The 53,703-nt window shown below is 58.2% G+C and carries 44 protein-coding genes and 1 riboswitch (1 of these 45 only partly in view); of the genes, 24 read left to right on the top strand and 20 right to left on the bottom strand.

Annotated elements, in window-relative coordinates:
* Positions 1 to 13, top strand: the final stretch of a protein-coding gene (aroD, locus tag ABLU87_RS05545) for a type I 3-dehydroquinate dehydratase (RefSeq protein WP_014837399.1). The gene continues 743 nt to the left of window position 1, outside the view; the window shows 13 of its 756 coding nt (coding positions 744-756); the start codon falls outside the window, past its left edge; its stop codon occupies positions 11 to 13.
* A gap of 38 nt (positions 14 to 51) precedes the next feature.
* Here aroD and ABLU87_RS05550 read toward each other — a convergent pair whose 3' ends face one another.
* Complete coding sequence (locus tag ABLU87_RS05550; protein ID WP_014227908.1) at positions 52 to 948, bottom strand: LysR family transcriptional regulator; 897 nt, start codon at positions 946 to 948, stop codon at positions 52 to 54.
* A 230-nt stretch (positions 949 to 1,178) separates the two neighbouring features.
* On the opposite strand from ABLU87_RS05550, the gene ABLU87_RS05555 reads away from it, so the two are divergent.
* Complete coding sequence (locus ABLU87_RS05555; RefSeq protein WP_025106482.1) at positions 1,179 to 2,489, top strand: MFS transporter; 1,311 nt, start codon at positions 1,179 to 1,181, stop codon at positions 2,487 to 2,489.
* Between the two features lie 47 nt (positions 2,490 to 2,536).
* On the opposite strand, the gene ABLU87_RS05560 is transcribed toward ABLU87_RS05555, so the two are convergent.
* Both ABLU87_RS05560 and sgrT read right to left on the bottom strand, forming a co-directional pair.
* Positions 2,537 to 3,721 (bottom strand): sugar efflux transporter, encoded by a 1,185-nt coding sequence (locus ABLU87_RS05560; RefSeq protein WP_049078733.1) that lies wholly within the window; start codon positions 3,719 to 3,721, stop codon positions 2,537 to 2,539.
* Between the two features lie 228 nt (positions 3,722 to 3,949).
* Positions 3,950 to 4,102 (bottom strand): glucose uptake inhibitor SgrT, encoded by a 153-nt coding sequence (sgrT, locus tag ABLU87_RS05565; protein ID WP_004098552.1) that lies wholly within the window; start codon positions 4,100 to 4,102, stop codon positions 3,950 to 3,952.
* Positions 4,103 to 4,189: 87 nt separating this feature from the next.
* Here sgrT and sgrR point away from each other — a divergent pair, with 87 nt between their 5' ends.
* The 4 genes from sgrR to thiQ all read left to right on the top strand — a co-directional run bounded on the left by sgrR (position 4,190) and on the right by thiQ (position 9,331).
* Positions 4,190 to 5,845, top strand: a complete 1,656-nt coding sequence (gene sgrR / locus ABLU87_RS05570; RefSeq protein ID WP_014227906.1) for an HTH-type transcriptional regulator SgrR — start codon at positions 4,190 to 4,192, stop codon at positions 5,843 to 5,845.
* Positions 5,846 to 5,882: 37 nt separating this feature from the next.
* A riboswitch (TPP riboswitch) is annotated at positions 5,883 to 6,045 on the top strand.
* A 31-nt stretch (positions 6,046 to 6,076) separates the two neighbouring features.
* Positions 6,077 to 7,060 (top strand): thiamine ABC transporter substrate binding subunit, encoded by a 984-nt coding sequence (thiB, locus tag ABLU87_RS05575; RefSeq protein ID WP_009654640.1) that lies wholly within the window; start codon positions 6,077 to 6,079, stop codon positions 7,058 to 7,060.
* A complete protein-coding gene (gene thiP / locus ABLU87_RS05580) occupies positions 7,036 to 8,646 on the top strand; it encodes a thiamine/thiamine pyrophosphate ABC transporter permease ThiP (RefSeq protein WP_122117121.1) in 1,611 nt (536 codons plus the stop codon). The genes thiB and thiP overlap by 25 nt, the downstream gene beginning before the upstream one ends.
* The gene (gene thiQ, locus ABLU87_RS05585) at positions 8,630 to 9,331 is read left to right on the top strand and encodes a thiamine ABC transporter ATP-binding protein ThiQ (RefSeq protein ID WP_047724503.1); all 702 of its coding nucleotides are present in this window, start codon (positions 8,630 to 8,632) and stop codon (positions 9,329 to 9,331) included. Before thiP ends, thiQ begins: the two co-directional genes overlap by 17 nt.
* Here thiQ and ABLU87_RS05590 read toward each other — a convergent pair.
* Both ABLU87_RS05590 and araC read right to left on the bottom strand, forming a co-directional pair.
* Complete coding sequence (locus ABLU87_RS05590) at positions 9,318 to 10,085, bottom strand: DedA family protein (RefSeq protein WP_014227902.1); 768 nt, start codon at positions 10,083 to 10,085, stop codon at positions 9,318 to 9,320. The two genes, thiQ and ABLU87_RS05590, sit on opposite strands and share 14 nt — an antisense overlap.
* A gap of 128 nt (positions 10,086 to 10,213) precedes the next feature.
* Complete coding sequence (gene araC / locus ABLU87_RS05595) at positions 10,214 to 11,059, bottom strand: arabinose operon transcriptional regulator AraC (RefSeq protein WP_004098545.1); 846 nt, start codon at positions 11,057 to 11,059, stop codon at positions 10,214 to 10,216.
* A gap of 337 nt (positions 11,060 to 11,396) precedes the next feature.
* Between araC and araB the strand changes: the two genes are divergently transcribed.
* The 6 genes from araB (at position 11,397) to rluA (ending at position 21,670) form a co-directional block, all read left to right on the top strand.
* A complete protein-coding gene (gene araB / locus ABLU87_RS05600; protein WP_122117122.1) occupies positions 11,397 to 13,106 on the top strand; it encodes a ribulokinase in 1,710 nt (569 codons plus the stop codon).
* A 10-nt stretch (positions 13,107 to 13,116) separates the two neighbouring features.
* Positions 13,117 to 14,619, top strand: a complete 1,503-nt coding sequence (araA, locus tag ABLU87_RS05605) for an L-arabinose isomerase (protein ID WP_004098541.1) — start codon at positions 13,117 to 13,119, stop codon at positions 14,617 to 14,619.
* 73 nt (positions 14,620 to 14,692) lie between these two features.
* Positions 14,693 to 15,388: an L-ribulose-5-phosphate 4-epimerase gene (gene araD / locus ABLU87_RS05610; protein WP_014227900.1), complete on the top strand. Its 696-nt coding sequence runs from the start codon at positions 14,693 to 14,695 to the stop codon at positions 15,386 to 15,388.
* A gap of 158 nt (positions 15,389 to 15,546) precedes the next feature.
* The gene (gene polB / locus ABLU87_RS05615) at positions 15,547 to 17,904 is read left to right on the top strand and encodes a DNA polymerase II (RefSeq protein ID WP_116280271.1); all 2,358 of its coding nucleotides are present in this window, start codon (positions 15,547 to 15,549) and stop codon (positions 17,902 to 17,904) included.
* A 187-nt stretch (positions 17,905 to 18,091) separates the two neighbouring features.
* Complete coding sequence (rapA, locus tag ABLU87_RS05620) at positions 18,092 to 20,998, top strand: RNA polymerase-associated protein RapA (RefSeq protein ID WP_025106476.1); 2,907 nt, start codon at positions 18,092 to 18,094, stop codon at positions 20,996 to 20,998.
* 12 nt (positions 20,999 to 21,010) lie between these two features.
* The gene (gene rluA / locus ABLU87_RS05625) at positions 21,011 to 21,670 is read left to right on the top strand and encodes a bifunctional tRNA pseudouridine(32) synthase/23S rRNA pseudouridine(746) synthase RluA (protein WP_014837390.1); all 660 of its coding nucleotides are present in this window, start codon (positions 21,011 to 21,013) and stop codon (positions 21,668 to 21,670) included.
* Between the two features lie 81 nt (positions 21,671 to 21,751).
* Here rluA and citX read toward each other — a convergent pair whose 3' ends face one another.
* Both citX and ABLU87_RS05635 read right to left on the bottom strand, forming a co-directional pair.
* Positions 21,752 to 22,291 carry a citrate lyase holo-[acyl-carrier protein] synthase gene (gene citX / locus ABLU87_RS05630; RefSeq protein ID WP_004098536.1) on the bottom strand — a complete coding sequence of 180 codons (540 nt, stop codon included), beginning with the start codon at positions 22,289 to 22,291 and terminating at the stop codon, positions 21,752 to 21,754.
* 168 nt (positions 22,292 to 22,459) lie between these two features.
* Positions 22,460 to 23,815, bottom strand: a complete 1,356-nt coding sequence (locus tag ABLU87_RS05635) for a 2-hydroxycarboxylate transporter family protein (protein ID WP_122117123.1) — start codon at positions 23,813 to 23,815, stop codon at positions 22,460 to 22,462.
* Between the two features lie 515 nt (positions 23,816 to 24,330).
* Here ABLU87_RS05635 and ABLU87_RS05640 point away from each other — a divergent pair.
* Together ABLU87_RS05640 and ABLU87_RS05645 are read left to right on the top strand one after the other, a co-directional pair.
* Positions 24,331 to 25,956, top strand: coding sequence for a sensor histidine kinase (locus ABLU87_RS05640; RefSeq protein WP_049080572.1), 1,626 nt, complete (start codon positions 24,331 to 24,333; stop codon positions 25,954 to 25,956).
* Complete coding sequence (locus ABLU87_RS05645; RefSeq protein WP_049084487.1) at positions 25,946 to 26,644, top strand: response regulator; 699 nt, start codon at positions 25,946 to 25,948, stop codon at positions 26,642 to 26,644. Before ABLU87_RS05640 ends, ABLU87_RS05645 begins: the two co-directional genes overlap by 11 nt.
* A 30-nt stretch (positions 26,645 to 26,674) precedes the next feature.
* On the opposite strand, the gene djlA is transcribed toward ABLU87_RS05645, so the two are convergent.
* Positions 26,675 to 27,502 carry a co-chaperone DjlA gene (gene djlA, locus ABLU87_RS05650; RefSeq protein ID WP_014837387.1) on the bottom strand — a complete coding sequence of 276 codons (828 nt, stop codon included), beginning with the start codon at positions 27,500 to 27,502 and terminating at the stop codon, positions 26,675 to 26,677.
* Between the two features lie 244 nt (positions 27,503 to 27,746).
* On the opposite strand from djlA, the gene lptD reads away from it, so the two are divergent.
* From lptD to apaH, 6 genes are all read left to right on the top strand, one after another.
* Entirely contained in the window at positions 27,747 to 30,089 is a 2,343-nt protein-coding gene (gene lptD, locus ABLU87_RS05655) for an LPS assembly protein LptD (RefSeq protein WP_014227893.1), read from the top strand.
* A gap of 53 nt (positions 30,090 to 30,142) precedes the next feature.
* Complete coding sequence (surA, locus tag ABLU87_RS05660) at positions 30,143 to 31,429, top strand: peptidylprolyl isomerase SurA (protein WP_004098530.1); 1,287 nt, start codon at positions 30,143 to 30,145, stop codon at positions 31,427 to 31,429.
* A gap of 112 nt (positions 31,430 to 31,541) precedes the next feature.
* A complete protein-coding gene (gene pdxA / locus ABLU87_RS05665) occupies positions 31,542 to 32,531 on the top strand; it encodes a 4-hydroxythreonine-4-phosphate dehydrogenase PdxA (RefSeq protein WP_025106472.1) in 990 nt (329 codons plus the stop codon).
* Entirely contained in the window at positions 32,528 to 33,349 is an 822-nt protein-coding gene (gene rsmA, locus ABLU87_RS05670) for a 16S rRNA (adenine(1518)-N(6)/adenine(1519)-N(6))-dimethyltransferase RsmA (protein WP_004098527.1), read from the top strand. The genes pdxA and rsmA overlap by 4 nt, the downstream gene beginning before the upstream one ends.
* Before the next feature lie 2 nt (positions 33,350 to 33,351).
* On the top strand, positions 33,352 to 33,729 hold the full coding sequence (gene apaG / locus ABLU87_RS05675; protein ID WP_004098526.1) for a Co2+/Mg2+ efflux protein ApaG: 378 nt from the start codon (positions 33,352 to 33,354) through the stop codon (positions 33,727 to 33,729).
* A gap of 3 nt (positions 33,730 to 33,732) precedes the next feature.
* Positions 33,733 to 34,581, top strand: coding sequence for a bis(5'-nucleosyl)-tetraphosphatase (symmetrical) ApaH (gene apaH / locus ABLU87_RS05680; RefSeq protein ID WP_014227890.1), 849 nt, complete (start codon positions 33,733 to 33,735; stop codon positions 34,579 to 34,581).
* Between the two features lie 40 nt (positions 34,582 to 34,621).
* Here apaH and folA read toward each other — a convergent pair whose 3' ends face one another.
* From folA to citC, 12 genes are all read right to left on the bottom strand, one after another.
* Positions 34,622 to 35,101, bottom strand: a complete 480-nt coding sequence (gene folA, locus ABLU87_RS05685) for a type 3 dihydrofolate reductase (RefSeq protein WP_004098524.1) — start codon at positions 35,099 to 35,101, stop codon at positions 34,622 to 34,624.
* 197 nt (positions 35,102 to 35,298) lie between these two features.
* Positions 35,299 to 37,164: a glutathione-regulated potassium-efflux system protein KefC gene (gene kefC, locus ABLU87_RS05690; protein ID WP_014227889.1), complete on the bottom strand. Its 1,866-nt coding sequence runs from the start codon at positions 37,162 to 37,164 to the stop codon at positions 35,299 to 35,301.
* The gene (kefF, locus tag ABLU87_RS05695) at positions 37,157 to 37,690 is read right to left on the bottom strand and encodes a glutathione-regulated potassium-efflux system oxidoreductase KefF (RefSeq protein ID WP_004098522.1); all 534 of its coding nucleotides are present in this window, start codon (positions 37,688 to 37,690) and stop codon (positions 37,157 to 37,159) included. The genes kefC and kefF overlap by 8 nt, the downstream gene beginning before the upstream one ends.
* Before the next feature lie 149 nt (positions 37,691 to 37,839).
* Complete coding sequence (locus ABLU87_RS05700) at positions 37,840 to 38,073, bottom strand: YgdI/YgdR family lipoprotein (protein WP_014227888.1); 234 nt, start codon at positions 38,071 to 38,073, stop codon at positions 37,840 to 37,842.
* A gap of 388 nt (positions 38,074 to 38,461) precedes the next feature.
* Complete coding sequence (carB, locus tag ABLU87_RS05705) at positions 38,462 to 41,686, bottom strand: carbamoyl-phosphate synthase large subunit (RefSeq protein ID WP_014837385.1); 3,225 nt, start codon at positions 41,684 to 41,686, stop codon at positions 38,462 to 38,464.
* 18 nt (positions 41,687 to 41,704) lie between these two features.
* Positions 41,705 to 42,853: a glutamine-hydrolyzing carbamoyl-phosphate synthase small subunit gene (carA, locus tag ABLU87_RS05710; protein WP_014837384.1), complete on the bottom strand. Its 1,149-nt coding sequence runs from the start codon at positions 42,851 to 42,853 to the stop codon at positions 41,705 to 41,707.
* Positions 42,854 to 43,310: 457 nt separating this feature from the next.
* Positions 43,311 to 44,132: a 4-hydroxy-tetrahydrodipicolinate reductase gene (gene dapB / locus ABLU87_RS05715; RefSeq protein ID WP_004098517.1), complete on the bottom strand. Its 822-nt coding sequence runs from the start codon at positions 44,130 to 44,132 to the stop codon at positions 43,311 to 43,313.
* A gap of 245 nt (positions 44,133 to 44,377) precedes the next feature.
* Entirely contained in the window at positions 44,378 to 45,286 is a 909-nt protein-coding gene (gene citG, locus ABLU87_RS05720) for a triphosphoribosyl-dephospho-CoA synthase CitG (RefSeq protein ID WP_122117752.1), read from the bottom strand.
* A gap of 19 nt (positions 45,287 to 45,305) precedes the next feature.
* A complete protein-coding gene (gene citF / locus ABLU87_RS05725) occupies positions 45,306 to 46,832 on the bottom strand; it encodes a citrate lyase subunit alpha (RefSeq protein ID WP_085520376.1) in 1,527 nt (508 codons plus the stop codon).
* A gap of 10 nt (positions 46,833 to 46,842) precedes the next feature.
* On the bottom strand, positions 46,843 to 47,712 hold the full coding sequence (gene citE / locus ABLU87_RS05730) for a citrate (pro-3S)-lyase subunit beta (RefSeq protein ID WP_025106468.1): 870 nt from the start codon (positions 47,710 to 47,712) through the stop codon (positions 46,843 to 46,845).
* Positions 47,709 to 48,002 (bottom strand): citrate lyase acyl carrier protein, encoded by a 294-nt coding sequence (citD, locus tag ABLU87_RS05735; RefSeq protein WP_014227881.1) that lies wholly within the window; start codon positions 48,000 to 48,002, stop codon positions 47,709 to 47,711. Before citD ends, citE begins: the two co-directional genes overlap by 4 nt.
* 29 nt (positions 48,003 to 48,031) lie before the next feature.
* Positions 48,032 to 49,060, bottom strand: a complete 1,029-nt coding sequence (gene citC, locus ABLU87_RS05740; protein ID WP_064358609.1) for a [citrate (pro-3S)-lyase] ligase — start codon at positions 49,058 to 49,060, stop codon at positions 48,032 to 48,034.
* A gap of 405 nt (positions 49,061 to 49,465) precedes the next feature.
* On the opposite strand from citC, the gene citS reads away from it, so the two are divergent.
* The 4 genes from citS to ABLU87_RS05760 form a co-directional block, all read left to right on the top strand.
* Positions 49,466 to 50,806, top strand: a complete 1,341-nt coding sequence (gene citS, locus ABLU87_RS05745; RefSeq protein ID WP_047724529.1) for a citrate/sodium symporter CitS — start codon at positions 49,466 to 49,468, stop codon at positions 50,804 to 50,806.
* 160 nt (positions 50,807 to 50,966) lie between these two features.
* Complete coding sequence (locus ABLU87_RS05750) at positions 50,967 to 51,215, top strand: oxaloacetate decarboxylase subunit gamma (RefSeq protein ID WP_196942119.1); 249 nt, start codon at positions 50,967 to 50,969, stop codon at positions 51,213 to 51,215.
* Positions 51,216 to 51,230: 15 nt separating this feature from the next.
* Positions 51,231 to 53,000 (top strand): sodium-extruding oxaloacetate decarboxylase subunit alpha, encoded by a 1,770-nt coding sequence (oadA, locus tag ABLU87_RS05755; protein ID WP_348868967.1) that lies wholly within the window; start codon positions 51,231 to 51,233, stop codon positions 52,998 to 53,000.
* Positions 53,001 to 53,015: 15 nt separating this feature from the next.
* Positions 53,016 to 53,703 (top strand): sodium ion-translocating decarboxylase subunit beta (locus tag ABLU87_RS05760; RefSeq protein WP_348870676.1); only part of this gene is annotated, 688 nt, incomplete at its 3' end.

Raw genomic sequence — 53,703 nt, forward strand, 5'->3', positions numbered from 1 at the left:
TATTCTTTCCTGATAAAACTTCGCCCGGGGGTCACCCTCCGGGCGATGTTGCTAGCGGATTTTTTGGCTGTCATTAATAATGACATCTTTAAATGACTGAATCGCCGGAGAAAGTACCCGCTCTTTCATCGTTGCCAGATAGATATAACGTGGAGGAATCGCATTTTTAATCGTCAGGATATGCACGTTGTAATACGAGAGCGCGGAAATTCGCGGCATAATCGCAATACCGTAATCAATACTGACCAGCCCCGCCATCGCCGTATCCTCATCAACGTAGCAGGCAATATCCGGCACCAGCTTTTGCTGCATAAACACGTTATCAATAAAGGGGCGTAACCCGCTATTTTCTGAAAAATAGATATAGGGATAGTGGATAGTCTCCACCAGGTCGACTTCATTTTCATAGAGCCTGGCCAGAGGGTGATCTTTTGCCGTCACCACGACCAGCTCCTGCTGAATAATAGGAATAAAGTCGATATCAGGCTCATCCGCAATATAGGAACAAATCGCCAGATCGCTTTTCCCGGCCTTCAGTTCCTGCAGAAGCGTTAACGACGTTCCCTGAGTAAAAGAAAATGTCACATTGTGACGAGATGGTGAAAGGGAATATTTATTAATTAACTGCGGAACAACATATTCGCCCATGGTGTAAATGAACGCAATGCGAATATTCTCCTTGTTCTCGTCGCTATTTTTTTGCAACGTCATGCGGCCATTCTCTAATGAGGCCAGGGCATCTTCGACGTAGGGCAGAAAGCGCTTACCATTCTGCGTAATTTTGACATTACGCCCTTTCCTGGCAAATAGCGCCACGCCAAGCTCTTTCTCCAGTTCAGATATGGCGTGGCTTAGCGAGGGTTGAGTGATAAAAAGACTGGAGGCGGCTTCAGTGTAGTGCTCGGTTTCTGCCAGCCGCTTAAAATAATAAAGTTGCTTTAGGTTCATTATTTTTGCTCGTATAATATAAGAATAAAACTCATGCCCCTAATATACCATACAGGCTATCGATGATGAGCCGAAAAGGAGAAATATCGGGGTCATATCAAATATTGTTATGCCATGTCACAGAAGCCGTAACAAAGCGTGACTTATCATCGATAGCGTCAACGTCAAATAGAATATTTTTGCCTGCATAAATTCATGCAAAAATATTTTAAACTTTAAAGGAAATCACTATGAGGACGATCGATGCTCAGGAACGGCCGATTTTGCCGTCGGCCACGCAAAAGCGAACTAAAACGCGAATTGTAATTTTAATGTTACTATCGATAGGGACGATGATAAATTATCTCGATCGGACTATTTTAGGTGTTGTTGCGCCCAAGTTAACGAGCGAAATAGATATTGACCCGGCCATGATGGGGATCGTTTTTTCCGCTTTCGCCTGGACCTACGCTCTGGCGCAAATTCCCGGCGGGATGTTTCTCGATCGCTTCGGCAATAAGCTGACCTACGCGCTTTCTATTTTTTTCTGGTCAACCTTTACCTTACTGCAAAGCTTTTCTGTCGGCCTAAAATCGCTGCTGCTGCTGCGTTTAGGCTTAGGCATCAGCGAAGCCCCCTGTTTCCCGGTTAATAGCCGTGTCGTCAGTAAATGGTTTCCGCAGCATGAACGCGCCCGGGCAACGGCGACTTACACCGTCGGTGAATATATTGGCCTGGCCGCATTCTCTCCGCTCCTTTTTTTAATTCTGGAGCATCATGGCTGGAGAACGCTATTTTTCCTGACCGGTGGGTTGGGTATTGCGTTTACTTTTGTATGGTGGAAGTTTTATCACGAGCCACATGAATCAAAAACGGCAAATAAAGAAGAGCTGGAGTATATCGGCGTAGAAAATACGACATCCGTCAATGAAAATATCCCTTTCAACTGGCATGATGCGAAACGTCTACTGTGCTGCCGGCAAATCATCGGCGCCAGCCTTGGTCAATTTGCCGGTAACACCACGCTGGTTTTCTTCCTGACATGGTTCCCGACTTATCTGGCTAACGAACGTCACCTCCCCTGGCTTCACGTGGGTTTCTTCGCCTCCTGGCCGTTCCTGGCCGCGGCTATCGGTATCTTTTTCGGCGGTTGGGTATCCGATAAAATAATAAAGAAAACCAACTCGGTAAATATTAGCAGAAAGCTGCCAATTATTTCCGGACTGCTACTGTCGAGCTGCATCATCATTGCTAACTGGGTCGATAGCAACACCGCAGTCATTATTATTATGTCGATTGCATTTTTTGGCCAGGGTATGGTTGGCCTCGGCTGGACGCTTATTTCTGACATTGCCCCGAAGAATATGGGCGGATTGACCGGCGGCATCTTCAACTTCTGTGCTAATATGGCATCAATTATTACCCCATTAATTATTGGGGTTATCATATCCATGACCGGTAATTTTTTCTACGCGCTGATTTATATCGGTTTAACCGCGCTGGTTGGCGTTATCGCGTATGTTTTTATTATCGGCGATATTAAAAGGATCGTGTTGAAATAACCTGTCCAGCCCCTGTCCTAGCATCCTGCCGGGACAGGGGGAGCGATTCAGATATCTTTCACCCTGCTGGTCATAAACAGCGTCACCAGCGAAATTGCGGCAATCGTCCAGTAGACGCTGGCGTGACCATAGCTTTGCGACAGCGCGCCCTGAATCACCCCCGCCAGAATCACCCCGGTGGAAATACTGTTGGTAAACAGCGTCGTCGCGGCGCCCGCCCGTCCGGGCATCAGATCCTGAAACCACAGCATGCCAATCCCGGCAACAATCCCGATAAATACGGCATTAAACAGCTGTAGCACCAGCAGCGCCACGCGGTCGTGGAACAGAATCAGACCGATATAAAACAGCACGCCCGCCGCAACCGCTGTCACCATCATCTTGCGTTTGCCCCAGCGCTTAACGTAGTAGCCCGCCAGTATCATCGCCGGGATCTCCAGCCCGGCAGCGGTGCCCATCAAAATCCCCGCGAGGCTGTCCGGCAGGCCAAGATCGCTGCTGATCCACAGAGGCATATCAATGATATACATGGTATTGCAGGTCCACATCAGCGTGGAGGCGATGAACAGCATCCGCACGTTTTTATCGTGCCATCCTCCGGCCTGCACCAGCACGTCAGCGCCTTCCGAAGGCTGCTCAATGCGGGCGACCGAGGGCAGTTTGACGGCGATCAGCGCCAGGCTTATAACAAAGATCCCGGCGGCAATCGAAAACATGGTGGTGAAGCCATAATTCAGCGCCAGCATAAAAGCCAGCGGTGGACCAATAACCCACGCCAGCGAAAGCTGCGCACGCATTATCGAACTGAACATCACCACTTCGCGCGCCGAGCTATCGGCATATTCCCGCGCCAGGGCAAAAAGCTGCGGCATCGCGGCATTCGCCACCGAGGCCAGCATAACCCCGCAGGTAATCAGCGTCAGATAGTGGCGATTAAAAGCGAACAGCAGCGCGTTTCCCACCGCCATCAGGCAGCAAAACATAATCAGCCGCCGGCGATCGCCCCGGCTGTCGGAGCGTTTAGCCAGCGCCAGGCTGACCAGAATGCCGGCAATGGCGTTAACCGTATAGAACAGTCCTACCCAGAACGGCTGCGCGCCCACTTCGCGGCTGAGGAATAAGCTGAGCGTCGGCGCCTGCAGCGCGCCGGCGATCCCCATCATGAAAGCGACAAGCATAAAAGCGGCGTAAACGCCGTTTAGACGACGCCCCATCGTCATTAACCACAGCATGAAATATCCTTAAGCACGCGAAGAAAACGAAAAAAGCCAGCAGAAGTATTCTGCTGGCGGGTGATTCTATACTCTATGGATTTCGAGTTGCGGGCAGGCGGCCAGAACGTAAGTCCCTGGAAACATAGATAACTATGTGGCCTGGGCGAGCGGGCGCAGCCAACGCACCTGCAGCTTGAAAGACGACGAGTATAACACCAATACTCAGTCACACATGATGTCTGCAAGTCAATGATCCGAGGTCTGCGACGTAACTCCCCACTGCATCAGTTCGCCGAGCATTTTCTGCTGTCTTCCTGCCATCAGGCGGGCCAGCCAGGACGCATCCTGCGTCGCAGAAAAGTAGCGTTGGTAGAACTGTTTCATGGTTGACCCCATCATATTCACCTCCTCGCTTCATCGACGTTGATTATTGACTTAATATAGGAAGTAATAAATTGCTGAGTTTTTATCAGGAGTTCCCCTTTTATGTCTTCCGGTCGTTTACAACAGCAGTTCATCCGCCTGTGGCAGTGCTGCGATGGCAAGTCGCAGGAGACCACGCTGAATGCGCTGGCAGAGATGCTAAGCTGCTCGCGCCGCCATATGCGTACCCTGCTCAACATGATGGAAGCGCGCGGCTGGCTGACCTGGGAGGCGGAGGCCGGGCGCGGCAAGCGCTCCCGCCTCTCTTTTCTCTATACCGGTCTCGCCCTGCAGCAGCAGAGGGCGGAAGATCTGCTGGATCAGGACAGAATCGATCAGCTGGTGCAGCTGGTTGGCGATAAAGCCGCCGTCCGGCAAATGCTGGTTTCCCATTTAGGCCGCAGCTTTCGTCAGGGCCGGCATATCCTGCGCGTGCTCTACTATCGGCCGATGAAAAATCTGCTGCCCGGCAGCGCGTTGCGCCGCTCGGAAACGCATATTGCCCGGCAGATTTTTAGCGCCCTGACGCGGGTAAATGAGGAAAATGGGGAACTGGAGGCCGATATTGCCCACCATTGGCAGCAGATCGCCCCCACCCACTGGCGCTTTTTTCTGCGTCCGGGGATTCATTTTCATCATGGACGAGAGCTGGAGATGGAAGATGTCATCACCTCTCTGCAGCGCAGCAACGCCCTGCCGCTGTTCTCTCATATCGAGCGCATCGACTCTCCCACCGCATGGACCCTCGATATTCATCTCCGCCAGCCCGACCGCTGGCTGCCGTGGTTGTTAAGCCAGGTCCCGGCCATGATCCTCCCTCATGAGTGGCGAACGATGGAGAATTTCTCCAGTATCCCCGTGGGGACCGGGCCCTACTCGGTTGTGCGTAATAACCAGAATCAGCTGAAAATTCACGCCTTCGATGACTATTTCGGCTACCGGGCGCTGATCGATGAAGTGAACGTCTGGGTCCTGCCGGAAATCAGCGAAGAACCCAACGGCGGGTTGACGTTACAGGGCACCACGCAAAGCGAAAAAGCGGTGGAAAGCCGCCTGGAAGAGGGGTGTTATTACCTGCTGTTCGACGCCCGCAGCCCGCTGGGCGGTAACAGCGCGGTACGCCAGTGGCTAAGCTATGTGTTCCAGCCCGCTAACCTGCTCTATCACGCGGGCGAGCACTATCAAGGCAACTGGTTCCCGGCGTATGGCCTGCTGCCCCGCTGGCATCATGCGCGCAGCCACGCCTGCGAGAAGCCTGCCGGCCTTGAGACGGTCAGGCTGACCTACTACCAGGATCACGTCGAGCATCGCGTGATGGGCGGGATCATGGCAACGCTGCTGGCCGAGCATCAGGTTAAGCTGGAGATCCAGGAGCTGGAGTATCAGGAGTGGCACCGCGGGGAGGTGGTCAGCGACGTTTGGCTCAACAGCGCCAACTTTACGCTGCCGATCGATTTCTCCCTGTTTGCCTGGCTGTATGAAGTTCCGCTGATTCGCAACTGTATCCCCATCGACTGGGAACAGGACGCCGCTCGCTGGCGCGCGGGCGAGCTGAACCCGGCCACCTGGAGTCAGCAGCTGTTGGCCAATCAAACCGTGGTGCCGCTGATCCACCACTGGCTGATGATCCAGGGGCAGCGCAGCATGCGCGGCGTACGCATGAACACGCTCGGCTGGTTTGACTTTAAGTCCGCGTGGTTCGCACCGCCGGAGCCGTAATGCTTTCCGTTGGCAAACAAAATCATTACACTAACTGCCGTTCTCAACGGGGTGCTAATAAACATACGCAATCTCATTCAAGTTGCCTCAACGCGCGGTTAGCGCAGAAGCAACCCGAAGATAAAGCGTATGGGCTGAGAAAATACCCGTCGAACCTGATCCGGATAACGCCGGCGAAGGGATTTGAGGCCCTCTCAAAATCCTTTGCCACCCCTTTTTCTGAGGTGCAAAGTGTTGAAAAAATTACTCCCCCTGCTGGCGCTGGTCGCCGCGCCCGTTTTTGCCAAACCGCTGCTCACCGTTTATACCTACGACTCGTTCTCCGCCGACTGGGGCCCGGGCCCGGCGGTTAAAAAAGCCTTTGAAGCCGACTGCGGCTGCGAGCTGAAGTTCGTGGCGCTGGAAGATGGCGTCTCGCTGCTCAACCGCCTGCGAATGGAAGGCAAAAACAGCAAAGCCGACGTGGTGCTGGGGCTGGATAACAACCTGCTGGAAGCCGCTTCGCAAAGCAAGCTGTTCGCCAAAAGCGGCGTCCCGGCGAGCGCGGTCAGCGTGCCCGGCGGCTGGGACAACGACACCTTCGTGCCGTTCGATTACGGCTACTTCGCCTTTGTTTACGATAAAAACAAGCTGAAAAATCCGCCGAAAAGCCTGAAAGAGCTGGTTGAGGGCGAGCAAAAATGGCGGGTGATTTATGAAGATCCGCGCACCAGTACGCCGGGCCTGGGCCTGCTGCTGTGGATGCAAAAAGTCTACGGCGATAAAGCGCCGGAAGCCTGGCAGAAGCTGGCGGCGAAAACCGTTACCGTTACCAAGGGCTGGAGCGAAGCCTACGGCCTGTTCCTGAAAGGCGAAAGCGATCTGGTGCTGAGCTACACCACCTCCCCGGCTTACCACATTATCGAAGAGAAAAAAGATAACTACGCCGCGGCAAACTTCGCTGAAGGCCACTACCTGCAGGTTGAGGTGGCCGCCCGCACCGCGGCCAGCAAACAGCCGGAGCTGGCGGAAAAGTTCCTTAAATTTATGGTATCGCCGGGCTTCCAGAACGCGATCCCCACCGGCAACTGGATGTATCCGGTGACGACGGTTGCGCTTCCGGCAGGCTTTGACGCGCTGATGAAACCGCAAACGACCCTCGAATTCACACCGCAACAGGTGGCCGCCGAACGTCAGAACTGGATTAGCGCATGGCAACGCGCCGTCAGCCGCTAGCTTTCGGCTGGCTCCTGCCGGGACTCACGGCGGCCATCGTGCTGGTCGTCGTGGCGCTGGCCGCCTTTCTGGCGCTATGGTTCAGCGCCCCGGAGACCTCCTGGAACGCGCTTATCCGCGACAGCTATCTCTGGCACGTGGTGCGTTTCTCCTTCTGGCAGGCCTTCCTTTCCGCACTTTTTTCGGTGCTACCGGCGATATTCCTCGCCCGCGCCCTGTACCGGCGGCGCTTCCCCGGGCGCACGCTGCTGCTGCGCCTTTGCGCGATGACCTTAATTCTGCCGGTACTGGTGGCGGTCTTCGGCATTCTTAGCGTCTACGGTCGTCAGGGCTGGCTGGCCCAGCTATGCCACGTTTTTGGCTGGCAGTGGGAATTCTCGCCCTACGGGCTACAGGGGATCCTGCTGGCGCACGTATTCTTTAATATGCCGATGGCCACGCGCCTGCTGCTGCAGACGCTGGAAAATATCCCCGGCGAACAGCGGCAAATCGCCGCCCAGCTCGGCATGCGCGGCTACGTCTTCTTCCGGCTGGTCGAGTGGCCGTGGCTGCGCCGGCAAATTCCACCGGTCGCGGCTCTGATCTTTATGCTCTGTTTCGCCAGCTTTGCGACCGTGCTGTCGCTGGGCGGCGGCCCGCGGGCGACCACCATCGAACTGGCGATTTACCAGGCCCTTAATTTCGACTACGACCCGGCGCGCGCGGCAATGCTGGCGCTTATCCAGATGGTCTGCTGCCTCGGGCTGGTGCTGCTTAGCCAGCGCCTGAGTAAAGCCCTCGCCATCGGGGCCAGCCATATTCGCGGCTGGCGCGATCCCGACGACCGGCTGTACAGCCGGCTGTGCGACGCGGCGCTGATTGGCGCGGCGCTTTTACTGCTGCTGCCGCCGCTGCTGGCGGTGATAAGCGACGGGCTGAACAGCAATCTGCTGAGCGTGCTGCATCAGCCGGCGCTATGGCAGGCGCTGTGGACGTCGCTGCGTATCGCCCTTGCCGCCGGGCTCTTAAGCGTCATCCTGACCATGATGCTGCTCTGGAGCAGCCGCGAGCTTCGCGCCCGCCGTCACCCTCTGGCCGGTCAGGCGCTTGAGCTGAGCGGGATGCTGATCCTCGCCATGCCGGGCATCGTGCTGGCCACCGGTTTCTTCCTGTTGCTCAATAACAGCGTGGGCCTGCCCGAGTCCGCCGACGGTATCGTGATTTTCACCAATGCGCTGATGGCAATCCCCTATGCGCTCAAGGTACTGGAAAACCCGATGCGCGATATCGCCGCCCGCTACGGCACCCTCTGCCAGTCGCTGGGGATGCGCGGCTTCACCCGCCTTCGGGTGGTCGAGCTTCGCGCTTTAAAGCGGCCGCTGGCCCAGGCGCTGGCCTTCGCCTGCGTGTTGTCGATTGGCGATTTCGGCGTCGTGGCGCTGTTCGGCAACGAAGATTTCCGTACGCTGCCGTTTTATCTGTATCAGCAAATTGGTTCTTACCGTAGCCAGGACGGCGCCGTGACCGCCCTTCTGCTTCTGCTGCTGTGCTTTTTACTCTTTAGCGTGATTGAAAAACTTCCGGGACGCGATGCTAAAACTGAATGATGTGACCTGGCTTTACCAGCATCTGCCGATGCGTTTTACGCTTTCCGTCGAACGCGGTGAGCGCATCGCGGTTCTTGGCCCGAGCGGGGCCGGTAAAAGTACGCTGCTGAACCTGATTGCCGGTTTTTTAACGCCCGCCAGCGGCAGTATCGCGCTCGACGGCCAGCCCCATACCCACACGCCGCCCGCGCGTCGTCCGGTATCAATGCTGTTTCAGGAAAATAATCTGTTCAACCATCTCACCATCCGCCAGAACATTGCGCTGGGAATGCACCCGGGGCTCAAGCTGAACGCGGATCAATCCGCCCATCTGCAGGCGATTGCCGGGCAGATGGGGATTGACGCGATGTTAGAGCGGCTGCCGGGCGAGCTTTCCGGCGGCCAGCGCCAGCGTGCGGCGCTGGCGCGCTGTCTGGTGCGCCAGCAGCCGGTACTGCTGCTGGATGAGCCCTTCTCGGCGCTCGATCCCGCGCTGAGACAGGAGATGCTGACGCTGGTTGCCGACGTCTGCCAGCAGCGGCAGCTGACGCTGCTGATGGTCTCGCACAGCGTGGAAGATGCGGCGCGCATCGCGCCGCGGTCGGTGGTCGTGGCTGAGGGACGCATTGCCTGGGATGGCGCGACCGCCGCGCTGCTCAGCGGCAACAGCAGCGCCTCGGCGCTGCTGGGAATTAGCGCAAAATAACCTTATGCAGGATGTCGAGATAGACCGGCATCAGCGGATGACGGAAGGCAAACACCAGCGCCGCGCCGGCGGCGCACACCATGAGCGGAGCGAGCCACAGCAGGCGCGAACGCGGCAGAAAACGGGTGAGACGATCGCCGGCGCTTTTGGCGCTGCGCCACAGCCGCCAGCATAGCCACGCCGCCAGCCACGCCAGCAGCGCCGCCCCCAGCAGCAGCCACTTAAAGCTGGCGCTATTCTCATCGGCCGGGATATCAATGGCCGCCCCGGCAAGGATTCCCGGTAAGAAGTAGAGCGGCGGCCACAGCAGGCAGCCGATGATATTCGGCGGGATGAACTTCGCGACCGGCAGATCGAGCATTCCGGCGACCATCGGCACCAGCGGGCGCGTCGGCCCGACGAAGCGGCCAATCAGAATCGTAAACATGCTGTGCTGATGCAGCGCATGTTCGGTTTTATCCAGCAGCGCTTTGTTTTTCTTCAAAAAAGACCAGCGATGCAGCGGCTTTTTAAACCGCCAGCCAAGCCAGAATGAAATCCAGTCGCCGAGCAAACAGCCGATAATCCCCGCCAGCCACGCCTGCCAGAAGTTAACCTCGCCGCTGCCGATCAGCGCCCCCAATCCGGCCATCATCACCGTTCCCGGTAAGATAAGCCCCACCAGCGCCAGCGACTCGAGGAAGGCGACCAGCAGAACGGCTATCAGAGAATAGACCGTGGATTGAGTAATAAAGTGTTCCAGCAATGCTTGCATAATGTACCCGGTTTAAAAACGAAGCACGGATTCTCCGGAGCCGTTCATACTTCGTCAAGCCATCATTTGTTTGTATAGTTTACTGGCTGTGTTAAAAATCCGGGCCATCATTTCACTTTCTTTACTTTTTATTCACACCCTGCGCGAAACTCGCTCGGGCTGGCGCCGGTGCATTTCTTAAACACGCGCGAAAAGTAGAGCTGGTCCTCAAAACCGACGTTACGGCCAACGGTCGCGATCGGCATCCGCGTCGTGCTCAGTAGCAGCTTAGCCTGGCTAATGCGCTGATCCTCCCGCCACCCCAGTACGCTGATCCCCAGCTGCTGGCGGAACAGATGCGACAGGCGCGACGGCGACAGGCACACGTGCTGGGCGACGCTGGCAATATCGAAATGGCTGTCCGCCAGATGATCGCTGATGTACTGGCAGGCATCGCGCACCCGGTTATCCAGCGGCGGATGCAGCGATTCGTTGATAGCTTCCATGCGCCTGAGCAGCAGCTGCTCCATAAGATTGATCGCCAGCAGCTCGGAGTAACGCCCGGCGCCCTGCCCGGCTTCCACAATCTGCCCGAACAGTTCGCCAAAGCGCGCCTGCCACTGCTCATCCGGGCGGAAAAAGCCGGTCTGGGCAAAAATCGTTGGCCAGTTAAGCCATTCATGCCAGTAGGCGCGCGGCCGGAAATAGACCCACTGGTGATACCACTCGCGGGCATCGGGATGGCGGCCATAATGGTGAATTTCTCCCGGCGGGAACAGCAGCATATCGCCAGGCCGGCAGATAAACTGCTCTCCGTGGTTATTGATCACCCCTTCGCCGCGAATCGTCAGATTAAGGATATAGCCCTTCATGCCCAGCGGACGGTCAATAAAGAAATCAAGATAGCCATCGGCTTCAATTGGCGTCAGGCCCGTCACCAGATGGGCGTTAAAAGAGTAACCCGGCAACAAAGGATCGTTTTGCGTTTCGGCCATAAACTCTGCTCTCCAGGAGACGTTAAGGACACCAATTGTCCATACCTTGTATTTTATCCTCTGGCTGGTCGCTCATGCTGCGACGCGGGTTAGAAAATGAATTAAAACCCGCCTCTTCTCGATAAAAACTGAGCACAGCGCACAGTTCAGGCGCTTTCAGCGCATAACTGAAGTGTCTATAAAGACGGCAGGAAAGTCCACATTGAATATTTGCACGGCGTCACACTTTGCGACGTCACAGCAATATAGTCCATAAGATTAGCGAATACGGCCTGACGGTTTTCAGCCCAGATATCTACTGTTTCACCATGAATGATTTTTAGCATGGAGTAACAGTATGGCAATTGCGATTGGCCTCGATTTTGGCAGTGATTCAGTACGCGCCCTGGCGGTAGAGTGCGCGACCGGCGAAGAGCTCGCCGCAAGCGTCGAGTGGTATCCGCGCTGGCAGGAGGGGCTATTTTGCGATGGTCCGAACAACCAGTTCCGCCATCATCCACGCGACTATATCGAATCAATGGAAGCCGCGCTGAAAAGCGTCCTCACATCCCTTAGCGCCGAACAGCGCGCTGCCGTGGTGGGTATCGGCGTTGACAGCACCGGCTCCACCCCCGCGCCCATCGACGCCGACGGCAACGTGCTGGCGCTGCGCGACGAATTCGCCAGCAACCCCAACGCCATGTTCGTGCTGTGGAAGGACCATACCGCGGTGGAGGAGGCGGAGGCGATTACCCGCCTGTGCCACCAGCCGGGCAAAGAGGATTACTCCCGCTATATCGGCGGTATCTACTCCAGCGAATGGTTCTGGGCCAAGATCCTCCACGTGACCCGCCAGGACAGCGCCGTCGCCGAGGCCGCCGCGTCGTGGATTGAGCTGTGCGACTGGGTGCCGGCCCTGCTTTCCGGGACCACCCGCCCGCAGGATATTCGTCGCGGCCGCTGCAGCGCCGGGCACAAATCCCTGTGGCATGAAAGCTGGGGCGGACTGCCGCCTGCCGGTTTCTTCGATGAACTCGACCCGATAATCAACCAGAGCCTGGCCTACCCGATGTTCAGCGATACCTGGACTGCGGATGTCCCGGTCGGCACGCTCACCGCCGAATGGGCCGCGCGCCTGGGCCTGCCGCAAACCGTCGCCATCTCCGGCGGCGCATTCGACTGCCATATGGGCGCCGTCGGCGCCGGTGCGCAGCCAAACGCGCTGGTCAAAGTTATCGGCACCTCCACCTGCGACATTCTGATCGCCGATAAACAGAGCGTTGGCGAGCGCACGGTGAAAGGGATTTGCGGCCAGGTCGACGGCAGCGTCGTGCCTGACTTTATCGGTATGGAAGCGGGGCAATCCGCTTTTGGCGACATCTACGCCTGGTTTGGCCGCATTCTCGGCTGGCCGCTGGAGCAGCTGGCGCAGGCCCACCCGGAACTCAAAGAGCAGATCAAAGCCAGCCAGAAACAGCTGCTGCCCGCGCTGACCGACGCATGGGCAAAAAATCCGTCTCTTGACCACCTGCCGGTGGTGCTGGACTGGTTTAACGGCCGCCGTACACCGAATGCCAACCAGCGTCTGAAAGGGGTCATTACCGATCTGAACCTCGCCACCGACGCCCCGGCGCTGTTCGGCGGACTGATTGCCGCCACCGCTTTTGGCGCCCGCGCCATTATGGAGTGCTTCACCGAACAGGGGATCCCGGTCAATAACGTGATGGCGCTCGGCGGCATCGCGCGCAAAAACCCGGTGATCATGCAGGCCTGCTGCGATGTGCTGAATCGCCCGCTGCAAATCGTCGCGTCCGATCAGTGCTGCGCCCTGGGCGCGGCTATCTTCGCCGCCGTTGCCGCCGGCGTATACCGCGATATCCCTGCCGCACAGGAAAACATGGCCAGCCAGGTGGAAAGTACCCTGCAGCCTCGTCCGGCGCAGGCGCAACGCTTCGAACAACTCTATCAGCGCTACCAGCAGTGGTCGCTCAGCGCGGAACAACGTTATCTCCCTTCGACTGCAAAAGCGGAATCCGCGCCGCAATCTCAGGCAGCCCTCACCCATTAAGGACATGAAAATGACGATTTTTAATAACTATGAAGTGTGGTTCGTTATCGGTAGCCAGCATCTGTACGGCCCTGAAGCGCTACGTCAGGTGACAAAGCACGCAGAACATGTGGTGAACAGCCTGAATGCGGAAGCCAAACTGCCGTGCAAACTGGTGCTTAAGCCGCTGGGTACCACGCCGGATGAGATCACCCATATCTGCCGCGACGCAAACTACGATGATAAGTGCGCCGGGATGGTGGTGTGGCTGCATACCTTCTCGCCGGCGAAAATGTGGATCAATGGCCTTACGATCCTGAATAAACCGCTGATGCAGTTCCATACCCAGTTCAACGCGGCCCTGCCGTGGGACAGCATCGATATGGACTTTATGAACCTGAACCAGACCGCCCACGGCGGCCGCGAATTTGGCTTCATCGGCGCCCGCATGCGTCAGCAGCACAGCGTGGTGACCGGCCACTGGCAGGATAAAGAAGCCCATCAGCGCATCGGCGCGTGGATGCGCCAGGCGGTCTCTAAACAGGATACCCGCCACCTGAAAGTGTGCCGTTTCGGCGATAACATGCGCGAAGTGGCGGTCACCGACGGGGATAAAGTCGCCGCGCAGATTAAGTTTGGCTTCTCGGTTAACACCTGGGCGGTGGGCGATCTGGTGCAGGTCGTCAATGCGGTCACCGACGGTGAAATCAGCGCCCTGGTGGATGAGTACGAAAGCAGCTATCGCCTGACCCCCGCGGTGCAAATCCACGGCGATAAGCGGCAGAACCTTCTCGATGCCGCGCGCATTGAGCTGGGGATGAAGCGCTTCCTGGAACAGGGCGGCTTCCACGCGTTCACCACCACCTTTGAAGATTTACACGGCCTGAAACAGCTTCCGGGTCTCGCCGTGCAGCGTCTGATGCAGCAGGGCTACGGCTTTGCGGGCGAGGGCGACTGGAAAACCGCCGCTCTGCTTCGCATCATGAAGGTGATGGCAACCGGTCTGCAGGGCGGCACCTCCTTTATGGAGGATTACACCTACCACTTCGAGAAAGGCAACGATCTGGCGCTGGGCTCGCATATGCTGGAAGTCTGCCCGACCATCGCCACCCCTGAAAAACCGATTCTCGACGTGCAGCCGCTGGGCATCGGCGGGAAAGCCGATCCGGCGCGCATCATCTTTAACACCCAGACCGGCCCGGCGATCGTCGCCAGCCTGATCGATCTCGGCGATCGCTATCGTCTGCTGGTGAACACCATTGAGACGGTGAAAACGCCGCACGAACTGCCGAAGCTGCCGGTGGCCAACGCCTTGTGGAAAGCGCATCCGGATCTGCGCACCGCGTCCGAAGCCTGGATCATCGCTGGCGGCGCGCACCACACCGTCTTCAGCCATGCGCTCACCCTCGACGATATGCGCCAGTTTGCTGAGCTGCAGGATATCGAGCTGACCGTGATTGATAACGAAACCCGTCTGCCCTCCTTCAAGGACGCGCTGCGCTGGAACGAAGTGTATTACGGTTCAAAACGCTAAGGGGCCGTCCCCTCACCCTCTCCCTTGGGGTGTGGGTGAGGGGAACTGACTCGCCAGCAATTCGGAGCACAGTATGTTAGAAGATCTCAAACGCCAGGTTCTCGAAGCCAACCTGGCCCTGCCAAAGCACAATCTGGTTACCCTCACCTGGGGCAACGTCAGCGCCGTCGACCGTGAACGGGGCGTGCTGGTGATTAAACCCTCCGGCGTCGACTACAGCGTCATGACCGCCGAGGATATGGTGGTGGTCAGCCTGGAGACCGGCGACGTGGTGGAAGGCAAGAAAAAGCCCTCGTCGGATACGCCAACCCACCGTCTGCTGTATCAGGCATTCCCGACGCTGGGCGGCATTGTTCATACCCATTCGCGTCACGCCACCATCTGGGCGCAGGCCGGACAGTCGATTCCCGCTACCGGCACCACCCACGCCGACTATTTCTACGGCGCGGTCCCCTGTACCCGTTTGATGACCGACGATGAGATCAACGGCGAGTACGAATGGCAAACCGGCGAAGTGATCGTTGAAACCTTCCGTGAAAAAGGCATCGATCCGGCGCAAATGCCCGGCGTGCTGGTGCACTCGCACGGCCCGTTTGCCTGGGGGAAAAACGCCGAAGACGCGGTGCATAACGCTATCGTGCTGGAAGAGATCGCCTATATGGGCATCTTCTGCCGCCAGCTGGCGCCGCAGCTGCCGGAGATGCAGCAGACGCTGCTGGATAAACACTATCTGCGCAAACACGGCGCGAAAGCCTATTACGGGCAGTAACGCCACAGCATTCCCGGCTCGCGCTGCGCTTAGCCGGGCTACAGGCTGGTAGCCCGGAATAAGTCCGGGAAACAGCGCGCCACACCTGTATAAAACCCCAGCATCATTCGGTGAACCAGGCTATAATCAGGCCTGGTTTTTACTGATGAGAGCACGGCGTGACGCAGCCACGAGCAGGTTTTTTACTCACCCGTCACTGGCGGGATACCCCGCAGGGCACCGAACTGACATTCTGGCTGGCGACCGATGACGGCCCGCTTGAAGTCACCCTGCCGCCGCAGGAATCCGTCGCGTTCATTCCCGAATCGCAGCGCCCGCAGGCTGAACGCCTGCTGCTGGGCGAAAACGGCCATCGCCTTGCTGCGCTCACTCTGCAAGATTTTCATCGCCAGCGGGTCTTTGGTCTCTACTGCCGCGCTCACCGCCAGCTGATGCGGCTGGAAAAAAAGCTGCGCGAAAACGGCGTCACGGTATATGAAGGCGACGTTCGCCCGCCGGAGCGCTATCTGATGGAGCGCTTTATCACCGCCCCGGTGTGGGTTGAAGGCGAGGCGCGCGGCCAGCGGCTGGTCAACGCGCGGATGAAGCCCAATCCCCACTACCGGCCGCCCTTGAAATGGGTGTCGCTGGACATCGAAACCAGCCGCCACGGCGAGCTCTACTGCATCGGCCTTGAAGGCTGCGGCCAGCGGGTCGTCTATATGTTAGGGCCGGAACCGGCCACCCTGCCTGCCGTCGATTTCGAACTGGAGTACGTCGCCAGCCGCCCGCTGCTGCTGGAAAAGCTTAACGCCTGGTTTGCCGCCCACGACCCGGACGTGCTGATCGGCTGGAACGTGGTGCAGTTTGATTTACGCGTCCTGCAAAAGCACGCCGAGCGCTATCGCATCCCGCTGCTGCTCGGCCGCGGCAACAGCGAACTGGAGTGGCGCGAACACGGTTTTAAGAATGGCGTCTTCTTTGCTCAGGCCAACGGCCGCCTGATTATCGATGGCATCGAGGCGCTGAAATCCGCGTTCTGGAACTTCTCCTCTTTTGCGCTGGAGTCGGTCGCCCGCGAGCTGCTCGGCGAGGGCAAAGCCATTGATAATCCCTGGGATCGGATGGATGAAATCGATCGCCGCTTTCACCTGGATAAACCGGCGCTGGCCACCTATAACCTGCAGGACTGCGAGCTGGTCACGCGCATCTTCCACAAAACCGAGATCATGCCGTTTTTGCTGGAGCGCGCGACGGTCAACGGCCTGCCTGCGGATCGCCACGGCGGTTCGGTCGCCGCCTTCAGCCATCTCTATTTCCCGCGCATGCACCGGCTCGGCTACGTCGCGCCGAACCTCGGTGAAGTGCCGCCGCAGGCCAGCCCCGGCGGCTACGTGATGGACTCCCGCCCCGGCCTCTACGACTCGGTGCTGGTGCTGGACTACAAAAGCCTGTACCCGTCGATTATCCGCACCTTTCTGATCGACCCGGTGGGACTTGTGGAAGGTCTGGCGCAGCCCGATGACGCTCACAGCACCGAAGGCTTTCTCGGCGCGCGCTTCTCGCGAGAAAAACACTGCCTGCCGGGGATCGTCGGGCAAATCTGGCACGGGCGCGACGAGGCCAAGCAGCATAAAAACAAACCGCTGTCGCAGGCGCTGAAAATCATTATGAACGCCTTCTACGGCGTGCTCGGTACCAGCGCCTGCCGCTTTTTCGATCCGCGTCTGGCCTCATCCATCACCATGCGCGGCCACGCGATTATGCGCCAGACCAAAGCGCTGATTGAATCCCAGGGCTATGACGTTATCTACGGCGATACCGACTCCACCTTCGTGTGGCTCAAACGGTCCCACAGCGAAGAGGAAGCCAGCAGCATCGGCCGCTCGCTGGTGGCCTTTGTCAACGAATGGTGGGCGGCGGAGCTGAGCAAAGAGGGGCTTGTCAGCACCCTCGAGCTGGAGTTCGAAACCCACTTCTGCCGCTTTCTCATGCCCACCATTCGCGGCGCGGATACCGGCAGTAAAAAGCGCTACGCCGGGATGATTCAGGAAGGCAGCGAGCAGCGCATGGTGTTTAAAGGGCTGGAGACGGTACGCACCGACTGGACGCCGCTGGCCCAGCAGTTTCAGCAGGAGCTTTATCTGCGCATTTTCCGCCATCAGCCCTATCGCGATTACGTGCGCGAAACCATTGATAAGCTGATGAACGGCGAGCTTGACGATCGGCTGGTCTACCGCAAGCGCCTGCGCCGTCCGCTGGCGGAGTATCAGCGCAACGTGCCGCCGCACGTGCGCGCGGCCAGGCTCGCTGATGAGCAAAACGTCAGGCTGGGCAGGCCGCAGCAGTATCAGCAGCGCGGCAGCATTAAATACGTCTGGACCACCGGCGGGCCGGAGCCGGTGGATTATCAGCAATCACCGCTGGATTATGAACACTATCTTTCTAAGCAATTAGAGCCTGTCGCCGAAGGAATACTTCCCTTTGTCGACGACGATTTTGCTACAATAGTGACGGGGCAGCTGGGGCTATTTTGATTTTTTCTCACTCATTCCGCTGGCGCAAAAGCCGCAAAATGAAGGGTGAGGAGGACGTGACGAACGTTCCGCCATCCAGTAATATAGCGCCCTTTCCATTCCTGGACCCAATTTTGACGTATCTCCGATTCTCCATGGAGATGCTCAACTATTGCCTGCAATCAAAGAACTAAAGAGCCGAACATATATGCCTTTTACACTTGGTCAACGCTGGATTAGCGACACAGAGAGCGAACTGGGATTAGGGACGGTCGTTGCGCTGGACGCGCGCATGGTGACCCTGCTTTTCCCCGCCATCGGCGAAAACCGTCTGTACGCACGCAACGACTCCCCAATCACCCGCGTGATGTTTAACCCGGGCGATACCATCACCAGCCACGAAGGCTGGCAACTCCAGGTTGACGAAGTTAATGAAGAGAACGGTCTGCTGGCCTACACCGGCACCCGCCTCGATACCCAGGAAGCCAACGTTACCCTGCGTGAAGTGCTCCTCGACAGCAAGCTGGTCTTCAGCAAACCGCAGGACCGTCTGTTCGCCGGACAGATCGACCGTATGGATCGTTTCGCCCTGCGCTATCGCGCGCGTAAATTCCAGAGCGAACAGTACCGCATGCCGTGGAGCGGCCTGCGCGGCCAGCGCACCAGCCTGATCCCGCATCAGCTGAATATCGCCCACGACGTTGGCCGCCGCCACGCGCCGCGCGTCCTGCTGGCGGATGAAGTAGGTTTAGGTAAAACCATTGAAGCCGGGATGATCCTGCATCAGCAGCTGCTCTCCGGCGCCGCGGAACGCGTCCTGATCGTCGTCCCGGAAACCCTGCAGCACCAGTGGCTGGTGGAAATGCTGCGCCGCTTTAACCTGCGCTTCTCGCTGTTTGACGATGAGCGTTATGCCGAAGCGCAGCACGACGCGATTAACCCGTTCGAAACCGAACAGCTGGTGATCTGTTCGCTGGATTTCGTGCGCCGCAGCAAGCAGCGCCTGGAACACCTGTGCGAAGCCGAATGGGATCTGATGGTCGTTGATGAAGCGCACCACCTGGTCTGGAGCGAAGACGCCCCGAGCCGGGAATATCAGGCGATTGAACAGCTGGCCGAATGCGTGCCGGGCATTCTGCTGCTCACCGCGACGCCGGAGCAGCTGGGAATGGAGAGCCACTTCGCCCGCCTGCGCCTGCTCGACCCCAACCGTTTCCACGACTTCGCCCAGTTTGTTGAAGAGCAGCAGAACTACCGTCCGGTTGCCGACGCGGTCGCCCTGCTGCTGGCCGGTAATAAGCTGAGCGACGCCGATCTGAACGCGCTGAGCGATCTGATCGGCGAACAGGATATTGAACCATTATTGCAGGCCGCCAACAGCGATCGCGATGATGCCCAGGCCGCTCGTCAGGAGCTGGTGTCGATGCTGATGGACCGCCACGGCACCAGCCGCGTGCTGTTCCGCAACACCCGTAACGGTGTCAAAGGTTTCCCGAAACGCGAGCTGCATACGATTCGTCTGCCGCTGCCGACCCAGTACCAGACGGCCATTAAAGTTTCCGGCATTATGGGCGCCCGCAAAACCGCCGAAGAGCGCGCCCGCGACATGCTCTATCCGGAGCAGATTTATCAGGAATTTGAAGGCGATACCGGCACCTGGTGGAACTTCGATCCGCGCGTTGAATGGCTGATGGGCCATCTCACCAGCCACCGCTCGCAGAAAGTACTGGTCATCTGCGCCAAAGCGGCCACCGCGCTGCAGCTGGAGCAGGTCCTGCGCGAGCGCGAAGGCATTCGCGCCGCGGTGTTCCACGAAGGGATGTCGATTATCGAACGCGACCGCGCCGCCGCCTGGTTCGCCGAGGAAGATACCGGCGCTCAGGTGCTGCTGTGTTCTGAGATCGGCTCTGAAGGCCGCAACTTCCAGTTCGCCAGCAATCTGGTGATGTTCGACCTGCCGTTCAACCCGGATCTGCTGGAGCAGCGTATCGGCCGTCTTGACCGTATCGGCCAGGCTCACGATATTCAGATCCACGTTCCCTATCTGGAAAGAACCGCTCAGTCGGTGCTGGTGCGCTGGTATCACGAAGGCCTGGACGCGTTCGAGCACACCTGCCCGACCGGCCGTACCGTCTACGACAGCGTGCATAACGAACTGATCAACTATCTTGCCACCCCGGAAAATACCGACGGCTTTGACGACCTGATCAAAGCCTGCCGCCAGCAGCATGAAGCGCTGAAAGCGCAGCTGGAACAGGGCCGCGACCGTCTGCTGGAGATCCACTCCAACGGCGGAGAAAAAGCCCAGCAGCTTGCGGAAAGCATTGAAGAACAGGATGACGACACCAGCCTGATCGCCTTCTCCATGAACCTGTTTGATATCGTCGGCATCAACCAGGACGATCGCGGTGAGAATCTGATTGTCCTGACCCCCTCCGACCATATGCTGGTCCCGGATTTCCCGGGCCTGCCGGAAGATGGCTGCACCATTACCTTTGAGCGTGACGTCGCCCTGTCCCGCGAAGACGCGCAGTTCATCACCTGGGAGCATCCGTTGATTATCAACGGTCTGGATCTGATCCTCTCCGGCGATACCGGCAGCAGCACCATTTCGCTGCTGAAGAATAAAGCGCTGCCGGTAGGTACTCTGCTGCTGGAGCTGATTTACGTCGTTGAAGCACAGGCGCCGAAGCATCTGCAGCTCAACCGCTTCCTGCCGCCGACGCCGGTGCGCATGCTGCTCGACAAAAACGGCAACAACCTCGCCGGTCAGGTGGAGTTCGAAAGCTTCAACCGTCAGCTGAGCGCGGTTAACCGCCACACCGGCAGCAAGCTGGTCAACGCCGTCCAGCAGGACGTCCACGCGATTTTACAGCAGGGCGAAGGCCAGGTAGCCAAAGCGGCCCAGGCGCTGATCGACGCCGCGCGTAAAGAAGCCGACGATAAACTGACGGCCGAGCTGTCGCGCCTTGAAGCGCTGCGCGCCGTGAACCCGAACATCCGCGATGATGAACTGGCGGCTATCGAGAGCAACCGTCAGCAGGTTATGGACGCGCTGGCGCAGGCGGGCTGGCGCCTGGATGCGCTGCGCTTAATCGTGGTCACCCACCAGTAACGGAACGCGAATATGGCGATGGAAAACTACAATCCGCCGCAGGATCCCTGGCTGGTTATCCTCTACCAGGATGAGCACATTATGGTGGTCAACAAGCCAAGCGGCCTGTTGTCCGTGCCGGGCCGGCTTGCCGAGCACAAAGACAGCGTGATGGCGCGCGTTCAGCGCGACTTCCCGCAGGCCGAGTCGGTGCACCGGCTGGATATGGCGACCAGCGGCGTGATTGTGGTGGCCCTGACCAAAGCGGCAGAGCGCGAGCTGAAGCGGCAGTTCCGCGAACGGGAGCCGAAAAAGCAGTACGTCGCCCGCGTCTGGGGGCATCCGGAGAAAACCGAGGGTCTGGTGGATTTACCGCTGATTTGCGACTGGCCGAACCGGCCAAAGCAGAAGGTGTGTTACGAAACCGGCAAAGCGGCACAAACCGAGTATGAAGTGCTGGAGTTGGCGGTGGACAACACCGCCCGCGTGCGCCTGAAGCCGATTACCGGGCGTTCGCATCAGCTGCGCGTGCATATGCTGGCGCTGGGCCATCCGATTCTTGGCGACCGCTTTTATGCGTCGCCGGAAGCGCTGGCCATGGCGCCTCGTCTGCTGCTGCACGCCGAAACGCTGACCATCACCCACCCCGCTTTCGGTAATACGATGACGTTTCGCGCGCCGATCGACTTCTGACCGTACCTCTCTGTCCCGGGTCGTGCCGCCAGCGGCTCACCCGGGCTACTCCTCGCTCATCAATGCCGCGGAAAACGGGCGTCAGTCGCGGGCAAACCACGCATCAATCATCTGCTCAACGCGGGCCACAACCTGCCCGGTGTCATGACGGCGGCTGCGCGCGCAGGCGTGCGCGGGCTCGTCGCACAGCAGGCAGCGGCGCTGGTTCTCCCCCATTGACTGACGGCCAACCAGGCCATTTTTCGGGCAAATGACGTCAATATCCCACAGGCGGCCCAGCGGATGGGTATGCTCAAGATCGGTACAGAAGGCTTTGATTTCACTGGCGGCGTGATCGACGCACCACAGCGCTTCCGGCCCGGTCGGCAGCCACAGCACCTGGCGATCCAGCGTCTGCCAGCGGTGTTTCCACAGCATCTGATCGCAGGCCTGCAGCGCCACCCCCATCATATTACGGTAGCGAATGCTGTCTTTCACCGCGCCCGGCGTCACCAGGGTCAGCGAAATCACCGGCCGCTGATAATGGGCTAACCAGTCGGCCTGGCGCGCGGCGCGCTGCTCTTTCGCCGCCAGCAGCGCTTCCATGCTTACGCCCTCACGGGCGAGAGTATCCACTGACATTTGTTTCTCTCCTCACTTAATAAAAGGCAGCGGACAGGCTGCCGTCGCAGTCGCGAATAATGGCGCTGATTGTATCGCTAAACGATCCCTGTTTTGGAGACGGGGCGCAGATATTTTCTGCGCCATTTAGCACGAAAAAGCAGACTTAGCGGTTATAAAAAAGTTAAATCAGGCCAGAAAGTGACTGAGGAACAGCAGACCCAGCGAAACATTAATCGCGCCGCCGATCCGGGTTGCGATCTGCGCGAACGGCATCAGGTTCATGCGGTTGCCGGAGGTCAGAATCGCCACGTCGCCGGTACCGCCCTGACCGCTCTGGCAGCAGGAGACAATCGCCACGTCAATCGGGTACATGCCAATCTTTTTGCCGACCAGGAAACCGGTCGCCACCAGCGCCGTTACGGTGCTGATAATCACCAGCAAATTGGTCACGGTAAAGGCGTTGACCAGCTCCTGCCACGGAGTGATCGCCACGCCGACGGCAAACAGAATCGGATAGGTGACCGCCGTACGGAAGAACTTATACACCATCTGCGACCCCTCCTGCAGGCGCGGAGAGACGCCGTTCACCAGCTTCAGCAGCACCGCGAGGAACAGCATGCCCACCGGCGCGGGCAGGCCGATGGTCTTCTGCCCCAGCATACCCAGCATATAGAGCAGCACCGCCAGCAGCGCGCCGGAGGCCAGCGTTGTCACGTCCATTTTGCCCTCGACGGGCGTTTCGCGATGCGTCTCGTTGCGGCGGTTCGGCATCAGCTGCCCCTCCCCGGTCAAATGCGGGAAACGCTTGCCCAGCTGGTTCAAACAGCCGGAGATAACGATCGCCGTCAGGCTGCCCAGCATCACCATCGGCAGCACGCGCCCAAGCGCCACGCCCTGATCCATATGCATCAGCGCGGCGTAGCCAATCGACAGCGGGATCGCCCCCTCGCCTACGCCACCGGCCATGATCGGCAGGACGATAAAGAAAAACACCTGAAACGGCTCCAGCCCCAGCGCGGTACCGACGCCGACGCCGACCAACATGCCGACGATTTCGCCGCACAGCATCGGGAAGAAAATCCGCAGAAAGCCCTGAATCAGCGTGGTGCGGTTCATGCTCATAATGCTGCCGACGATAATGCAGCAGATATAAAGATAAAGAATGTTGGTCGACTTATAGAATTTAGTGGTCGATTCCACCACCACCTCCGGCAGCAGGCCGTAATGCACCAGCGCAGAAGGGATGAAGGTCGCGCAGATGGCCGCCGCGCCGAGCTTGCCGAGTACCGGCAGCCGTTTACCGAATTCACCGCAGGCAAAACCGAAAAAGGCCAGCGTCGCTACCATCACGACGATATCGCTCGGCAGCTTGCCGCCCAGGCAGTCCAGCGCGATCAGGCCGCCGGCCAGCAAAAAGAGCGGCAGCGGGATAATACCGACTTTCCAGTTATCGAGGATATGCCACCAGCGCTGCTTAAGCGCGGGTTTCGGCGTATTAATAGGGTCGATGGTTGCAGAGAATGCATTGTCTGTGGTGCTCATAATTAAGCCCTCTGGTTATTATTACTTTTCAGGTTAGAGGACCACGCGCGGAGTTAATGTGAGGATCGGCAGATTAAAAAAGAAGTTTTAATGGTCACTATGGTTTTTATGGTTTCTATACCCTAAATAATCCGAGTTGCAGGACAAAGACGCCTGGCGTTTTTGAACAGCGCTTGCGCTGGCCCCGAAGGGGCGAGGCCGCAGGCCGAGTAACGCGGCAAGTGAGTGAATCCCCAGGAGCTTACTCCGGTAAGTGACTGGGGTGAACGAACGCGGCCAACGCACATGCAACTTGAAGTATGACGGGTATATTATTATTGTGAAACCGCTCTGATTTATTGCCGTGGTTTTTAAGGTTTTTAAATCCAGCGCCTGATTAACCTTGATAAATTCCCCGCCAGCGGATAATTCTGGTTCCCGGACGCTCTTGTGACGTTCACCGGTTTCCCTCAGCCACGATGCCGGCAGCGAAAAAATGATACGCTGCCGTATCCCTGATACTGTGCATTATATTTATGAAGGTTTCATTTCAGTTTAAGCTGTTCATTTCGCTGGTCGCTTTTTTCTCAGTGCTGTTTGCGCTGCTGGGCGTGTATTACTATTTCGACGCCAGCCATCAGCTTTATCAGGAAATGAGCGCCCGCGCGAAAATACAGGCAGAAGAAATCGCGCTGATGCCGGATTTACGTCAGCAGGTGGCGCGTGAAGACGCGCTGGCGATAAAGTCCTTTATGCAAAATATCGCCGCCCACAGCGACGCCAGTTTTATCGTCATTGGCGATAAGCGGGGCGTGCATCTGTTTCACTCTGTCCATCCGGAGTGGGTCGGCACGCGGCTGGTTGGCGGCGATAACCAGCCGGTACTTGAGGGGAAAAGCACGACCACCATCCGCAAAGGGGGACTCGGTATTTCCCTGCGCAGCAAAGCGCCCATTTTCGATGACGCGGGTCGGGTCGTTGGCATTGTCTCCGTCGGCTACCTCACCAGCTATCTCGACAGCATCACGCTGGCAAAAGTCATCAATATCTTCATCGCCGCGGTGCTGCTGCTTATCGCGCTGTTTATCTTCTCCTGGTACTTCACCCGCAGCATTAAGAAACAAATTTTCTCGCTGGAGCCGCGCGAAATCGGCCTGCTGGTGCGTCAGCAAAAAGCGATGATGGAGTCGATATACGAAGGGGTGATTGTGATTGACCATCACCGGCGTATTGAAGTGATAAACCACGCCGCCCGCAGCCTGCTCGGACTGAGCCAGCCCGCGCACCAGCTGCGCGGTAAGTCTATCGATAGCGTCATTACGCCGCAGCCGTTTTTCGCCGGCGGAGAGATGTTCGAAAGCGATACCCACGACGAGCTGTGCCGTTTTAATCAGCTGACGGTACTCGCCAGCCGGGTGCGAATCATGCTGGAGAATGCGCTACAGGGCTGGGTGATCACCTTCCGCGACCGCGATGAAATCAACTCCCTGAGCGCCCAGCTCAGCCAGGTAAAACGCTACGTTGATAATCTGCGCATCATGCGCCATGAACAGCTCAACCGGATGACGACCCTCTCCGGCCTGCTGCATATGGGCCACTATGACGAGGCGATTCGCTATATTCAGGCGCAGTCGGAGCATGCCCAGGAGCTGCTGGACTTTATTTCATCGCACTTTAATTCGCCGACGCTGTGCGGCCTGCTGCTGGGTAAAGCCGCCCGCGCGCGGGAAAAAGGGGTTGAGCTGAGCTTTGACCCGGCCTGCCGCATCGACCGCCCGCTGCCGTCGTTGATGGAGTCCGAGCTTATCTCTATCATCGGTAATCTGCTGGATAACGCCATTGAAGCCACCCAGCGCGCTGAACTGCCGCACGAACCGGTCGAGATCCTGATTCAGCTCAACGCCCGGGAATTAATGATTGAAGTCGCCGATCGCGGCGTTGGTATTCGTCCGGAGATCCGCGAGCATATATTTGAGCGCGGCGTCACCACCAAAACCCGCGGCGATCACGGTATTGGACTGTATCTTATTGAGCGCTATGTCACCCAGGCTGGCGGCACGATTGAAGTGGCCGACAACGCGCCGCGCGGGGCGATTTTCACGCTGTTTATTCCCGCCAGCGGGCCAGCCCATCCGCAAGAAGAGACGCACTATGCATCATGACCTGGTCGATGTCCTGATCGTTGAAGATGAAAGCGAACTGGCGCGGCTGCACGCCGAGCTTATCCAGAAACACCCGCGCATGCGGCTGACCGGCACGGCGGCCTCTCTCGCCCAGGCGCGGCAGATACTCAACGCCAGACCGCCGCAGCTGGTGCTGCTGGATAACTACCTGCCGGACGGCAAAGGGGTCACCCTGATGAACGACCCTATTATGGCCCATGCTAACTGCTCGGTGATCTTTATCACCGCCGCCAGCGATATGGAAACCTGTAGCCAGGCAATCCGCAACGGCGCCTTCGACTACATTCTTAAGCCGGTATCATGGAAGCGCCTGAGCCAGTCCCTTGAACGGTTCGTGCAGTTCTACGATCAGCAGCGCGAATGGAAAATCGTCGACCAGCAGAACGTGGATTCGCTGTATCAGCTGCAGGCTAAAAACTACCGAGCCGATAGCGGCAGTAAAGGCATTGAAGAAAAAACGCTGGCGCTGGTGCAGAGCCTGTTTACCGGCGAAGAAGAGCGCTGCTTTTCGGTTGATGACGTGGTGAGCGAGGCTGGCTTGAGCAAAACCACGGCCCGTCGCTATCTGGAGCACTGCGTGGAAATCGGCTTTCTGGAGGTGGAAATGCTGTACGGCAAGATTGGCCATCCGCGGCGTATGTACCGCCGCGCCGTCGGCGCATCGTGACGCCTCTCCCGCCCGGGAGAGGCCGGTCGTTTAGAAGCCGCGCTGCTCTTTAATCAGCTCCCAGGCTTTCTGGATCTCCTGCGCTTTCTGCTTAGCCATCTCCATCATTTCCGGCGGTAGCCCTTTCGCCACCAGCTTATCCGGATGGTGCTCGCTCATCAGCTTACGATAGGCGCGCTTGACGGTGGCGGCATCGTCGGTCGCTTTGACGCCCAGCACATTGCAGGCATCTTCAAGGGTTGGCCCGCGCTGCGCCTGCTGCCAGCCGGCGTTGCCGCCGCGCTGGCCGTAAGATTGCTGCTGCGAACCGCCGCCAAACTGCGCCCCGCCCTGCATCATGCGCAGGAACTGTTCGAACTGAGCGCGGGAGATGCCCAGCTCGTCGGCAATCACAAACAGCACGTCACGTTCGTTGGGATGCAGTTCGCCGTCGGCGAAAGCCGCCTGCAGCTGAATTTCCAGAAACATCCGAATTAAATCAAAACGCCCAAAGCAGACGCTGCGCAGCTGGCGCATTTTCTCCCGCAGCGGGTAATCATCTGATTTCCCTACGCGAAACGCGTGCTGAGCCGCGGTACGCGCTTCGCCGTGCAGGTTCATGCGATCCATCAGCAAATTGGCGACCTGAATATCGGCTTCGGTAACGCGCCCTTTCGATTTGGTCAGATGCCCCATCACTTCAAACGTCGTCGAGAAAAACAGCGACTGGCGCTCCTGCTGATTGGCAAAGACGTTCAGCCGGCGGCTGCGCGCGCGGTCAAACATATGCCCGATTAAGAAGCCCAGCACCACGCCCCAAAAGCCGCCGCCCATCATCAACGCAACCGCAACGCCAATTATTTTACCCAAATACTGCATAGACTCCCCAATCTCTCTGCCGCCAGTTAAGCTATATCTGACCGCACGTTACAAAGCGTTTACGCCTCGGTCAATTGTGGGACATAGCCTATAATTTGCTTTATCATACTCGTCATTCTACACGGTGCCTAACGCTCGGGCTCGAAACGGGCAGGATTAACACTAGCGCGATTTAGACGAGTACGTTAGGCTCTGACCGTTTGCAAGCCGCTGCCACACGATGACGGAACAACAAATACAACGTATGAAAAAACGTATTCCCAGCCTCCTGGCCACCATGATTGCCAGCGCCTTGTATAGCCAACAGGGCCTCGCTGCCGATCTCGCCACGCAGTGTATGCTTGGCGTACCAAGCTACAATCGTCCTTTGGTTGAAGGGAAACCCAACGACCTGCCGGTGACGATCGATGCCGATCATGCGAAAGGCAACTATCCTGATAACGCCGTATTTACCGGCAACGTTGATATCAATCAGGGGAACAGCCGACTGCAGGCCGATGAAGTGCAGCTTCACCAGCAGCAGGCCGCGGGCCAGCCGCAGCCGGTGCGCACGGTCGACGCCCTCGGCAACGTTCACTATGACGACAATCAGGTGATCCTCAAAGGGCCGAAAGCCTGGTCGAATCTGAACACCAAAGATACCAACGTCTGGCAGGGCGATTACCAAATGGTTGGCCGTCAGGGGCGCGGTACCGCTGACCTGATGAAACAGCGCGGTGAAAACCGCTATACCATCTTAGAAAACGGCAGCTTCACCTCCTGTTTGCCGGGCTCTGACACCTGGAGCGTGGTCGGCAGTGAAGTCATCCACGACCGCGAAGAACAGGTCGCTGAGATCTGGAACGCCCGCTTCAAGCTCGGTTCCGTACCGATTTTTTATAGTCCCTACCTGCAGCTGCCGGTGGGCGACAAGCGTCGTTCGGGTTTCCTGATCCCCAATGCCAAATACAGCACCAAAAACGGCGTCGAGTTCTATCTTCCTTACTACTGGAACATCGCCCCGAACTTCGACGCCACGCTGACGCCGCACTATATGAGCAAGCGCGGCGGCGTCATGTGGGAGAACGAATTCCGCTATCTGACCAAAGCAGGAACCGGCTTAATCGAGTTCGACTACCTGCCTTCGGATAAAATTTACCAGGACGATCACTCTGGCGACAGCAATAGCCGCCGCTGGCTGTTCTACTGGAACCATTCTGGCGTCGTAGACCAGGTGTGGCGCTTCAACGCCGACTACACCAAAGTCAGCGACCCGGACTACTTTAACGACTTCAGCTCTAAATACGGTTCCAGTACCGATGGCTACGCGACGCAGAAGCTCAGCGCCGGCTACGCGAATCAGAACTTTGACGCCACCGTATCGACCAAGCAGTTCCAGGTCTTTAACCGCGACTCAAGCAACGCCTATTCCGCCGAGCCGCAGCTGGACGTGAACTACTACCAGAACGATGTCGGCCCGTTTGATACCCATCTTTATGGCCAGGCGGTGCATTTTGTTAACTCGAACAGCAGAATGCCGGAAGCAACGCGCGTTCACTTCGAGCCAACCATCAATCTGCCGCTGTCTAACGGCTGGGGAAGCATCAATACTGAGGCAAAACTGCTGGCAACCCATTACCAGCAAAGCAACCTTGATGACTACAACGCGGCCAACGGTACCGATTACAAAGACTCCGTTAACCGCGTCATGCCGCAGTTTAAAGTCGATGGTAAAATGGTTTTCGAGCGCGATATGCAGGAGAACTATACCCAGACGCTTGAACCGCGGATGCAGTATCTGTATATCCCCTATCGTGACCAGAGCAAGATCGGCAGCTACGACTCAACCCTGCTGCAGTCGGACTACAGCGGCCTGTTCCGCGACCGTACCTATAGCGGCCTCGACCGTATCGCTTCCGCCAACCAGGTCTCCACCGGCGTCACATCTCGCGTTTATGATGCCGCCGCCGTTGAACGTTTTAATATTTCCGTTGGTCAAATCTACTATTTCACCGAGGCACGTACCGGTGACGACAACATCAACTGGGAGAACAACGACACGCGAGGTTCACTGGTATGGGCTGGCGATACCTACTGGCGCATCGCCGATGACTGGGGTTTACGCGGGGGAATTCAGTACGATACGCGTCTGGATAACGTCGCAACCGGCAGCGGAACCGTGGAATATCGTCGCGACGAAAACCGTTTAGTACAACTTAACTATCGTTATGCGAGCCCGGAATACATTCAGGCGACCCTGCCGTCTTATTCCACCGCTAAGCAGTACAAAGATGGTATCTCGCAGGTGGGGATGACCGCCAGCTGGCCAATCGTCGATCGTTGGGCAGTCGTCGGCGCGTATTACTACGACACGAATACCAGAAAGTCAGCGAACCAGATGTTAGGGGTTCAGTATAGCTCCTGCTGCTACGCTATCCGCGTCGGCTATGAACGTAAGATCAACGGCTGGGATAACAGCAGCAGCGAAAGCAAATACGACAACACCTTCGGCTTTAACATTGAGCTGCGCGGCCTGAGCTCCAACTACGGTCTCGGCACCCAGCAGATGCTGCGTTCGAACATTTTACCGTACCAGAGCTCCCTGTGATGTGGCTGGTTTACACGTAATCCGCAATTGCGGTTAATTGAAATGGAAAAAGTATGAAGAACTGGAAAACGCTGCTTCTCGGTATCGCCATGATCGCGAATACCAGTTTCGCTGCCCCACAGGTTGTCGATAAAGTAGCGGCTGTCGTCAATAATGGCGTTGTTCTTGAAAGCGACGTCGATGGCTTGATGCAATCGGTAAAACTGAACGCCGGCCAGGCCGGGCAGCAGCTGCCGGATGACGCCACCCTGCGTCATCAGATCCTTGAGCGTCTGATCATGGACCAGATTGTCCTGCAGATGGGCCAGAAAATGGGCGTGAAGATCTCTGACGATCAGCTCGACCAGGCCATCGCCAACATCGCCAAACAAAACAACATGACCATGGATCAGATGCGCAGCCGTCTGGCCTATGACGGTATTAACTACAGCACCTACCGTAATCAGATTCGTAAAGAGATGCTGATTTCGGAAGTACGTAACAACGAAGTCCGTCGTCGTATCACCGTTCTGCCGCAGGAAGTTGAAACCCTGGCCAAACAGATTGGCGATCAGAACGACGCCAGCACCGAGCTGAATCTCAGCCACATTCTGATCCCGCTGCCGGAAAACCCAACGTCCGAGCAGGTGGCAGAGGCTCAGGATCAGGCCAATTCAGTGGTTCAGCAGGCGCGCAGCGGCGCGGACTTTGGCAAACTGGCTATCACCTACTCTGCCGACCAGCAGGCGCTGAAAGGCGGCCAGATGGGCTGGGGCCGGATTCAGGAACTGCCGGGCATCTTCGCCCAGGCGCTGAGCACCGCGAAAAAAGGCGATATCGTCGGCCCGATACGTTCCGGCGTGGGCTTCCATATCCTGAAAATTAACGATATGCGCGGCGGCAGCCAGAACATCTCCGTGACCGAAGTTCACGCTCGCCATATCCTGCTGAAACCGTCGCCGATCATGAACGACGATCAGGCTCGGGCGAAGCTGGAGCAGATCGCGGCTGATATTAAGAGTGGAAAAACCACCTTTGCCAAAGCGGCAAAAGAGTTCTCTGAAGATCCGGGCTCTGCCAACCAGGGCGGTGATTTAGGCTGGGCGACGCCGGATATCTTCGATCCGGCCTTCCGCGACGCCATTCTGCGCCTCAATAAAGGCCAGACCAGCGCTCCGGTTCACTCCTCCTTCGGCTGGCACCTGATTGAGCTGCTGGATACCCGCAACGTCGACAGAACCGACGCCGCGCAGAAAGATCGCGCTTACCGCATGCTGATGAACCGTAAGTTCTCTGAAGAAGCGGCGACCTGGATGCAGGAACAGCGCGCCAGCGCCTACGTGAAGGTTCTGAGCAACTAATTGCATTAGCCTCATACACAACATCGCTCAGGGTGTATCGAGGCGGCTGAGCAAATCGCCCCGGTCTCTGACGGGGGCGACGAAGCGCAGCCAGTAAGAGACCGCCTGAAGGATGACGTGTATGAATCGAGTTGTTATCACTCCCGGTGAACCCGCCGGGATTGGCCCCGACCTCGTTGTGCAGCTTGCGCAGCGCGACTGGCCGGTAGAGCTGGTGATCTGCGCCGATGGCGCTCTGCTGTCTGACCGGGCGAACCTGCTCGGTCTTCCTTTATCGCTTCTGCCATACAACCCCACCGCTCCCGCTACGCCGCAGCGTGCAGGCACCCTGACCCTTCTCCCCGTCGCGCTCAACGCGCCGGTTGAACCGGGCGTGCTCAACGTCAGCAACGGCAGCTACGTGGTGGAAACGCTGGCCCGCGCCTGCGATGGCTGCCTGAACGGCGAATTCGCCGCGCTGATTACCGGGCCGGTGCACAAGGGCATTATTAACGATGCGGGGATCGCCTTTACCGGTCATACCGAGTTCTTTGAAGAGCGCTCGCAGGCCAGTAAAGTGGTGATGATGCTGGCGACCGAAGCGCTGCGCGTGGCGCTGGTGACCACTCACCTGCCGCTAAAAGCGATAAGCGATGCGATTACCCCTGAGCTGCTGCGGGAAATCATCACTATCCTGGATCACGATCTGCGCACCAAATTTGGTATCAGCAACCCACACGTGCTGGTTTGCGGCCTGAACCCGCACGCGGGCGAAGGCGGCCATATGGGGACGGAAGAGATCGATACCATCATTCCGGTGCTCGAAGAGATGCGCGCGAAGGGGATGAATCTCAGCGGCCCGCTGCCGGCGGATACCCTGTTTCAGCCGAAATACCTCGACCATGCCGATGCGGTACTCGCGATGTATCACGATCAGGGCCTGCCCGTGCTAAAATACCAGGGCTTTGGCCGCGGCGTGAACATTACGCTCGGTTTACCATTTATTCGCACTTCCGTTGACCACGGCACCGCGCTTGAACTTGCGGGCCAGGGGAAAGCGGAAGTCGGCAGTTTTATCACGGCGCTTAATCTCGCCATTAAAATGATTGTTAATACTCAATGAATAATCGAGTCCATCAGGGCCACTTAGCCCGTAAACGCTTCGGGCAAAACTTTCTCAACGATCAGTTTGTGATCGACAGCATTGTCTCGGCCATCAATCCACAAAAAGGCCAGGCGATTGTTGAAATCGGCCCCGGCCTCGCCGCGCTGACCGAACCGGTTGGTGAACGCCTCGACCAGCTCACCGTTATCGAGCTGGACCGCGACCTGGCCGCTCGTCTGCAGACGCATCCGTTCCTCGGACCTAAGCTGACGATTTATCAGCAGGACGCGATGACCATGAACTTCGGCGAGCTGTCGCAGAGCATGGGCCAGCCGCTGCGCGTATTCGGCAACCTGCCGTACAACATCTCGACCCCGCTGATGTTCCATCTGTTCAGCTATACTGATGCCATTGCCGATATGCACTTTATGCTGCAAAAAGAGGTCGTCAATCGCCTGGTTGCCGGGCCGAACAGTAAGGCGTATGGTCGGTTAAGCGTAATGGCGCAGTACTACTGCCAGATCATTCCGGTGCTTGAAGTTCCGCCGAGCGCCTTTACGCCGCCGCCTAAAGTCGATTCCGCCGTGGTGCGTCTGGTGCCTTACCGCACGCTGCCGCATCCGGTGAAAGAAGTGCGCGTACTGAGCCGTATCACGACGGAAGCCTTTAACCAGCGTCGGAAAACGATCCGCAACAGTCTCGGCAACCTGTTCAGCGTTGAGGTTCTGACCGAACTGGGCATCGATCCGGCGAAGCGCGCAGAGAATATTTCCGTAGCGCAGTACTGTCAGCTAGCTAACTGGTTATCTGAGAACGCGCCCACCAAGGAGAGCTAACCATGATTAATTCGCCCCGAGTTTGTGTACAGGTGCAAAGCGTCTACATCGAATCGCAATCTTCTCCGCAAGAAGAGCGCTACGTCTTCGCTTATACCGTGACCATTCGCAATCTGGGGCGGACGCAGGTTCAGCTTCTTGGCCGCTACTGGCTTATCACCAACGGCCACGGTCGTGAGACCGAAGTCCAGGGTGAAGGCGTGGTCGGCGAGCAGCCGCATATTCCGGCCGGCGGCGAATATCAATATACCAGCGGCGCGGTCATTGAAACGCCGCTGGGCACCATGCAGGGACATTATGCGATGATCGATGTGAACGGCGCGCCGTTCACCATCGAAATCCCTGTTTTCCGTCTCGCAGTACCCACTCTCATCCATTAAAACATGTCTACATACCTTATTGGCGACGTTCACGGTTGCTACGATGAACTGATCGCATTATTAGAGCAGGTGGAGTTTAACCCTGAGACTGATACGCTGTGGCTCACGGGCGACCTGGTCGCGCGCGGTCCCGGTTCGCTCGAAGTACTGCGTTTCGTGAAACAGCTTGGCGATAGCGTACGCCTCGTTCTGGGCAATCATGACCTGCACCTGCTGGCGGTCTTTGCGGGCATTAGCCGCAATAAACCCAAGGATCGGCTGAAATCGCTGCTTGAGGCGCCGGACGCCGACGATCTGCTCAACTGGCTGCGTCGTCAGCCGATGATGCAAATCGATGAAGAGAAAAAGCTGGTCATGGCCCATGCCGGGATCACCCCGCAGTGGGATCTGGAAACCGCCAAACAGTGCGCCCGCGATGTGGAAGCCGTACTTGCCAGCGACTCCTATCCGTTCTTCCTCGATGCGATGTACGGCGATATGCCGAACAACTGGAGCAACGAACTCAGCGGCCTGGCGCGCCTGCGCTTTATCTCCAACGCCTTTACCCGCATGCGCTACTGCTTCCCGAACGGGCAACTGGATATGTACGCCAAGGAGGCGCCGGAAAACGCGCCCGCGCCGCTCAAGCCGTGGTTTGCTATTCCCGGGCCGGTGGCCAGCGAGTACAGCATTGCCTTCGGTCATTGGGCTTCGCTGGAAGGGAAAGGCACGCCGGAAGGGATTTACGCGCTGGATACCGGCTGCTGCTGGGGCGGCGATCTGACCTGCCTGCGCTGGGAAGATAAAACGTACTTCACGCAGCGATCGAACCGGCAGAGCAATCTTGATGAAGGCGAGGCGATCGCCTCCTGAAGAGAGTCACCCCGGTGAGCGAACGTCACCGGGGAAAACCTTAGCGGCGCTCCAGAATCTCGAAGCAGTAGCTATGGGAATTCTGCGCATCGGCATCGTGGAACTCGCTGAATACCGACTCCCACTCATCCGGATCGTAATCCGGGAAGTGGGTATCCCCTTCCACTTCCGCATCAATATGGGTCAGATAGAGCTTGTGCGCTTTCGGCAGGAACTGCTCGTACACGCGTCCGCCGCCGATCACCATCATCTCTTCCACGTCGCCGCAGGCGGCAATGGCTTCATCGACCGATTTGACCCACTGCACGCGATCGTCGGTGCCGGGCTGGCTGCTAATCACGATATTTTTACGCCCCGGTAACGGACGACCGATGGATTCCCAGGTAAGACGTCCCATCACTACCGGTTTGTTTAAGGTATTGCGCTTAAACCAGGCGAGATCGGCAGGCAGATTCCATGGCATGGCGTTTTCCATACCAATGACGCGATCTACCGCTAACGCCGCAATCAGACTGATCATTGAATAATTCCCGAATGCAAAAAATTGTCGCCACTATACGGAAAGCGTAATACTTCGTCGACTGGGCGAAGAGTAAAGAATCAGAAAATTTTAAGATTTGCTGGCGAGCCCACGTAAGCCCCGTGAGCCGCCAGGCAGGATTTAAATTGAAAACAAAATGTTACTTGTAAAGCTAACGTAACACCCTGAATTCTCCCTTATGCCGAGGGCTTATTTTGCGGCTCATCGGCGATGTCACCGGTATGCCGTCCCTCTTCCGTTCCTTGCCAGCCGTGACGCTGAACCAGCGATAAATGATTGCGGTCTTCGTTGATAATGCCGGTCAGCATATCGCTGGTGCGCTTGAATACCGCCACCCGGGAAGCCGCGTCGTTTTCCGCCATCGCCACCATCTCTTCCACCATTTGCAGATTGAAACGGCGGAACAGATCGGCCCGTTCGCGGGCCTCGTAGGCACCGAGGCCCAGCGCCTCCAGCGTCATGCGTCCGGACTTCAGCGCCGCTTCGAAGGTTTCACGCTCCGGCGCTTCGACCCCGGCCTGGCGCAGCTTGATGTAATGATCGACATCGCGGGCGCGGGAGATGATCTGCAGATGCGGGAAATGCTCTTTTGCCAGCTCCGCCAGCTGCAGGTTCGTCTGCGGATCGTCGATGGCGTTAATCAGCACTTCCGCCTTTTCCGCCCCCGCCGACTCCAGCAGGTCCACCCGCGTCGCATCGCCGTAGAACACCTTCATATCAAATTTACGCAGGGTGTCGACGTGGTCAGGATCGTGATCGAGAATGACCATCTTCACCCCGCTGGAGAGCAGTACGCGGCCGGCGATCTGCCCGTAACGGCCAAAGCCGGCGATAATCACCCGCGGCTGCTCTTCGTCAATTTCATCGGCTTCGCGCTCCTGGCCGCTGGCGGATTTCTCCAGGCGGGTCAGCAGCACCAGCAGGATTGGCGTGGCCGCCATTGATAGCGCCACCGCGAGGGTCAGCGCCTTCGCCCATTCGCCGTCCAGGACATCGGCCATCTGCGCCGCGCCGAAGACCACAAAGGCGAATTCGCTCCCCTGCCCCAGCAGCACCGCAAACCAGCGGCGCTGGGCGCGCGGAACGCCTAACGGCCGGGCGATCAGCCACAGCATCAGGGATTTAATGACCAGGAATCCCACCAGCAGAATCAGGATCCGCAGCGGATGCGTCACCAGGGTACCGAAGTCGATAGACATCCCGACGCCGATAAAAAACAGCCCCAGCAGCAGGCCCTTAAACGGTTCAATATCGCTCTCCAGGGCGTGGCGGTACTCCGAGCTCGCCAGCAGCACGCCGGCGAGGAAGGCCCCCATCGCCATCGACAGCCCGACCTCTTCCAGCAGCAGCCCGAAGCCAAACACCAGGAACAGCGCCACGGCGCTGAAGACTTCACGCAGGCCGGAGCGCGCGACAAAACGCAGCATCGGCCGGGTCAGATAGCGTCCGAGCGCCACCACCAGCGCCAGCGCGCCCGCCACTTTCAGGGCCGAGAGCGCAAACGCGCCCAGCGTCGTCGAGCCGCCGCTCGCCGCCAGCAGCGGGATCATCGCCACCAGAGGAATGGCCGCGATATCCTGGAACAGCAGCACCGCAAAGGCGCTGCGGCCCAGCTGGGTAACCGTCAGGTTACGTTCGTTCATCGCCTGCATAGCGATCGCCGTTGAGGAGAGCGCCAGGGTCATACCAATCAGCTCGGCAACCTGCCAGCGCAGACCCAGCGACATGCAGAACAGGCCAATCAGCACGCCGCAGACGACCATCTGCAGCGCCCCGCCGCCGAACACCGAGGCGCGCAGTTTCCACAGCCGCTGGGGATCGAGCTCAAGACCGATAACGAAAAGCATCAGCACCACGCCGATTTCCGCAAAGTGCAGAATCGACTCGGCGTCGGTGACCAGCCGCAGCCCCCACGGGCCAATAATACAGCCGGCAATTAAGTAGCCGAGCACCGACCCCAGCCCAAGGCGTACGGCAATCGGCACGATCAGCGCGGCGGATCCTAAATAGATCAGCGCCTGTATCAGCGTATGGCTATCCATTATTGTGCGCCTCCTGCCATTCGATTAAACGTTGACGGTAGTGGCGCGCCTGCGCCTGAAGGGTTTCGTCATCGCAGATAAAAGTGCAATGCATCGCGAACGGCGGCAGCCATTTCATGCCGCAATACAGCGCGGTCGCCTGCAGCGGCTGCGCCAGGACGTCGAAACCGGGAAAGGAACCAATATCAAAGTGGCTTTCGCCGCCGCCGGTGGTCACCGCCCACATCAGCGATTTACCGCGCAGCGCGATACCGTTGTGCCCGTATGCCCAGCCGTGCGCCAGCACTTTGTCCATCCACAGCTTGAGCAGCGGCGGCACGCTGTACCACTGCATCGGATGCTGCCAGATGACCAGATCGGCACGGGCCAGCGCCGCCTGCTCGGCAGCGATATCGATATTGAAATCGGGGTAAAGTTGATAGAGAGAGCGTATCTCGACGCCGTCAAGCGTCCCTGCCTGCTCAAGCATCCGCTTATTCGCATGCGAGTGCTGCGGATAAGGGTGCGCATAAATTATGAGGATCATTGATTAGCCTGCGTTAGCTCTTGTTGTAATCAGCAAGAGTGTAGACAGTTAATCGAACCGCTTACAGTGATAAGTGTGATTTATCTCTCGTTCAGGGCGAGGATCGGTCAGGCAAGCGTGACCCCGCGGTACGGGGCCGTGGATAACGCTTAGTTATCCAGTTCGTCCATGGACTTAACCTGATCGCGATTGATCTGCTCGGTGCGGCCGGTTTCCGCGTTTTTGTAAGACACCAGGCCTGTGTCGTCATCCACCTGCGGTTTGCCATCGGTGACAATGGTTTTACCGTCGGTCGTTTTTAGCGACTGATTAGATGAACAGCCGGCCACGGTGAAAAGTGCGGCAGCGGCGAAGATAGCAGCGGTGAGGGGCTTGTTGTGCATGGTGTTTCTCTCCCGTTATTAAGAGCCTATCCCATTAGGACTATTTCACTTGCCATTTTGGACCTGGGCAGTGCTCGAAATCCTCACGTACTACGTGTACGCTCCGGTTTCTCCGCGCTGTCCGTATCCAAACTGGCTGCGCCAATAACGCCTACTGGGATAGGCTCTAAGTCATATTCATTATCACCCTAACCACTTTAGGCTAGCTGACTGTCCGGCGAGAGAAAACCAGAACTCTCCGAAGTGGCCTGTTAACGCCGATCCCCCTGTTTTTGTTCGACGTTCAGCGCCGCGGGGAGCGTCACTTTATTCCGCCCAGGCTTATCGTCACGCAAAAAAAAGCGCCTCCGGCGTTGGCCACCGGAGGCGCTTTTACTGGCAGATAATATTACTTTTTAATCTGCGCGTGCATTTCCTGCACCGAGGTCACTTTTTCCATCGCGTTGGCATTCAGCGCCATTGCGGTCGCGAAACCGCCGTTCAGCGTGGTGTCGTAGTGCACTTTGTATTGCAGGGCGCTGCGGCGAATCAGCTTGGAGTCTTCAATCGCCTGGCGGCCCGCGGTGGTGTTGATGATGTAGGTGTATTCGCCATTCTTGATGCGGTCCTGAATGTGCGGACGGCCTTCATGCACCTTGTTCACCAGACGCGGGTTGATGCCGGCTTCGCCCAGCACAATCGCGGTACCGTGGGTCGCATCCAGCTCGAAACCAAACTTCAGCAGTTTTGCCGCCAGATCCACCACGCGCTCTTTGTCGCCTTCGCGAACGGAGAGCAGCGCGCGTCCCTGTTTCTTCATCGTCGAGTTGCTGCCCAGCTGCGCCTTGGCGAACGCTTCCGCGAAGGTGCGGCCTACGCCCATGACTTCACCGGTAGAGCGCATTTCTGGCCCTAACAGCGGGTCAACGCCCGGGAATTTGTTAAACGGCAGCACCACCTCTTTCACCGAATAGTACGGTGGGATGATCTCTTTCGTGACGCCCTGCTGAGCCAGCGTTTTGCCCGCCATCACGCGCGCCGCGACTTTCGCCAGCGGTACGCCGGTGGCTTTCGAGACGAACGGGACGGTACGCGCCGCGCGCGGGTTGACTTCAATCAGGTAGACTTCGTTGTTTTTGACCGCAAACTGCACGTTCATCAGGCCGCGCACCTGCAGCTCAAAGGCCAGCTTCTGCACCTGCTCGCGCATCACGTCCTGAATTTCCTGGCTCAGGGTGTAGGCCGGCAGCGAACACGCGGAGTCGCCGGAGTGCACGCCCGCCTGCTCGATATGCTCCATGATGCCGCCAATCAGCACCATTTCGCCGTCGCAGATCGCATCGACGTCGACTTCAACCGCATCGTCAAGGAAGCGGTCCAGCAGCACCGGCGCATCGTTAGAGACGCTGACGGCGGTCTGGAAGTAGCGACGCAGGTCGATTTCGTCGTAGACGATTTCCATCGCGCGGCCGCCGAGAACGTAGGACGGACGCACCACCAGCGGGTAGCCAATCTCTTTCGCCTTTTCGACCGCCATTTCGATCGCGGTCACGGTGGCGTTCGCCGGCTGCTTCAGCTTCAGGCGGTCAACCGCGTGCTGGAAGCGCTCGCGGTCTTCCGCACGGTCGATGGCATCCGGGCTGGTGCCGATAACCGGCACGCCTGCCGCTTCCAGCGCGCGCGCCAGCTTCAGCGGCGTCTGGCCGCCGTACTGCACGATAACGCCTTTCGGCTTCTCAATGCGCACGATTTCCAGCACGTCTTCCAGCGTCACCGGCTCAAAGTAGAGGCGGTCGGAGGTGTCGTAGTCGGTAGAGACGGTTTCCGGGTTACAGTTGACCATAATGGTCTCGTAGCCGTCTTCGCGCAGCGCCAGGGAGGCATGGACGCAGCAGTAGTCGAACTCGATGCCCTGGCCGATACGGTTCGGGCCACCGCCGAGCACCATGATTTTGTCGCGGTCAACGGACGGGTTGGCTTCGCACTCGTCTTCATAAGTGGAGTACATGTAGGCGGTGTCGGTAGCGAATTCCGCCGCGCAGGTATCCACGCGCTTGTAGACCGGGTGCAGGTCATACTGGTCGCGCAGCTTGCGGATTTCCGCTTCGCGCACGCCAGCCAGCTTCGCCAGACGCGCATCGGCAAAGCCTTTACGCTTGAGCTGACGCAGGAAGTCGGCGTCGAGGCCGGTAATACCGACTTCAGCCACTTTCTCTTCCAGACGCACCAGCTCTTCAATCTGCACCAGGAACCAGCGGTCGATATTGGTCAGGTTGAACACGCCATCAACGGAGAGGCCCGCGCGGAAAGCGTCAGCGATGTACCAGATACGCTCAGCGCCCGCGTCTTTCAGCTCGCGGCGAATCTTGGTCAACGCTTCCGGGTCATCGAGGCTCACTTTCGGGTCGAAACCGGTAGCGCCCACTTCCAGGCCGCGCAGCGCTTTCTGCAGGGACTCCTGCTGGGTACGGCCAATCGCCATCACTTCGCCCACCGACTTCATCTGGGTGGTCAGACGGTCGTTCGCGCCGACGAATTTTTCAAAGTTGAAGCGTGGGATTTTGGTCACGACGTAGTCGATGGACGGCTCAAACGACGCCGGGGTGCGGCCGCCGGTGATATCGTTCATCAGCTCATCAAGGGTGTAACCAACCGCCAGCTTCGCCGCCACTTTAGCGATCGGGAAGCCGGTGGCTTTCGAGGCCAGCGCCGAGGAGCGGGAGACGCGCGGGTTCATTTCGATAACGATCAGGCGACCATCTTTCGGGTTCACCGAGAACTGAACGTTGGAACCGCCGGTCTCTACGCCGATTTCACGCAGTACCGCCATCGAGGCGTTACGCATGATTTGGTACTCTTTGTCGGTCAGGGTCTGCGCCGGCGCCACGGTGATGGAGTCGCCGGTGTGGATGCCCATCGCGTCGAAGTTTTCGATGGAGCAGACGATGATGCAGTTGTCGTTTTTATCACGCACCACTTCCATCTCGTACTCTTTCCAGCCGATCAGCGATTCATCAATCAGCAGCTCGTTGGTCGGCGAGAGATCCAGACCGCGTTCGCAGATCTCTTCGAACTCTTCGCGGTTGTAGGCGATACCGCCGCCGGTGCCGCCCATCGTAAAGGACGGACGGATGATGCACGGGAAGCCAACTTCAGCGGCAACCGCCAGCGCTTCTTCCATGGTATGCGCGATACCGGAACGCGCGGTATCGAGACCGATTTTCTTCATCGCCACGTCGAAACGGCGGCGGTCTTCGGCTTTATCAATCGCGTCGGCGGTCGCGCCAATCATGGTCACGCCGAACTCGGCCAGCACGCCCTGACGCTCCAGCTCCAGCGCGCAGTTCAGCGCCGTCTGGCCGCCCATGGTCGGCAGAACCGCATCCGGACGCTCTTTCTCAATGATCTTGCGCACCACTTCCCAGTGAATCGGCTCGATGTAGGTGGCATCGGCCATTTCCGGGTCGGTCATGATAGTGGCCGGGTTAGAGTTCACCAGAATAACGCGGTAGCCCTCTTCGCGCAGTGCTTTACACGCCTGGGCGCCGGAGTAGTCAAACTCACACGCCTGACCGATAACAATCGGGCCCGCGCCCAGAATCAGGATGCTTTTTATATCTGTACGTTTTGGCATGGCTCTCTTAACTCCTGATTATTTCGCGGACTGACGGTACTGCTCAATTAATTCGATAAAATGGTCGAACAGCGGTGCGGCATCGTGCGGGCCGGGGCTCGCCTCCGGATGTCCCTGGAAGCTGAACGCCGGTTTATCGGTACGGTGAATCCCCTGCAGGGTGCCGTCGAACAGCGACTTGTGGGTCACGCGCAGGTGGGCGGGCATAGACGCCTCATCCACCGCAAAGCCGTGGTTCTGCGCGGTGATCATCACCACGTTGTTATCAATATCTTTTACCGGATGGTTGCCGCCGTGGTGGCCGAACTTCATCTTCACGGTCTTCGCGCCGCTCGCCAGAGCCAGCAGCTGGTGGCCGAGGCAGATGCCGAATACCGGAATATCGGTCTCCAGGAACTTCTCAATCGCTGCGATAGCGTAGTCGCAGGGCGCCGGGTCGCCGGGACCGTTAGACAGGAAGATACCGTCCGGATTCATCTTCAGCACCTCTTCAGCGGAGGTCTTTGCCGGCACCACCGTCAGACGGCAGCCGCGATCGACCAGCATGCGCAGGATGTTGCGCTTGGCGCCGAAATCGTAGGCCACCACGTGGAACGGCAGCTCGCTTTCCGCTTTGGCTTCCGGCAGGTCGCCCGCCAGCGTCCAGCTCCCCTGCGTCCAGCTGTAGGTTTCTGCGGTGGTCACTTCCTTCGCCAGATCCATGCCGTTGAGGCCCGGGAACGCTTTCGCTTTTTCCAGCGCCAGCTGCGCATCCGGGCTATCGCCGGCGATGATGCAGCCGTTCTGCGCGCCTTTTTCGCGCAGCAGGCGGGTCAGCTTACGGGTATCGATATCGGCAATCGCCACGATATTGTGGCGCTTCAGATAAGAAGAGAGGTCTTCGGTATTGCGGAAGTTGCTGGCAATCAGCGGCAGATCGCGAATGACCAGACCCTGCGCATGTACCTGAGAAGATTCTTCATCGGCGGCATTGGTGCCGACGTTGCCGATATGGGGATAAGTTAGAGTGACGATTTGGCGGGAATAGGAAGGATCAGTGAGGATTTCTTGATAACCGGTCATTGAAGTATTGAAAACGACTTCCCCAACCGCCGTGCCGGTAGCCCCAATGGCCCGACCGTGAAACTGGGTTCCGTCTTCCAGAACCAATAGCGCTGACTTAATCAAAACACCCTCCAGAGAATATCCACTCACTTTATTTGCATATTAATTCATAATGTAGATCTGAATCAATGCAAATCTGTTGCCCGCAGAATTTTGGCAAACGGCGGCATTCTGGAGAGATGGCGGGTAAAAGTCAACTTAAAGCGGATATTTTTAATCTTGTTTCAGGCAACTATTCAGCAATACCTGTCTTAACGGGCAAAAAGATCACCTAACTTGCCCGGGAAAACGCTTGCGGAGGAGGATGTTTGTAAAATCGCCGGGCAGGGATTGAAAAAGTAGACCATATGGTCAAAATTTACAATAAAACAACAAAAACAAGGCGGATAAGATAGTATTTTTCAGGCTTGGCGATAAAAAATTGGTTAAACGCCAAAAATAAAAAAGGGCAATAAAACATTGCCCCTTGCAATCAATCACTTATTGAAAGCAATAACCACATCACGATGGGTAATAATCGTTATAAAGAATTCAATTCAAGCACGTCACGCATATCAAAAAGACCGTTTTTCTTGCCTTTTAGCCATAAAGCGGAACGAACGGCACCATTTGCGAAAGTCATCCGACTGGAAGCCTTATGGCTGATTTCAATACGTTCGCCGATATCCGCAAACATCGCCGTATGTTCGCCGACGATATCCCCGGCGCGCACGGTCGCAAAGCCGATGGTGCCGGGAACGCGTTCGCCGGTATAGCCTTCTCGACTGTAGACCGCACACGCTTTCAGATCTTTATCCAGCGCTCCGGCAATCGCCTCGCCCATCGCCAGCGCCGTACCCGATGGCGCATCCACTTTGTGACGATGATGCGCTTCGATAATCTCAATATCGGTATAGTCGCCCATCACCTTCGCCGCTTTTTCCAGCAGCTTAAGCATCACGTTGACGCCGACGCTGAAGTTGGCGGCAAACACGATGGCGATCTCCTGCGAAGCGTCGCGAATCGCCTGCTTCCCGGCGTCGTCAAACCCGGTGGTGCCGATAACCATGCCTTTGCCGTGTTGACGGCAAAACGCAAGATGGGCCAGCGTGCCTTCCGGGCGGGTAAAATCGATGAAAACGTCAAAATCGTCTTTTACCGCCTCGAGGCTGCTTTGCACCACCACCCCTGACCTGCCCGCGCCCGCCAGCTCGCCCGCATCGCTGCCGAGCAGCGAGGAACCTTCGCGCTCCAGCGCCGCGCCAAGCGCCGCGCCGTCCATCTGCTGTACCGCCTGAATTAACTGGCGTCCCATCCGGCCGCCCGCGCCCGCGATGGCCACGCGGATTTGTGCATCATGCATAGCTATTCTCTTTTGTTAACACTACGTAAATTGTTTTCAGAGTAACCAGCTCATTGATGGGCCGCTACTCAAAAACACCGATAATTAGAAATTTATGACAAACTGCCGCCGATATCAGTAAAAACTATAAGATTGTGCCGGGAATTTGCCGTGGAGTAGTGAGAAGCGAGGAGCGCGCGCAGTCCGCAACCCCGGTCCGGCCCTGTATGGCCAATCCGGGGAATACGGCGACAGAAAAGCAGCGATTAGTGCAGGAACAGCTCGCCGGCCGGGAAACCGGACAGGAACCAGGTGACCGCCAGCAGGTCGGCGCTACCGCCCGGGCTAAGGTGGCGAATAATCAGCTCATCATCCAGCCGGCGCAGCGCCTCCAGCCCGCCGTCGGTCAGCACCCCGCCTTCCCACAGCAGCTTTTGCGCCTGCTGCTGCACAAAATTGAGCCCTTCCAGCCCGCCGCGCGACACCAGATTGGTATCGTCATTCCAGGCCATCAGGTGCAGCAGAGTCTGCAGTAACGCCAGATTGGTATCGCCGGTGTCCGCCATAACGCGATTGAAGACCGGCATCGCCTGGGTGCGCACGGTGCGAAAGCCGCTTTCCGCTTCGCCTCTGGCGCCGGAGAGCCCGTAGCGCAGGAAATGCTCTTCGCCTTTACTGACCTTCATTCCTTCTGGAGAGGAGAGCTCGCGCCCGACCAGGCCGCGGCAGAAGCGGGCCACCCGATCGCAAACCCGGTGCTGTTCAACCGGCTCCCCTCTGGCCACCAGCCTTCCCGCCGCCGCGCTGAGCAGGCCAAAAGCGAAGATCGCGCCGCGATGGGTATTCACCCCGCCGGTAGACTCCAGCATATCCGTCTCGCACGCCATGCCCACCGGACGCAGCATCGTCAATACCTGCTCCGGCGTGATATTGGCCGTGTCGTGGCCCATAATGAAAAACTTCTCCATCCATGGCGCGACAGCCGCCGTGCTGGCCTCAAAAGAGGCCAGATCCATATCCCGATGCGCGCCGGCGTTACGAATATCCACCAGGCCCGGTTTCGGCGTCAGGCGGACTTCGGTCAGCAGCGCCCGTTCCACGCGAGAAACTATCTCCTCCGCCGTCACCGTTTGACGGCTCAACGGGCGACGCTGGCTTATCATCACTTCGCTCATGCCTTTCTCCTCAGCGCGTTTAACCGGCGCTTTTAACCTGATGAATGACATCAATCACTGACCCGTCGCGATAGCGCACCACGGCCACCACCCGATCGGTGAAGGCGATCGGGTCAGGCTTGCCGGTCAACAGTTCGGCGCGCTGCTGCAGCTCTTCAATGGTCAGCAGCGGGATACCCGCGTTACGCAGGTTATCAATCAGGTCCTGACGCGCCGGGTTGACGGCGATACCGTGATCGGTGACCAGCACATCCACGCTGGCGCCCGGCGTCACGCGAGTCAGCACCTTCTCCACCACGCACGGGATGCGCCCACGCACCAGCGGCGCGGTGATAATGGTTAAATCCGCGCCCGCCGCCGTATCGCTGTGGCCGCCGGACGCGCCGCGCAGCACGCCGTTGGAGCCGGTCATCACGTTAACGTTGAATCCGGTATCGATCTCCAGCGCGCTCAGCATCACCACGTTCAGGCGTTCGCAGGAGACGCCTTTCGAACCGGGATTGGCGTACTGATTAGCGGAAATTTCAATATGGTTAGGGTTATTGGCCAGCGAACGCGCGGCATCGCCGTCAAAAGACTGGGTATCCAGCAGCGCTTTGATCAGCCCCTTTTCGTGCAGATCGACCATCGTGCCGGTGATCCCGCCCAGACCAAAGCTGGCGGTAATGTTGTTACGACGCATCTTATCTTCGAGGAAACGGGTCACCGCCAGCGATGCGCCGCCGGTCCCCGTCTGCAAAGAGAAACCGTCTTTGAAATAGCCAGAGTGTTCGATCACCTTCGCCGCCTGGCGGGCGATCAGCAGTTCGCGCGGGTTGCTGGTCAAACGGATCGCCCCGGCGGTGATTTTCGCCGGATCGCCGACCTCATCGACCTGCACAATCAGATCCACCCGATCCTGGGCGATGCTGGCCGGATAGTTTGGATAATCTACCCACTCTTCGGTGAGCAGCACCACGCATCCGGCGGCCTCGGCATCCACTCTGGCGTAGCCCAGAGATCCGCAGCGGGATTTACCGCTAAAGCCGTTGGCGTTGCCATATTCATCGCAGCACGGCACGCCGAGGAACGCCACATCAATGCGTAGCTCACCGGTTTGCACTAAATGCGCCCGGCCGCCGTGAGAGTGGATTTGTACCGGGTTTTCCATCAGGCCGGCGGAGATCGCTTCGCCCAGCTTACCGCGCAGACCCGAGGTATAAATCTGCCGGATCACGCCATTCTTAATATGCTCAATCAGCGGCCAGTGGGCATCGATAAGCGAGCTTGAAGCCAGCGTCAGATCGCGAAAACCCATCTCAGCCAGCTTCGCCACCACCATATTGACCACCTTGTCGCCGCCGCGGAAGGCGTGGTGAAAAGAGATGGTCATGCCGTTTTGCAGCCCGGAACGGCGAATCGCCTCCTCCAGCGAGGCGCAGATTTTACGCTGCCGCTTTTCGCTTTCGCTGGCCAGCCACGGGCTCTGCGCCGTTACGCCCGCATAGGGCGCTAATCCTTCCGGCATCACGTACTGCTGATTAAGCATTGCTACGGTCTCTTTCATTATTTACTCCTTAATCACGAATGCCGGAAGCCGACAGCGCCACGACTTTGCGAGCATGATCGATAATCGGTCCATCTATCATCTTGCCGTTCAGCGATACCACGCCCAGACCGCGCGCTTCCGCCTCTTCCGCCGCCGCGATCACCTCCCGCGCATGTTCAACGTCTTTCAGCGTGGGGGCATAAACCTGGTGCAGCAGCTCAATCTGGCGCGGGTTAACCAGCGATTTACCGTTAAAGCCAAGATTCTTCGCCAGATTCGCTTCCGCGAGGAAACCCTCTTCATTGTTAATATCCGACCACACCACGTCGTACGCCGCGATCCCGGCGACTCGCGCCGCGTGCAGCACCGCGCAGCGGGCGTAAAACAGCTCGGTGCCGTCGCCGCGGCTGGTGCCCATATCCATAACGTAATCGAAGGCCGCCAGCGCGATGGCCGACAGGCGCGGGCTGGCGCGAGCGATCTCAACCGCGTTCACTACGCCCAGCGCCGACTCTATCGCCGCCATTAATTTCGTGCTGCCCACTTCCCGGCCGCATTCGCGCTCAATCCGCTCGACCTGCGCTTCCAGCTCATGGATATCTTCTTTGCTATCGGTTTTCGGCAGGCGCACCATATCGACGCCCGCGCGCACCACCGCCTCAAGGTCGGCGAGACCAAACGGCGTGCTGAGCGGGTTAATGCGCACCACGGTTTCCACATCCCGGTAGAGCGGATGCTGTAGCGCATGATGCACCAGCAGGCGGGCGGTATCTTTTTCACGGAGCGAGACGGCATCTTCGAGGTCGAACATCACCGCATCAGCGCCGTAAACAAATGAGGTGCTTAACATCGCGGCGTTGGCGCCGGGGATAAACAGCATACTGCGACGAGGTTTCATAGCTGACTCCAGTGCGGTTGAGATTGTTGCGCAGCGCGCAGCGCCGCGGCCTGAACGCGAGCCTTCAGTACGCATTCGAGCGCGCCTTTATCATCGACGACGACGTTCGCCCGGGTAACGCCAAGCTGCGTCAGCGTCTCTCTGACCACCCGCTCAATCGCCGCGCCAAACTGCTGCTTCACAATGCTGTCGATTTCAAGCTGAATACCTGGCTCATTCGCAGGCCCGATCCTGACCATCACATCGCTGGATTCCAGCGTGCCGGCCAGGGCGTCAATCATCATTTCCATAGAGGCTGATCCTTAGTTATGGAGGTAAATCAGGCGGTTTGGTGTTCGCTTTCCGCCAGATGCATCAGAAAAGAGAGGGTTACCGGCGGCACCAGCGGCGCAATCGACGACCACTGGCGCTGCTGATACAGCCTGCGCACCCGGGAAGCGGAAATGGGCGCGCCCTCTTTCTCAACCCGCGCCAGCTCAACCACCTGAATCGCCGGCGCGTCGCCGGGCGCTTCCAGCAGCTGGCGCATGCGCTGGTTGTAGCGACGGGTTAATTCACACAGCGGTTCGCTGCCGACAAAGCGGTGGGTCACGCCCAGCGCCGGGGCTAAACGTTCGCGAAAGAGCTGCAGATCGATCTGGCTGTGGCAATCGTCAACCACGCCTTTGTCTTTTAGGAAGTAGCCGGGAAAAGTGGCGCGCGAGATCAGATAGGCCGACCCCGGATGCAGGGTCACGTTGGCGATCCCGGCGATCCCCTGTTCAATCAGCGCCACGCGATCGCGGTAGCGGAAAAACGAAGCATCTTCCTTCACCACGAACAGATGCAGCCAGTCGCAGCGTTGAGCCGCCTGCTCCACCAGCCAACGATGCCCCAGGGTAAAGGGATTGGCGTTCATCACGATGGCGCCGATTTTTTCGCCGGGCTGACGATACATCGTAAGCTGGCGGCAATAGCGGGCCAGACGTTCGCGGCTATTTTCCATTAACACGGCCTGCTCCCCCGCGCGGGCGATAGGCCAGAACCCGGCGCAGGAGAAGAGCTCCGCGTTATAGGGTTTAGTGAACAGAAACAGTTCGCTGCGGCCCAGCTCATACCCCAAGGTCATCAGTTCAGTCAGCAGCTTCAGGCTGAGCCCTTCCCCCTGCAGCGACGGGTCGACGGCAATACACTTCAGAACGCATCCGGCAATGGCGCCGCAGCTGACAATGCGCCGCTGGTACTCGACGATAATCGCCCATTCGCAGTCCGCCTCCAGCGAGAGCTGGTGCTGATGAAGAAAGAGGTCAACGGCCTCTCGCCGCCGGGGGTCGAGCTGTACCGCGACGCGTTTTACTATCAGATTCATTTTTTTCGCGCTTCATTGACCTAAACGAGCTGTATTTCGCCATCGTTCCCGCAGCGGTTCTTTTATTTCAATCACATTTTTCCGCGTACCTTAATTGGCTTTATGGTTTTTATGTTGTTAATTAATTCAGAAGAATAAAAACAATTAAATTAATTAAAAACACGACTAATCAGTGAAGATAATCACATATCGCCGGGGAACATATTTATTATTATGCCGCCGTCCTATTATTGTTTTTTCTAACGGCATTAATACACAAAATCATTCAAGTTGCATCGAGGCGGTAACTGAATGAATCCCCAGGAGCTTACGCATAGTAAGTGACTGGGGTGAGTGAAGGCTGCCAACAAAGAGGCAGCTTGAAGGATGATGTGTATATTCCTTTTTTTAACAGGGTGACGTCATATGACTAATATGAGCCAGGCTCCATCTGCGGAGAAAAAAGGGGTTAGCGATATTCTGGGGTTTAAAATCTTCGGCATGCCGCTACCGCTTTACGCCTTTGCGTTAATCACTTTACTACTTTCACACTTTTATAATGCCCTGCCGACCGACATTGTTGGTGGCTTCGCGATCATGTTTATTATTGGCGCCGTTTTTGGCGAAATTGGCAAACGCCTGCCAATCTTCAATAAATATATTGGCGGCGCGCCGGTGATGATCTTCCTCGTGGCCGCCTATTTCGTTTACGCCGGCATTTTCACCCAGAAAGAAATTGATGCGATCACTAATGTGATGGATAAAAGTAACTTCCTGAACTTATTCATCGCAGTATTGATTACCGGCGCAATCCTCTCGGTTAACCGTAAGCTGCTGCTGAAATCTCTGCTGGGTTATATTCCGACCATTTTAATGGGGATCCTCGGCGCATCCATCTTCGGGATTATCATTGGCCTGTGCTTCGGTATCTCCATCGACCGCATCATGATGCTGTACGTCCTGCCGATTATGGGCGGCGGCAACGGCGCGGGCGCGGTGCCGCTGTCTGAAATTTATCACTCCGTCACCGGCCGTTCGCGTGAAGAGTACTACTCCACCGCGATTGCTATCCTGACCATCGCCAACATCTTTGCCATCGTCTTTGCCGCGCTGCTCGATATTATCGGTAAAAAACACACCTGGCTGAGCGGTGAAGGCGAACTGGTGCGTAAAGCCTCCTTTAAAGTCGAAGACGATGAAAAAGCGGGCCAGATTACCCATCGCGAAACCGCCGTCGGCCTGGTGCTCGCCACCACCTGTTTCCTGCTGGCCTACGTTATTGCCAAGAAAATTTTGCCAAGCATTGGCGGCGTCTCTATCCACTATTTCGCCTGGATGGTGCTGATCGTCGCGGCGCTGAACGCTTCCGGCCTCTGCTCGCCGGAGATTAAAGCTGGCGCCAAACGCCTGTCTGACTTCTTCTCTAAGCAGCTGCTGTGGGTACTGATGGTCGGCGTCGGCGTGTGCTACACCGACCTGCAGGAAATTATCGACGCGATTACCTTTGCGAACGTCATCATCGCGGCGGTAATCGTGGTGGGTGCGGTCATCGGCGCGGCCATCGGCGGCTGGATGATTGGCTTCTTCCCGATTGAGTCCGCGATCACCGCCGGTCTGTGCATGGCCAACCGCGGCGGCTCGGGCGACCTGGAAGTGCTCTCTGCCTGTAACCGTATGAATCTTATCTCTTATGCGCAAATCTCCTCCCGTCTGGGCGGCGGTATTGTGCTGGTCATCGCCAGCATTGTGTTCGGCATGATGATGTAACCAACACGCACGATGGCGATGTTTGAGCGTCAACCACAGCGGTGCTCTTTAGGGTCCAGAGCCGGGGGCGGCTTCGGGAAATCCACCCTACTCCTTAGCCGGAAGTATCGTTTGGTTAGCCTTCAAACACGCCGTCGTGCCCTTACTTTAGGGTCTTTCAATGACTGAAGCTGTACTGCTGGGTGAAGGCTTCACCCTGATGTTCCTCGGCATGGGGTTCGTGCTGGCGTTTCTGTTTCTGCTGATTTTCGCCATCCGCGGCATGTCCGCCGCCGTCAACCGCTTCTTCCCCGAACCGGCTCCCGCGCCGAAGGCCGCACCCGCCGTCGCCGCGCCCGCTGACGACTTCGCCCGCTTAAAGCCGGTGATTGCCGCCGCTATCCACCACCATCGCCGACTTAACCCTTAATTCACGGAGGAATCCATGACCGTTGCCATTACCGATGTCGTCCTGCGCGACGCCCACCAGTCCCTTTTCGCCACCCGCCTGCGCCTCGACGATATGCTCCCCGTTGCGGCCGCCCTCGATAACGCGGGCTACTGGTCCCTTGAATGCTGGGGCGGCGCCACCTTTGACGCCTGCATCCGCTTCCTCGGCGAGGACCCCTGGGTGCGCCTGCGCGAGCTCAAAAAGGCCATGCCGAAGACCCCGCTGCAGATGCTGCTCCGCGGCCAGAACCTCCTCGGCTACCGCCACTACGCCGATGACGTGGTGCAGCGCTTCGTCGAGCGCGCCGTCAAAAACGGCATGGACGTGTTCCGCGTCTTCGACGCCATGAACGACCCGCGCAATATGCAGGCCGCCCTGCAGGCGGTGCGCAGCCACGGCGCCCACGCCCAGGGCACGCTCTCCTACACCACCAGTCCGGCCCACACCCTGCAGACCTGGCTCGACCTGACCGAACAGCTGCTGGAGACCGGCGTCGATTCCATCGCGATTAAGGACATGTCCGGCATTCTCACCCCGATGGCGGCCTTCGAGCTGGTGAGCGAAATCAAAAAACGCTATGACGTCAGGCTGCACCTGCATGCTCATGCCACCACCGGGATGGCGGAGATGGCCCTGCTGAAGGCCATCGAGGCCGGCGTCGACGGCGTCGATACCGCCATCTCTTCCATGAGCGCCACCTACGGCCACCCGGCCACCGAGGCCCTGGTGGCGACGCTGGCAGGCACAAAACATGACACCGGGCTGGATATCCTGAAGCTTGAGAACATCGCGGCGTACTTCCGCGAGGTGCGCAGGAAATACCACGCCTTTGAAGGCCAGCTGAAGGGCACCGACAGCCGTATCCTCGTGGCCCAGGTGCCGGGCGGGATGCTCACCAACCTTGAGGGCCAGCTGAAGCAGCAGAACGCCGCCCACCGTCTGGATGAGGTGCTGGCGGAAATCCCCCGCGTGCGCGAGGACCTCGGCTTTATCCCGCTGGTCACCCCGACCTCGCAGATTGTCGGCACCCAGGCGGTGCTTAACGTGCTGACCGGCGAACGCTACAGAACCATCGCGAAGGAGACCGCCGGGATACTGAAGGGCGAGTACGGCCACACCCCGGTGCCGGTCAACGCGGCATTACAGGCGCGCGTGCTGGACGGAGCAGAGGCCATCACCTGCCGTCCGGCGGACCTGCTGAAGCCGGAACTGGCGCAGCTGGAAGCCGACGTGAAGCGCCAGGCGCAGGAGAAGAATATTCAGCTTGCCGACAACGCCATCGACGACGTGCTCACCGTGGCCCTGTTCCCGCAGGTCGGCCTGAAGTTCCTTGAGAACCGCCATAACCCGGCGGCGTTCGAGCCGCTGCCTCAGGCTGAAGAGGTCAAACCTGCTGTGAAAGCAGAGAAACCGGCCGCCTCCGGCGTCTACACCGTGGAAGTGGAAGGCAGGGCCTTTGTGGTGAAGGTCAGCGACGGCGGCGATATCAGCCCGCTGACGGCAGCGGCCCCCGTTCAGGCCACGGCCCCCGCAGCCGCCCCGGCAGGCGCCGGCACCCCGGTGACCGCGCCGCTGGCGGGCACCATCTGGAAGGTCATTGCCACGGAAGGCCAGACGGTGGCCGAGGGCGACGTGCTGCTGATTCTGGAAGCCATGAAGATGGAAACCGAAATCCGCGCCGCGCAGGCCGGGACCGTGCGCGGTATCGCGGTGAAATCCGGGGACGCGGTGGCGGTGGGCGACACCCTGCTGAGCCTGGCGTAAGGAAGAGGAACGGAAATGGAAAGTCTGAACGCCCTGATTCAGGGCATGGGGCTGATGCACCTCGGCGCCGGCCAGGCCGTCATGCTGCTGGTGAGCCTGCTGCTGCTGTGGCTGGCCATCGCGAGGAAGTTCGAGCCGCTGCTGCTGCTGCCGATTGGCTTCGGCGGCCTGCTGTCGAATATCCCGGAGGCCGGGCTGGCGCTGACCGCCCTGGAGAGCCTGCTGGCCCACCACGACGCCGGGCAGCTGGCGGTGATTGCCGCGAAGCTCCACTGTACGCCGGATGTCCACGCCATCAGGGAGGCGCTGGCCCTGGCCCTGCCGTCGGTGCAGGGGCAGATGGAGGACCTCGCCGTGGATATGGGCTACTCCGCCGGGGTGCTGGCCATCTTCTATAAGGTCGCCATCGGCTCGGGTATCGCCCCGCTGGTGATTTTTATGGGCGTCGGGGCGATGACCGACTTCGGCCCGCTGCTGGCCAACCCGCGCACCCTGCTGCTGGGGGCGGCGGCGCAGTTCGGCATCTTCGCCACGGTGCTGGGGGCGCTGACGCTGAACTACTTCGGCATCATCAGCTTCACCCTGCCGCAGGCGGCGGCCATCGGCATCATCGGCGGCGCGGACGGCCCGACGGCGATTTATCTGTCAGGCAAGCTGGCGCCGGAATTACTCGGGGCCATCGCGGTGGCGGCGTACTCGTATA

The organism is Klebsiella sp. CB_Kp196 (assembly GCF_040061575.1).
In the GTDB taxonomy this organism is placed as follows: Bacteria; Pseudomonadota; Gammaproteobacteria; order Enterobacterales; family Enterobacteriaceae; genus Klebsiella; species Klebsiella michiganensis.

Excerpts from the sequence above, each read along its gene's own strand:
- ABLU87_RS05550 (WP_014227908.1), bottom strand. The coding sequence starts at position 948 with ATGAACCTAAAGCAACTTTATTATTTTAAGCGGCTGGCAGAAACCGAG.
- ABLU87_RS05555 (WP_025106482.1), top strand. The coding sequence starts at position 1,179 with ATGAGGACGATCGATGCTCAGGAACGGCCGATTTTGCCGTCGGCCACG.
- ABLU87_RS05560 (WP_049078733.1), bottom strand. The coding sequence starts at position 3,721 with ATGCTGTGGTTAATGACGATGGGGCGTCGTCTAAACGGCGTTTACGCC.
- sgrT (WP_004098552.1), bottom strand. The coding sequence starts at position 4,102 with ATGATGGGGTCAACCATGAAACAGTTCTACCAACGCTACTTTTCTGCG.
- sgrR (WP_014227906.1), top strand. The coding sequence starts at position 4,190 with ATGTCTTCCGGTCGTTTACAACAGCAGTTCATCCGCCTGTGGCAGTGC.
- thiP (WP_122117121.1), top strand. The coding sequence starts at position 7,036 with ATGGCAACGCGCCGTCAGCCGCTAGCTTTCGGCTGGCTCCTGCCGGGA.
- thiQ (WP_047724503.1), top strand. The coding sequence starts at position 8,630 with ATGCTAAAACTGAATGATGTGACCTGGCTTTACCAGCATCTGCCGATG.
- ABLU87_RS05590 (WP_014227902.1), bottom strand. The coding sequence starts at position 10,085 with ATGCAAGCATTGCTGGAACACTTTATTACTCAATCCACGGTCTATTCT.
- araC (WP_004098545.1), bottom strand. The coding sequence starts at position 11,059 with ATGGCCGAAACGCAAAACGATCCTTTGTTGCCGGGTTACTCTTTTAAC.
- araB (WP_122117122.1), top strand. The coding sequence starts at position 11,397 with ATGGCAATTGCGATTGGCCTCGATTTTGGCAGTGATTCAGTACGCGCC.
- araA (WP_004098541.1), top strand. The coding sequence starts at position 13,117 with ATGACGATTTTTAATAACTATGAAGTGTGGTTCGTTATCGGTAGCCAG.
- araD (WP_014227900.1), top strand. The coding sequence starts at position 14,693 with ATGTTAGAAGATCTCAAACGCCAGGTTCTCGAAGCCAACCTGGCCCTG.
- rapA (WP_025106476.1), top strand. The coding sequence starts at position 18,092 with ATGCCTTTTACACTTGGTCAACGCTGGATTAGCGACACAGAGAGCGAA.
- rluA (WP_014837390.1), top strand. The coding sequence starts at position 21,011 with ATGGCGATGGAAAACTACAATCCGCCGCAGGATCCCTGGCTGGTTATC.
- citX (WP_004098536.1), bottom strand. The coding sequence starts at position 22,291 with ATGTCAGTGGATACTCTCGCCCGTGAGGGCGTAAGCATGGAAGCGCTG.
- ABLU87_RS05635 (WP_122117123.1), bottom strand. The coding sequence starts at position 23,815 with ATGAGCACCACAGACAATGCATTCTCTGCAACCATCGACCCTATTAAT.
- ABLU87_RS05640 (WP_049080572.1), top strand. The coding sequence starts at position 24,331 with ATGAAGGTTTCATTTCAGTTTAAGCTGTTCATTTCGCTGGTCGCTTTT.
- ABLU87_RS05645 (WP_049084487.1), top strand. The coding sequence starts at position 25,946 with ATGCATCATGACCTGGTCGATGTCCTGATCGTTGAAGATGAAAGCGAA.
- djlA (WP_014837387.1), bottom strand. The coding sequence starts at position 27,502 with ATGCAGTATTTGGGTAAAATAATTGGCGTTGCGGTTGCGTTGATGATG.
- lptD (WP_014227893.1), top strand. The coding sequence starts at position 27,747 with ATGAAAAAACGTATTCCCAGCCTCCTGGCCACCATGATTGCCAGCGCC.
- surA (WP_004098530.1), top strand. The coding sequence starts at position 30,143 with ATGAAGAACTGGAAAACGCTGCTTCTCGGTATCGCCATGATCGCGAAT.
- pdxA (WP_025106472.1), top strand. The coding sequence starts at position 31,542 with ATGACGTGTATGAATCGAGTTGTTATCACTCCCGGTGAACCCGCCGGG.
- rsmA (WP_004098527.1), top strand. The coding sequence starts at position 32,528 with ATGAATAATCGAGTCCATCAGGGCCACTTAGCCCGTAAACGCTTCGGG.
- apaG (WP_004098526.1), top strand. The coding sequence starts at position 33,352 with ATGATTAATTCGCCCCGAGTTTGTGTACAGGTGCAAAGCGTCTACATC.
- apaH (WP_014227890.1), top strand. The coding sequence starts at position 33,733 with ATGTCTACATACCTTATTGGCGACGTTCACGGTTGCTACGATGAACTG.
- folA (WP_004098524.1), bottom strand. The coding sequence starts at position 35,101 with ATGATCAGTCTGATTGCGGCGTTAGCGGTAGATCGCGTCATTGGTATG.
- kefC (WP_014227889.1), bottom strand. The coding sequence starts at position 37,164 with ATGGATAGCCATACGCTGATACAGGCGCTGATCTATTTAGGATCCGCC.
- kefF (WP_004098522.1), bottom strand. The coding sequence starts at position 37,690 with ATGATCCTCATAATTTATGCGCACCCTTATCCGCAGCACTCGCATGCG.
- ABLU87_RS05700 (WP_014227888.1), bottom strand. The coding sequence starts at position 38,073 with ATGCACAACAAGCCCCTCACCGCTGCTATCTTCGCCGCTGCCGCACTT.
- carB (WP_014837385.1), bottom strand. The coding sequence starts at position 41,686 with ATGCCAAAACGTACAGATATAAAAAGCATCCTGATTCTGGGCGCGGGC.
- dapB (WP_004098517.1), bottom strand. The coding sequence starts at position 44,132 with ATGCATGATGCACAAATCCGCGTGGCCATCGCGGGCGCGGGCGGCCGG.
- citG (WP_122117752.1), bottom strand. The coding sequence starts at position 45,286 with ATGAGCGAAGTGATGATAAGCCAGCGTCGCCCGTTGAGCCGTCAAACG.
- citF (WP_085520376.1), bottom strand. The coding sequence starts at position 46,832 with ATGAAAGAGACCGTAGCAATGCTTAATCAGCAGTACGTGATGCCGGAA.
- citE (WP_025106468.1), bottom strand. The coding sequence starts at position 47,712 with ATGAAACCTCGTCGCAGTATGCTGTTTATCCCCGGCGCCAACGCCGCG.
- citD (WP_014227881.1), bottom strand. The coding sequence starts at position 48,002 with ATGGAAATGATGATTGACGCCCTGGCCGGCACGCTGGAATCCAGCGAT.
- citC (WP_064358609.1), bottom strand. The coding sequence starts at position 49,060 with ATGAATCTGATAGTAAAACGCGTCGCGGTACAGCTCGACCCCCGGCGG.
- citS (WP_047724529.1), top strand. The coding sequence starts at position 49,466 with ATGACTAATATGAGCCAGGCTCCATCTGCGGAGAAAAAAGGGGTTAGC.
- ABLU87_RS05750 (WP_196942119.1), top strand. The coding sequence starts at position 50,967 with ATGACTGAAGCTGTACTGCTGGGTGAAGGCTTCACCCTGATGTTCCTC.
- oadA (WP_348868967.1), top strand. The coding sequence starts at position 51,231 with ATGACCGTTGCCATTACCGATGTCGTCCTGCGCGACGCCCACCAGTCC.